This window comes from Apibacter mensalis (assembly GCF_001418685.1).
Taxonomy (GTDB): domain Bacteria; phylum Bacteroidota; class Bacteroidia; order Flavobacteriales; family Weeksellaceae; genus Apibacter; species Apibacter mensalis.
In genome coordinates this window covers 115344-173014 of record NZ_LIVM01000002.1, presented here as the reverse complement: position 1 = coordinate 173014, position 57671 = coordinate 115344, and the positions used below count along the sequence as shown (strand labels likewise).

Sequence of the window (57671 nt, the reverse complement as noted above, 5' to 3'; positions counted from 1 at the left end):
TCATGCATCATTCCATGATAAACCAGAGCCTGAAAATCGAGGGGGAAGGATTTTAATCGGTGAATTTGAAAAATAGGACATTGTTAAACACGCTTAGTATAATATAATTATTTTTGATTTAATTTATCTATTAATCATACATATTTTATTGGTATCACGAGCAATTAATGGAAATGTAAAAGTCTCCAATGGTTTTGAAGAAAGGAAGAAGTTTACAGAAATATGAAAAGGTATAATGAAATATAATGAGTGTATTAATAAAAAAATAAAGGAATCTTTTTTATTCTAATAATTTTATTAATTTTTTCTTGTCAAGGACAAGTTAAAAATGTTTATAGTAAACAAAAGATTCAAGATGAGAGCGAAGCTCATAGTATTAAAAATAATATTTTTCATATTCAATTTGATAATGCAGGGGAACTCCATAAAAAATTAGTATCGAAACAACCGTATGATCATTTTATAATTCAAATAGAATAAGGAAATATAAAATTTAAAGAAAATTATAAATTAGTAATTAGTAACTATGGTGATAGAAATGATTTAACATTTACTTTGACAAAAGTAAGTAAAAAAAATATACCTTAGAAATTATACAAGAAACCAGACATTTAACGGTTGATAAATTCATCATTGAAAAGGATAAAAACAACTTATTAGAATTAATATCCATGGAACAAATCCGATCGGGAAATACTATTCAAATCTGTAAATATAGTATGTCAAGAAAGAAAGGAAATGAAATTAATTTAATCATAAATTCAATTAATGATCCTACATGTTTCAACGTCAAAAATAAATCATATTAAAAGTTAGATACATAAACAAAAAAATAAACTTATAACCCAAAATGGAAAAAGAAGCAACCTCGCCGGACAATAAACAATCACAACCCAATCAATCCGACAAAAGTGTGCTACAACCTCAAACCGATTCCTATTCAGTAAACCCCAATCAAATTGTCTATGATATGGTTCATCAGGATGATTTTATCATAAATGTAGCCGACGTGTACTTCGCCCGTAAAGTACTTGTACTCAACAAAAAAGATGAATATGTCTATGTGAAATTAAATCAAGCCTCTTTGGGTGACAAAATTTATCTGGTTGCCAAATGTTACGGTACTCCCCGAAAAGGTAAATTAGTGCTCAGTCTTAGGGAAATTGAAAATACCGATACTACCCAAAACCTGTATTCCAATAATCCGGTTCCTTTTTTAGTCAATGGTGAAGAAAAAACAGAAATGGAATATACCCTAGACGGCTCCATTACTTATGCAAAGGAAATAGAACTTCGCCCTAAAGACGATAAAAAATATCAAGAATTACAAGAAAAGTTAAAAAATACCAAAACCAAAAACACTTTCTTATTTGTAAGGGCAAAAATAAAAGAAACAACCGCAATTAGGGTAACATTTAAAAGCTTCTTTGCAGGTGAATTCGATGCGGTTAAGGGATCAAGGTATTATGATTTTTTAAATGAAGAAAAAAATCTATTTGAAGTAAAACCAAAATTACCTTTAATAATTATCGATGCTGGTCATGGTTATGAGAAAGGAAGTACAGGTGCAGTAAGTTATATATATACATATAAATCCAAAGACAATAAAACATCCACTTCAAATGTAGAAGATCTTCCTCAATATGTTATTGATGATTTATCATTAATTATTTCAACTAAGGAAGATCCTGATAGAAATGAAAAATTTTTAGTATATGATGTCTCAATAAAACTAAAAAAACTCTTAGAAGAATTGGGTTATTCCGTACTTTTAACAAGAGAAGACGATCATTATCGGGTAATGATGATGAAAATACACGAAAAAAACGTATCGATTTAGCTAATGATAATAAAGCTGATTATTTTATATCAATACATGCGGACGGTGTTGCAGGATATAAAGCTTCAGGATCTCATGTGATTTACCCGAACGTTGGAAATGATGAAGTCATTCGTTTAAGTAAGGAGTTGGCGGTTGATATATTTAGCAGTTATGATATTGTGGAGGTGGAGAAAAATTCCCCTAAACAGGATATAAGAGGATTGCAAGTATTGGGTAAATCAAATAAAACTAAAAGAAAAGTTTTAATTGAATTAGGTTTCGTAACTTCTCCAAAAGATGCAAAACTTTTGTTTACAAAAATAGATGAAATATCCGTTCAGATAAGGGACGGACTGCTAAAAAACTTAAAAAAATTTTAATTATGAGTCATTGTAAAAAGAATATATATTTACTATTTGCAATAGTATTGATTTCATGTAATACAAGTTTTGCAGACGAAAATAAACATGAGTTTAATAAAACTTTATCAACTGATAGTGCTTCATGTCAAAAACCTATAATAGAGTATTTTCCAAATGGAAAATTAAAATTATCAGGATGTCAAGGAATTTTTAATGGTACAGGAATCCAAGTTGGTTTATGGAAAACATACGATGAAAAAGGCGATTTAATCGAAACCACCTATTATCATCCCGATGAATTCGGCAAAGACTATAAAATCGTAACACAATATAAGAATGGAAAAGTTGTTTCAAAGAAGATTTACAATTTTGATGATTTATATGAGACTGAGTTAAAAGAGCTTTTCACCATACCGAAATAATAAATAATTGAAAAATGAAAAAATAAAAATCCAATGACGTCCTCACCGCCCTATAAACCCAAAACAACACAACAATTTTACCGCTTTTTACAAGAAGAGCAGACCCTCATCCATGGCATGGAAGAGAAGAACGATAAAACCGCACTCATATACTGCACCCGTTACCCGGTGAAAGAGTTTTTTAACGTAGGTTGGGAAACTTTTAAACCCCAATATTGGAGCACTCGTATGTCTGAAACCGATAAAATCCTACATAAGAAATTAGATCTGATTACTTCCAATTTGCAAATGATAATCTCACCACAAGGCACTCTGCACGACCTTACCAATGTCATTGAAATACAAAAAAAAGCAGATAGGATACTCAACGACCTTTCCCATAAGTACTTAGGAGGTAATGCTCAAAAACTATTTAAGGCTTATCAAAACTATTATGCCCATAAAAGAAATATAATGTCATCCCTATGCTCATACAGTGCAATTGGTCTGTTACTTCCTCCTTACACCGCAGTACCTCGTGAAGTAAAAAATGTAAAATTAATGGAAAGCATACTTTTTACCCTACAAGAAAAAAGTAAACCAATAACTGACACAGAAATAAAAATAACCGGAAAACTACAAGAACAACACGAATTATCAGACTTACAAGCGTTAGCTGAGCTCAGAAAAATAAAAATAAAAAAGCAAGATATTCCCAAGCTAGAGCTCTATGAAGGCATCTATCATCTGCAACCTGATAAATCCGTCAAAAGTGCCTCTCTATCTATTCATTTCTCTTTTGGAGAAAACTATAAAAAAACTCTTCACATACACCATTTACAACAAAAACTAGATAATAAATACGGAAAAGGAAAATTCCATGCTGCTTTTATTATGGCGCTATTTTTCTGTCTGTTTTTTACTTCGTGTTCTAATGATTCACATGCCAGCAGGGCAACAAACTCAGGCAATATAGGTGGGTCTATTGAAGGAACTACCCATGCAGGGCAATCGAGCGGAGCAAGAATTCAAATAACGAAAACGGGACAAACAGTTACATTAAACAAACCGCCTTTTGGGGATAATCCAACGGTATTAGATGCCTATTTTGCCCAACAGGATACTAAAACTAAAGAGTACAAAAAAATAAATTCAGCAGCTATAGGTGATATAGTATATATTGTAGTAGATACTGCAAATCTATTTGCAAAAAAAATCACCGTTACCATTAAAGACAAAAATAACATCATATCCGGTAATATCCCTTTTCAACAATATAAATCAATTGGTAATGAATTTGCTGATAACGGTGAAGATGTAAAAGGAATATTTGAAGCAAAAGTAAGAAACGAGATAAACGACCAACGTTTTGCACTCTATAAAATAGCTCTGAAAGGAAAAGATGAAGTAACGACAAAAAAATGGAAAGAAGCTATTGAAAAACACTCAGAGAAGAAATTACAACTTAGCCTTACCGTATTGGCAGATGAAGAAAATGTTATTTATTGCGGCTCTAATGATGCCAATGATACTGAAAAAAATGTCTGGCTAAATCAAGAAGGTAAATGGTTCGAGGTTGATATATGTGTTTGTGGAGATTGGGCAAACATTAGTTCATTTATTGATAAGGAAGATTTTATTGGTGGGAAAACACCAGGTATTGAAGAAAACTGTTTTGCTTATGCTTTAGCAGAAATGGAGAGAGTTAATTTTACCCTTAAATCTAAAGGCTGGATGATAGTAAAGGAACAAATATAAATCCTGATATTTTTCAAATTTTCTTAGCACAAGACATTCTAGGAAGAAAGAAAGGAGTTCAAAAAGAAGAATTTAAAAAAGGGATCCAATATTTAAAAGATTCAATTAAAAATAAAATACCCGTAATGGTTGGAGTTGATAATCACCCCGGCTCCCCTAATGCGGATAAAACCACCGATCATTTTATGGTAATAGTGGGAATGGGGAATGATTCAGTTGGAAAATATTTTTTATTTCATGATAATGCTATGGGAAATAAAAACGTAGGAGCCTCCAATGAAAATAGGTTGTATTGTAAATGCAAAGAATATAAATTAGAAGGTGTGGCTGACAAAAGAAATACCTATTTTTCATCAGATGCCGGATATAAAAAATATACGGTATCCCAAATAAGAAAATCTAAAAGAAAATGAAAAAAATAGCACTCTGTTTACTCATTCCCTTTATCGTTAATTGCAGCGGAGGAAATGTGTCTAACACTAACCCAGTTCAAACAAACATAGAATCAGAAGATGTAAACTTCATTCTTAGTAATTCCCTTACCCTAATAAATGGTGAAAAAATCTCATTATCAAATATATATGCTATACCTAACAATATAGATTCTATACAAGTGGATAAGGTGCAATTTGAAGCAACATTATCTGATTATTGTGGAAAAGGAAACTATATATATGATGAAGAAAAAATGGATGGTTTTTTATCTAAAAAACTCGAATTTATTCTTTATTATCAATATAAAAAGAATAATACAGAACCCACTGCATTTAACTTTAAACAAGATAATGTAAATATTTACTTAACCGTTGTTAACCATGAAATAATTACAAAATATTGTAGGAAAAGAAATATACGAACACGAAATACCGCATTTTTATTAAAGGTTTATTCAAACGGAGCTAGATATAATTTACTGGCTATTAATGATGTAAAAACTATTGAATAAATATTAAATCAATAGAAATAAAAAAGAATTAGTCTTAAATAATATTAAAAGGTTGATGTAATGATAAAAAGAAACAATTTTAAAATGAGAATATTATTACTAATTCTATGGTCATTGGCTAACCTATCATGCAGTCAAAAAATAGAAAATCAACCAGCAGTTACTCAAACAATCTCACAACAAGAGTTTGAACCAACGGTGTATCAACTTATTAACTTTTTTAATAAAAAGGATTTTGAAGGAATTAACCAATATATTCATAAAGATATAGGACTTTTCATTGTATATAATGCGAGTACCAGCCCAACAATGAGAAGAATTGAACAATTTAAATCGAATAATAAAATAATTGAAAATACTATACCGTCTTGGGTAGAAGATGAATTGCTAGGGGTTTCAATATCTGGCAATCCTAAAATACGATATGAACAATATCCTACATTTAATTCATGTAGTGAAAAAGTTACTAAACTAGGTCTGTATGCCAATCCAAAAGAAAAAAATATTGAGGCTTTAAAAATAGCGCTTGATTATTATCATTGGGAATTAAAACACTATCAATTTGAAAAAAATCCTGTTTGGGAGGAATATCAATCCATTGCCGATAAAATAGCCCCTAAAACAGTTAAAGTTGTATATATAGAAAACTTTCCAGATATATTACCGAATGATGAAAAAAATATTTTCATATTTTATCTTACACAACCGGATAATAAATGGTATTTAACCATTCTAGATTTTTATACTATGGATTGCAGCACATAAAAAAACGATAAATTGAAGAATAATGAAGGTAGAAGATGAAACATTTAATATATATCACATTACTCATGTTTAACATCTCATGTGTAAAAACAACAGCAAAAACAGAACAACCTGTTTACAGACTAAAAATCAGCGAACAAGAAGAATTAATCTTCTTAAATTACAATAAAGAATTCAAACTCTATTCAAAGCCAAGACTTAATAAAAATGGGGTTATATCTAAAATCGAAGGATATGGTGACGAATATGAAGATACGACTTATACAGGCATTTACTCCATTGATATTAAAATATCTGAAAATAAACATTATGTTAAAATGGATGCTATTAGCAAAGGCTATGTTGAATTATCAGACAAAGACAGTATGCTACATGAAAACTATCAATGTGTCATTATCGACATCAAAAAATCAAAAGTAGTTTGGTCTGGGGTACAAATGTGTGACGGTGAGTGGAAAGATAATCAATGGATAAGTAATGGACAAGTCGAATTTGACGGCAAGTAAAAGGTTTAGAGTACGAACGAGTAATGGTGGTAATTGATGATGAAGAATCACGAGGCTTTTTGTTTAATTATGATAAATTATTCGAGGTCACTCCTTTATCGACAAATGATGAAAAAAATATTCAAGAAGGAAAAGAAACGGGTATGGATAGAACCCGACGATTATTCTATGTTGCATGTAGTAGAGCAAAAGAAAGTTTGGCTATTGTCGCTTATACTAATAATCCTGAAATGTTAAGGAATAATCTTATAAAATTCGAATGGTTTAGTAGTGATGAGATTAAAATTATTTAATGAAATTGTATTAGCAGATGTCGACTCCATTGGTAGTTTCCTATATGTACTATCGAAATTGGTATAACAGGATGACAATATAATGCATGTAATTTCAAATTTAGAAGATTAAACCGGTTTGAAATTAAATGTCAATGAAAATTTTATATTTTATTATTTTTATTAAATTTGCTAGTTGTATTGAGGTATTATTATTCAGCCTTACTATTTAGTAGTATGACTAGCATAAAATATTTATCACATACACTAAAAAGTGACAAAAGTAAAATGGTTTTCATGTAAATAATTGATATATTTATATGTTATTTAATTGATAATCACATCTAAAAAATTAAAGACTCACGTGGTGGAATTGGTAGACACGCCATCTTGAGGGGGTGGTGTCCATACGGATGTGCCGGTTCGAATCCGGTCGTGAGTACTTCGTTTTATTGTTAAATAATTTAATAAGTTTGGAATTAACTTTAATTCTTTATAAATATTAACTGTATATTAAAAAAAATAAGATAATTTCAGTTTAATTAAAAATTCACAACTAATCTCCCGGAAGTATATTTGACAGAGTAAAAAACATATAATTCTTATTTATTATAAGAATAATATAAGTAAGAATATCTGGACTAAATGTCTTTTTTAATTTAATAATAATATAAATATGTAAAAAGAACAATATTTTTAAAGATTTAAAAATAACATAACTAATAAGATATTTTTATAATTTTGAAAAATGATTTATATTTTATTATTAATTTATAAGAACATGTAACAATCAATATTATGAACGAAGCTCAACAATGGAGTAAAATTGAAATTTTTTTTAAAGAAAAGTTTGCACAGGAGGATATCCCCGATTTAAATACGATGATTTTTTTAATAGGTCTACAGGAGCTAGGGTTAGGATATAAAAAGTATAAAAAAGATGAAAAAATGAATCTGATACATATAGCTGTTTGTAGATTGTTGGAACCTTTCGGTTATTATAAGCTCGATGGATACGATAAGGATCAATGGCCACATTATAAATTAATTGAAAAACTTCCTGACTTAAAGCCTAATGAACAAACCTTGCTTATGAAAAAAGCGATAATTCAATATTTTATGGATGAAGAATTATTATATTTTGAAAAATAAAAAGACAAACTTTCGCTTGCCTTTCTATTCAAAATTATATAAAGTATAAAATATATTTATTAGTTAGATTCTGCTTTTGCATCACGAATCATTTTTTCGTTAGCAGTAATAGAAAATTCAACTCTTCTGTTTAAGGCTCTACCGGCATCAGTACTGTTATCACCAATTGGGTCAGCTTTTCCAAAACCTTTAATGGTAAAACGACTGGAGTTAATACCATTTTTGGATAAATAATTAGCAACGCTTTTAGCTCTGTTTTCAGATAAGGTTAAATTATATTGATCAGCACCTTTGGCATCAGTATACCCGAAAATACCAATATTAGTATCGGGATATTGTTTAAAAATAGATATAATTTTATCTAAATTTTGTTGAGCAGTAGGGGTTAAAGTAGCTTTATCAAAATCAAAACGAATAGCGTTTTCATTAAGAACTACCTTGATACCTTCACCCACACGTTCTACAGAAGCCCCAGGTACACTTTCTTGGATTTGACGTGCTTGTTGATCCATTTTGTGACCAATCAAACCTCCGGCAGTTCCACCCACAGCAGCACCTATTACAGCTCCTAAAGCAGCATTATTTTTATTACCTACATTATTTCCGATTACAGCACCTAAAACACCTCCGGCAACAGCTCCCAATCCGGCACCTTTTTGGGTGTCGTTGGTGTTACATGACATAAGAATGCTTACAGACAATAAGATTAATGTTAATCTCGTAAATATTGATTTCATAATTATAATTATATAGTATTTTTCAAGTTATTTATTTTAATTTACCGGATGCTAATTTGCTGAAATGGTAGGTAATAGTAACTCCGCTGATAACCTGACTTAATTTGAATTCATTTTCAGAAAGAATTTCATATAAATAAGTAGTTCCTGTAGTTACTTTTCTTGCTCTGTCTCCTTCATTAAGCAATTTTAAAACAAGCATGTTTTGTTTATCTATGTACCAAGTAAAGTTTTGTGTTAATGCAGGGCATGTGTTACCACCCTGTAGAGTAAAGTTGCCTTTATTGTTGTTAGCTATAAAATACCATACACTATTTTTTAAGCATTGAGCATCATATTCATCAAAGGCTTTAACTTTTACCATATTTTCAGAATATGAAACCCGATCAAGATTCCATGTGCCTCTTACATCTCTTTGAGAAGATCTATCAAGAGCAACAGAATTTGAAGTAGAGCAAGAGTAAAAAATAAACATGCTCAAAATTCCTAAAATCATTAATTTTTTCATAAAAGAAATTTATTTAAAATTTATAATTATATATAATTAATTACTATTATTTTTTTATCAAAATTATTAAAAATTGATCTTTCCGGATTCAGAACCCTTTTTACAGACTAAAGATTTCTTTTGTCCATTGACGATGAAATTTATAAAATTCTGTTGATCGGGATATATATCTAATAATAACGAATTCCTTATAGTAATGGAAGAAACCGAATTAATCCCCGGCACCTCATAATAAATCCAAACAACATTTCCGTCCGGATTTTTAGATGAAAAAGTAAAATTTACCGCAGTATCATTAATACTAATTTTAACATTGTTTTGAAGATATTTATTTAATGCTAAATCAAAATCATTGGAATTAACTTTTTTTCCAAGGACTTGTTCAATATGCTCAAGATTAACTTTTGAAGAAACTTTTAAAGTTTTGCTACTAGATACATACTCCACCTTGGTAATAGAAGTGAAAAAATCCGAAGAATAAATAGTATAGGAACATAAACATAGAAAAGATAAAACAATAAGAATAAGCTTTTTCATTATGCGTTGAATTATATGGTCACTCATTCTGTAAACGCAAACAAATTTAATGCCAAATAGATCTAAAAATTTTGTTTAATACTGTATTTATCATAAAAAGCATGTATGTGTCCCACCGCTTCATCTGCAGTATCTACTAGCCTGAACAAACTGAAATCAATCTCTTTGATATAATTTTCCTCGAGCATTGATTTTCGCATCCATTCCAACAATCCACTCCAATAGTCAGTACCTACCAGCACAATTGGGAATTTTCCGGTCTTTTTGGTTTGTATTAAGGTTAAAGCTTCAAACAGCTCATCCATAGTTCCCAATCCCCCGGGCATTACTATAAAACCCTGTGAATATTTGAGAAACATAACTTTTCTGACAAAAAAATAATTGAAATTCATGCTCAATTTATGATCCACATACGGATTACTTCCCGTTTCAAAAGGTAATTCAATATTAAGGCCAATAGACTTTCCCCCTGCAGCTTGTGCTCCTTTATTTCCAGCCTCCATAATTCCGGGGCCTCCCCCGGTAATAATTCCAAAACCTATTTTAGTAAGTTTACATGAAATTTCTTCCGTTAAATTGTAATATTTGCTTTTAGAAATAGTTCGAGCAGAGCCAAATATTGAAACACAAGGACCAATTTTAGTCATGGTTTCAAAGCCGTTTGTAAACTCAGCCATAATTTTAAAAAGCATCCAACTATCTCTGGTTTTTATTTCATTCCAATTTTTTTGCTTAAAATTTTGGGCGATAAACTCTTTTTCTTCTGAATTATGCATTTTAATATTTTTTTAGTTACTTGTACAGCAAAAATACTGCATATTATAATTTCTTTATCATTAAGTTGTTAATCATTTGACAAAGATCTTGATATTTTTACTTAAGCGTTTCTGATCTTTACACTAGAAATTTATGATTGATAAATAAAAAAATAATAGATCCGTTTTTAAGTAAAATACGTTAGAAAATAAAATAAGAATATTAATGAAGTGTAACCGGATATTATATTATTTTTGTACTTATAATATAAGATAAAATTAAGCATGGAAAATAATAGATACGAATTAAATAAAAATTTAGCACAAATGCTTAAAGGGGGAGTTATTATGGATGTTTCAACGCCGGAACAAGCAGAAATAGCAGAATCTGCAGGGGCTGTAGCAGTTATGGCGTTGGAAAGGATTCCTGCAGATATACGTGCAGTTGGAGGAGTTTCCAGAATGAGTGATCCTAAAATGATCAAAGGAATACAAGCGGCAGTGAGTATACCGGTTATGGCTAAAATCAGAATTGGACATTTTGTAGAAGCACAAATATTAGAAGCGTTGGAAATCGATTATATAGATGAGAGTGAGGTACTAACACCCGCTGATGATAAGTATCACGTAAATAAAACCAAGTTTAAAGTTCCTTTTGTATGTGGAGCCAAGAATTTAAGCGAAGCCTTACGAAGAATTCAGGAAGGAGCCTCTATGATCCGTTCAAAAGGAGAACCGGGAACAGGAGATGTAATACAAGCAGTGAGACATTTACGAGCAATGAATGAAGACATAAGAAGAATACAAGGTTTGCAGGATGATGAACTTTTCTACGAAGCAAAACAGCTTCAGGTACCTTATGAATTAGTAAAATATGTACATGAAAATGGAAAATTTCCGGTAGTCAATTTTGCTGCCGGAGGTATTGCAACTCCAGCTGATGCTGCTTTGATGATGCAGTTAGGAGCTGAAGGGGTATTTGTGGGGTCCGGCATTTTCAAATCTGGAGATCCTGTAAAAAGAGCTCAAGCTATTGTTAAAGCGGTTACCAATTTTAATGATCCCAATGTTTTACTGGAAATTTCAGAAAACTTAGGAGAAGCCATGGTAGGAATAAATGAGGCAGAAATTGAGTTATTAATGGCAGAAAGAGGAAAATAATATATCATAATGCTACAACAGGTCATTTTGAAATTTAAACTTTCAAAATGACTTTTTTTTCGAAATATATGAGTATCAAAATAGGGGTATTAGCTGTACAAGGAGCATTTATTGAACACATCCGGAAAGTACAGGAATTAGGGGTTGAAGCTTTTGAAATAAGACAGAAAAAAGACTTTAATCAATCTATGAATGGCTTGATTATTCCGGGAGGGGAAAGTACTGCCATAGGTAAATTGTTGCGAGATTTGAATATGCTTGATAAAATTAGAAACGAGATACAAGAAGGATTGCCGGTGTTCGGCACCTGTGCCGGATTAATTCTATTGGCTAAAAAGGTAGAGGAAGGTATGGTTCATCTTGGAGTTATGGATATTACGGCAAAAAGAAATGCTTATGGCCGACAGTTGGGTAGTTTTTATATTGAGGAAAACTTTGAGGGAGTTGGTATTATTCCCATGACATTCATCAGAGCTCCTTATATAACCCAAGTAGGAGATAAGGTTAAAATATTATCCGTTGTAAATGGACACATAGTGGCAGCACAGGAAAAAAATAGATTAGTTACTTCTTTTCATCCTGAATTAACTGAGTCAACTAAAGTTCATCAATATTTTATAGAAAAATTATGTATATAGAAATGATACATTATTTTATATTTCTATTTAACTAAATGGGGGATGGAGAATGAGAAAGAAGTGATATAAAAAATAAAAATAAGGGACTGATACTCTATAAGAAATTTCTTATTTAGTCCAATTTAAATGCCGCTAGTAAGGACATGTCGAAAACTATTAACATATTCCGAGATACATTCTTAACTATTATTATCTATGCCAATAATAATACCAGCTGTATGCATTCCTCTCAATACCACATTAATATATATTTGGAAAAGTTGATTATTGAGGGAAAAGTAAAAATATGAGAATCCGGTACATTTGTGTATTTGTATGGAGAAACCCTCATATATATAAAGATAATTTATTTTATTTTGGAGGCTAACAATACGAAGGAATTACCATGATTTTAAAACGTAAATTCTTGCGTGATTTTTACTACAAAATGGTTAATAAAAATAAAAACCTACACAAACTTATTCTGCTTTCGGAAAATGATTTTAGATTATCTTTACTTTCAGATGTCGTTAGTTTATTTCATGCTTCCAATCTTTATTTTGATAAATCATTACAACTTTCTAAATAAATTATGAAATTAAAAGATAAAAAGCAGTTTATCCTTTTAAATAGTAATGAAAATTTTTATACGGTATTCTTCGATTTATAAAATTTTGAAAAATCGAAATTGTAGATTTCCTAATGAAAATTATAGGCAAGATCTTTCCATGAATAAAATAATCAACTATAGCGACAGAAGTTTAGTGGCTTTCAAACATTATTTTGCAAAAATCAGCTCTATTCCACCTAAAAAATAATTGAATCCAAATGAGTTGAATTTGCTTTTATAATTCTTAAATACAATAAGTTAAATGTAAAATATGTATGTTGGGAAGCAGGTTTTAAAAACATTTCTCATTATTATATTGCCGTTAAAGCAAGCATACGATTATTCTCCTAAAAAAGAAATCTAATCTTACTTCAGAACAAAATTTTAAATCATCCCAGCAAAAGCCCATTATCGAACTGGCATTAACTTTGTTTATAGATAATTGTAAACTTAAAAAATCTTAATTTTAAATGTTATGAAAGAAAAAGTAATAGTTGTAATGGGGGCTTCTAGTGGAATTGGTGAAGCTACCGTAAGGAAAATTGCCGAAAAGGGAGCTAAATTAGTAATTTCTGCAAGAAGAGAAGAAAAGTTAAAAGCAATAAAAGATTCTCTACCGGGGGCTGAAATTGAATATAAAGTAGCGGATGTTGCAAAATTCGAGGAAGTAAAGGCAGTAGTAGATTTAGCTATTAGCAAGTTTGGGAAAATAGATGTTATCTACAATAATGCCGGAACCATGCCTTCATCCTATCTTATAGACTGTAAACTTCAAGATTGGCATGATATGCTGCATGTTAATGTGATGGGAGTTTTACATGGGATTGCTGCGGTTCTTCCTCATTTTGTAAAACAAAAATCCGGTCATATCATAACTACGGATTCCGTGGCAGGACATTATGTATATCCGGGATCAGTAGTATATTGTGCAACTAAATCTGCAATTCGTGCAATTATGGAAGGATTGCGTCAAGAACAGAGGGAAAATAATATAAAATCATCTATGGTTTCTCCGGGTGCTGTACGAACAGATCTTTACCTAACAATGAAGGATGAAAAATTATTGGAAGAACAACGCAAAATGCAGGACACAGAAGGTTATGGTCTGAATTCAGAAGATATTGCAGAAGCAGTGGTATATGCGATTAATACTCCACAACACGTATCAGTTAGTGAGGTTATTGTTCGTCCAACCATGCAATCTCTATAAATTAAATTGATAAGAATTGGAATATATAGAAATCTAATTTTTAACTATTTATCCGACAAAAGGTTTAAACTCATAAAATTTAGTATCAATGCTTAGAATCCATTTGGTAACTAATTTTTAATAAATCATTTGGCGGATAAATAGTTATATCATAAAATTTTTATTATACCCCAATACTAATTTATCAAAACTACCTAATAAATTTTAAATTCTATAAGTTGAATAACTTAGTAATTAGTCAAATATTCCATTTATTATTTAAGTATGATCATAATCACAAAATAACTATTATTATATTATGAATAATTCAGAAGTACCTAAAATTAGTGAATTTCCGTTTGGAAATGAAAATAAAGAATATCAAAGATATTTTTCCGGTAAATCTTGGCTGGCCCCACTGACCAAGCTGAACCAATTAAATGCACCATTATTCAACGTTACTTTTGAACCCGGATGTAGAAATAATTGGCATACGCATTCAGGAGGACAAATATTAATTGCAGTGGGAGGGGTTGGGTTATATCAGGAAAAAGGAAAAAAAGTAATACGAATGAATCCTGGAGATGTTATTGAAATAGCACCTGATGTTAAACATTGGCATGGAGCGGCTCCAAATGATTGGTTTTCGCATCTAGCCATTATCTGTAATCCGGAAACTAATGAAACTACATGGCTTGAACCTGTAACGGATCAAGACTACCAAATAGCTACTCATCAAGTGGACATTCTGTGAACAACCCATAAAACATTATACTTTAATTTAAGATCTTATTCAAAGAACTAAGTTGAATTAAACAATGGATTAATATCTCATAATTTATAAATTTTTTCCGGTATAAGATTTAGTAAAAAAATGTACTTAAATTTAGCGTAAAATTACTATAGTTTATAAACCAATTCAATACAGATCATCACTATATCCAGTTTCTCGTATACGAATTTTTAAATAATTGAGTCTAATATTTTATTGAGTTCAATTAAGCTTTATAGATAATAAATAATGGTATGAATGGAAGAGTTATGTTATAAAGAAAATTACAAGAAGCTGTTAGAAGTTAATTTTTAAATGGAGAAAACAATGAACCGGAAATGATGGAAATTCTTTAAAAATTCATTTTTCGCAAAGTATTTACTATCGGAAATATAAATACACGAGAATTGATAACCTGTGTAGTTCTTAACCCATTACAGCAATTGTACTAATTGAAATCTCATATGAATGCCGTGCTAAAACGTAATCTATCTTCTATAAAATTTAGAGAAGCTATTTATCAGCGTTCTTCCATAATAGGTTTTCCCCATATCTTAAACGCGATAGCAAGTATCAATGAAATTTTTATTGTAAAAACATTTAATTGCCCTTAGAAAATTAGAGCAGTATAAATGAAGAAAATGGATGCGAAAAAGGACAAAAATTAAAGTTTCTTTATATGGTAATTACAATAAAGAATTAATGTCTACTCTGCCGGGGGATATGGGAAAGGAGGTAGCTCAATTTTTTACGAAAGTTTACTTTGGAGATTTTTATACACGAAAGAGTCTTGATCCGGCCATTCGAAAATTAATTAGCTATTGTGTATTAGTTTCCTTAGGAGTGAAAGATCAGCTTGTCTATCATTATTATGTAAATCTAAAAATGGGTAATAATTAGGAAGTGATTGTAGCAGCTATAGTTCAGACGTTGTCTTATCTTGGGTTTCCACTTGCATTAAAAGCATTGAAAACTATAATGAATCTGTCTGGGATTGTTAATGATTTTCTCATTTATAAGATCTTTCTAAACTTCTCGGAATTAAGTCCTATCAATTTACATGATAATTGGGTTTTATAAAATAACAAGAGTTAATAATCAAAAACCTTAAATACTTTAAGATATAATTAATTAAAGATGATCAATACATTCATCAAATAAAAGTTAATACATGTTTCACTTTAAAAAATTAAAATACCAGATAAATATTAGTTCAGACAATGTCTACCCTATGATATAATTTTTACATAAACAAGTGTTTTAACCCTATATTTTTATATAAAAATTCATTTTCTATTTTTAAAATAAATATTCCTTATTTTATAATTTAAAGACGGTTCTATTATTAAAATATAGTACATTTGTTAACTGAATATGATAAAGAATACAGTTACAATTATATTCTTATAAAAAAACAAGAGATAGGAGTAATGGTCATATTTATAAAACTCCTCCCCAAAACAAAACTGAAAAAAAATGAGGATTGAAACAAGGAGTTAAGCAATAACTTTTAAAAAATTCTAGAATGTATATATGAAGTTACTGAAACGGGAATTTAAATAATTTTATTAAATGATATGAATCAGTAAGTTATAAATATATAGTTTAGATAAAATAAAATGAAATAATTAATCAAATAATAAGATATTATGCTAAAAGCAGGTTTGGTAGGAGCCGGACATTTAGGAAAAATACATTTAAAATTATTACAGCAGTCTGAAAAATATGATTTAATCGGTTTTTATGATAGTGACAAAGTAAATGGGAAAAAACTGGAAAAAGAATTTGGATATAAATTTTTTTCAAACTTTGATGAATTATTAAAGCTGATTGATTTACTGGATATAGTAACGCCGACCTTGGCACATTTTGAGTATGCTAAAAAAGCAATACAGGCAGGTAAGCATTTTTTTATTGAAAAGCCTATCGCTGGAACTTTAAAAGAAGCAGACGAAATAATACGATTAGCCCAAGAACATAAAATACAGGGACAAGTAGGACATGTGGAAAGGTTTAATCCGGCCTTTACTGCGGCTAAACCATTTATTGTAAATCCCATGTTTTTGGAAATACATCGGTTGGCAGAGTTCAATCCCAGGGGGACGGATGTTCCGGTAGTTTTGGATCTAATGATCCACGACTTAGATATTGTATTATCCATTGTTGAATCAAAAGTAAAAGAAATACATGCCAGTGGAGTTGCTGTCGTCAGCAATACCCCCGATATTGCCAGCGCCAGGATTGAATTTGAAAATGGTTGTGTAGCCAACCTTACAACCAGTAGAATTTCTATGAAAAATATGAGAAAAAGCAGATTTTTTCAGAAAGATGCATATATTTCCATAGATTTTATGGAAAAAAAATCTGAAATTATCAGAATCAAGGAAGTTCCGGAAAAAATTCAGCCTTTTGATATGATTATTGAAAACGCTGAAGGTGAAAAAAAACAAATCATATTTCAATATCCTGAAATTGAGAGTAATAATTCTATTTTAGATGAATTAGAATCCTTAGCTGACTCCATCGAAAACAAGAAACCGATAAAAGTCACTTTGATGCAGGGAAGGGAAGCCTTACGAGTGGCCTTAGAGGTAATGAGACAAATAGAGGGTAGGAAATAGTATAAGTTTACACATAAACTTTCGAGCTTTTATTGAAATATATAAAGTTTTACTACATAAACATTCATATGCCGAAATAAACAGGCCATGAGCAAGGAAATCATAGATCAGGAAAATGAACAAATTTTAAAAGATAAAGTTCCGGATAATTATCTGGCATTTGCTATAATTTGTACAGTGGCTTGCTTTGCCCCTGTAGGAATATTTGCTTTATTTTATTCTTTACGAGTTAATCAATATTGGGAACAAAAAATGTATGCCAAAGCAAGACGTTGCTCGTTTATTACTCGTATTATTTGCGTTTGGACGATTATTGCAGGTGTTGTCTTTTGGCTTGGTATATTATCGGGGGCTATTTACAATATCTTTGGACAAAAATTTCATCATTGACATAAGCTGACTGGAAAATGTATGATTTTTGATTAATTAATTATTTTATTAATAAAATCGTTATGAATACCAAGAATAGTATTTTAGATAATTTTTTATGGAAAACTGTTTTTCTTTTGATAGTAGGTATGACTATTATAGCTTGTGGAGATAAAGCAACTTTAACGGAAGATGTCGCTCTAAATTCAATAGAAGCCTATCTGAAATCCAATCCTATATATGAAACAGTAAATATAACCATTGGAGAAGTAAAATTTAGTCTTAAGAAAGATAAAAATGATCTAAAAGCATATAAAAATTTAGAAGAAAAAGGATATTTAAATCTAATGTTGATCAAACAAAAAAAGAAATTCTTAAGTATAGATAGTGTTTTTACTTATAAAGTTAAGCTTACGGAAAAAGCCCGCCCTTATGTTCTTAAGCAAAAAAAAGAAACTGTTGAATTAAAATCCGTGGAATATAAATTAGGAGATAAAGAACAAGCCAGGATTGAATTAACCGGTAAGAAAACAGCTAAGGCTGTTTTGACACTTAAAAAGGTAACTAACGACTTTTTCATAGTAGGCTATGATAAAAATCCTCATACTGATTTTATAGTTAAAACTTTTAATTTAAGTTATAAAAAAGATAAAGGTTGGATCGTTACTAAGAGTAAATAATTTATATTTTTTTTTGGTAAGTTATAAAGCGGAAGTCATAAAGGTGTTTATTGTTTTTAGGATGAAATTCTTCAAAAATTTTATTCCATTTAGAAAAGTCAATTTTAGGAAAATAAGTATCTGTCATTTCTATCCTTGTGTGTACTAATGTAATTTCTAAAGTATCTGCATATTCAAACGCTTGTCTATAGATAGTTCCTCCTCCAATAATGTAAGGATTGGAATCTTTACTAAGCGCAGATTCCAAGGCTTCTGATAAGGAATTAAAAAGCAAAACATTTTCCGGAACCTTATAATCTGCGTTCGAAGATATAACTATATTAAGACGATTGGGAAGAGGACAACCTAACGAGTCAAACGTTTTTCTGCCCATAACAACAACATGATTTTGTGTTAGAGATTTAAATCTTTTTAAATCTAGGGGAAGATGCCAAAGTAATTGGTTATCATTTCCTATTGCGTTATTTTCGTCTATAGCTGCAATAATTGTCATGTTAAGGATATTAAATGATTTTTAAATATATAAAAAAAAAGAGTAAGGATGAAATCCTTACTCTTTTTTACAAATTTTAAATTACCGATTATTTCATTTTATTCAATCCATCTGAAATATATTTCACTTGATCAGCAAGACTTTGATTAAGAGGTGATGCATTCGAAGCTTGTTGTTTCATTTGTAAAGACCCTTGCATTATTTGCAACATCACTCCTCCAAAGCTGTATTTTTTAGCTTGAGGATAGATTTTTAATATAGAATCAACAATATTTTGAGTTTCGTTAGGATAGTCTCCCATCATAATAGTCTGTAGGCTTCCAAAATAGGTATCTGCTTCTTCTTGAGATTCAGCACTAAGTAACAAGTTTAAGAAATTTTTTGAAATAAGAGCAAGCTGGGAAATATCTTTATTTACAATTGCAGTTTTAGCCATAGCAATAGATAAATCATTTCCCGGATTTTTATCAGTAATTTTAGTAACCAGCTCTGAAGCAGCATTTTTATCCACCTTTAAAACACCAAGTATAGTGGCCGCTTTCACACTATAGGAAGGACTATTAAAAGATTTTATAAATAAGTCCTTATACTTAGTGGCATCAATTTTTGCTAATTGTTTAATAGCTTCAGCCTGAACTAATGTTTTACTATCTGAAGTAGCAATCTTTTCCAATATTGAAGCAGATTTTTGCTTAACTGTAGGATTCGTTTCATCTAATTTTGAAATGGCAAAGGTTCGCAGTCCATCAAATTTATCAGAAGAAGCCGCTTTTAATAGAGTTTCCAACGCTTCTGCATGAGAAGTTTGAGCATCAGCTAATTTACTTATAGCCTCTTTTCTTGAACTGTATTCAGCAGCATATTTATATTGAATATTATATTGTTCAATGGTTTTATCGTCATTGAGTTCGCAAAGTAGAACCTTATCTGGATTTATATTTACCAATTGGGGTTTATATTTAAAAGGAAGCTCAAAAGAATTAGTTTCTGATGCTTTTACCCAAACATGATGTCGGGTTGGTTTTCCATTTTCATATATGTCAATATCTAAAGGAAATTGAAATTTGGGTTCTTGATTTTGAGTAAGCGTAACCGTAACGGTTTTTTTAGATTCATTATATGTATAAGCTGATTTTAATTTCGGATGTCCATTTCCAAAAAACCATTGATTGAAAAACCAATTAAGATCCTTACCGCTTACTTCTTCCCAAGCCAAACGAAGATGATGGGCTTCAGTTGCCTTATATTCGTTGGTTTTCAGATATAGGCTCATACCGGAAAAAAATGCATCATCGCCCAGGTAATTGCGCAACATATGAAGAATCAATCCTCCTTTATTATAGCTTACGGCATCCAACATATCTTCTCGATCTTTGTATTTAAAGCGTATTAGATCCTTGGCGAAATTTTCACCACCATACATATAGCCTTCCCTTTCGTTATCCCTATGTTCTTCCGCATAATCTTTCCCATATTTATGTTCCAACCATAAATATTCCGAATAATTGGCAAATGATTCATTTACCGGAAGGTTGGACCAGCTTTCCGTAGTAGCAAGATCTCCAAACCAATGATGGAATAACTCATGAGCAATAACCGGTTCCCAACTGTTTTTATCGATAAGTTGACCGGGTTTTTGTAATGCATTTTCATCATGAAGGGTACAAGTGGTATTTTCCATGGCTCCACTTACATAATCTTTTCCCACCATTTGACTATATTTTTCCCACGGATAAGGATATTGTAAAATGGTAGAAAAATATTCAATCATAGATGGGGTATCTCCAAAAATTTGCTTAGCATACGGTTCATATTCCTTATCCACATAATATTCTACAGGAATATTTCTCCATTTATCTTTTACAATAGAAAATTCTCCTATACCCATGAAAAATAAATACGGAGCATGTTTTTTATCGAATTTCCAATAATCTGTACGAGTACCATCAGAATTTTTGGTCTGATTTTTTAAAATACCGTTAGATAAGGTTACATATTTGTCCGGAATTGTAATGTAAATTTCTTCTGAAGATTTCTGATTAGGTTTATCAATAGTCGGAAACCAACAACTGTTGGATTCGGTCTCACCTTGAGTCCAAATTTGTGTAGGCTTGTCTTTATTTTCTCCTCTGGGGTTTATAAAATAAAGTCCTTTAGCATCATGAATGGCTTCGCTCCCTTTTTGCTTAATAGAACCGGGAATTGCTATATATTTAATATAGATCGTATAGGTTTCATTTCTTTGATAACTTTTATCTAATTTTATCTTCAACTTATCATCATTATACGTATACTTTAATGCTTTATTTCCATTTAAGTTAAGGGTGGAAATTTCCATACCTTTTGCATCTAATGTTAAAGAATCGGTAGGGTAGAAATGTGGCTTTAAAGTAATCCACGCTTCGCCTAGAAGCTTTTCGTTGGGAATATCAAATCCTACTTTTAGCTTAGTATGAACTAAATCATTAATCCTGGTGGCAGAAGGATGATAATTGGAATAATCTTGAGCCCTAGTATAACCAATGATTAAAATAGAAATCAGAAAAGTAATACCTTTTTTCATTAAAATTTATTTAAAATTAATTATTTAAAAGGAAAGCATACGTACAGAATAAAAACTGATTTTTTATACTTGCCCCATGGTTTCCTATCCCAATGATGGGAATATATAAATACGGTAATAAATATTATCGGCTAATTTAACTAATTATCTTAATAAGTTAAGTTAAGAAAGTATTAATACTTGTAAATTAAGTTCCAATTTTGTTTTTATATTCCGGAAGAATAAGCGAAAGCTTTAAGTGATTTTTATGTAATTTATAAAATAATTTATAAATAAACGCAAGATGTTTAATTTTATAACTTTAGATTATTTTACTTCTTCAATATTAAAAAAATAAGAAGAGTGGGCTAATGTAACAATATGATGTTTAAAAATAATTGAACAAATATTATATAAACTTAATTTTAGTAAAGCATGTTTGTGTACTATCTTTTGTAATTTCAGCAAGAATTTTATTTTGGCTGTAATTTAATTCATGACGTAAAGCAGAAGAATCCAGCTGAATGTATAAGGTTTCGTTATCAATAAATATTCTTTGGGTATGATTGGCTATAGGATTGCCCATCATTTCTCGCCATTTTTCTTCTATTTTAAAAGTAAGAAGCTTTTCTTCCATTCCTAATGTTTTAATAAGTTTTTTAATGGCAGAATTGCTGGTTTGCTCTTTTCTTCTTATACTCATACAAATTATAGATTTATAGGCAAAATTACGTCAAAAAAAGAATAGTATGAATTTTAGTCAATAGTATAAAGCGTAAAACTAAAGTTTAAAAATTAGATAATCAGAGCTGATTTGTTGGACTATTTTTTCAGTTCTGTCATTATGGGTATCTGAAAGAAAAATTTGTCCAAATTGTTCTTCATGAGCTAATTTTACTAATTGAGCAACTCTATGGTCATCCAATTTATCAAAAATATCATCCATCAATAAAATCGGACTTTTAGATGAATATTCTTTAATAGTTTGAAGTTGTGCCAATTTTAAAGCAACTAAAAAAGATTTTTGCTGACCTTGTGAACCAAATTTTTTGATGGGATATTGAAATAATTTAAAAATCAGATCATCTTTGTGGATTCCTCGGGTTGTATAAGCTGCTGCTCGGTCCTTTTCCAAATTTTCTTTTAATAGGCTGCTCGGCTCTTTATCTTCTAAATCCGATATATATTGAATTGTTACTTCTTCTTCACCTTGTGAAAGTGCGGAATAAAAGTTAGAGAATTTAGGTACATAAGAGGCGATAAATTCTTTTCGTATATGATGTATTTTAGTTCCGTTTTCTATCAATTCGGAATCATACATTTCTAAGCTAATAGCATCAAAATAATGGTTGGCTGAAAATAATTTTAATAAGGCATTTCTTTGTGCCAAAGCCTTCTGGTATCTAAGAATCAGATGGAGATAATCAGAATTAATTTGACTGATCATTGCATCCATAAATTTCCGTCTAAACTCACTTCCTTCGCTAATCAAATTACGATCATAGGGAGAAATCATTACGCAAGGATATTTACCAATATGGTCAGAAATTTTTTCGTAAGCCTTAAAATTTCTTTTTATAACTTTTTTTTGTCCGGTTTGAACTACGATTCTTATTGTATCCTCAGTAGTATCATTCCAAAAGTTTCCTTCCACCGAAAAAAAGCTTTCATGAAAACGTATATTGTTTTGATCCGAATAGTTTAAATAGCTTTTGGTTAATGAAAGATAATGAATTGCATCTAAAACATTGGTTTTTCCTACACCATTATTTCCCACAAAACAATTTATTTTTTCAGAAAAGGTAAAATTTTTTTCAGAAAAGTTTTTAAAATTAAATAATCTAAGAATTTTTAGATACATGTATATTTTAGCTTATTTTCGGGAATTCGGATGGATTTACTTCGTGCATAATATCATATATCTTTTCAATCACATCATCAACTGAAGGTTTAGAAAAATAATCTCCATCAGAACCGTAGGCAGGTCGATGATCCTTAGCCGTTATAGTTTTCGGCGCAGAGTCTAAATATTGAAAACCATTTTGTTCTTCAATTATTTTTTGCAATATATACGAACTGGCTCCTCCGGAAACATCTTCGTCAGCAATAACCAAACGGTTGGTTTTTTTTAAACTCTCAACAATTTCATGGCTTAAGTCGAATGGTATTAATGATTGAATATCAATGATCTCTATATCTATACCTAGAGTCTGTAATTCATTGGCAGCTTCAGAAACGATTTTCCAGGTAGCGCCATAAGTTACCACAGTAATATCTTTACCTTCACGGGTTATTTCAATCTTCCCGACTGGAGTGGTAAATTCACCTAAATTAGAAGGGATGGTTTCTTTCAATCGATAACCGTTCAAACATTCGATAAGTAGGCAAGGTTCTTCTGCTTGTATCATGGTATTATAGAATCCTGCAGCCTGAACGAAATTTCTAGGGACCAAAACATATATACCTCTTATATAGTTAATGATTCCTCCCATAGGAGATCCGGAATGCCAAATGCCTTCCAGCCTGTGACCTCGAGTACGGATAATCAGAGGGGCTTTTTGTTTTCCTTTTGTACGGTAGCTTAAAGAAGCCAAATCATCACTCATAGTTTGTAGACAATAAAGTATATAATCCAGATATTGAATTTCGGCGATGGGGCGCAAACCTCTCATAGCCATTCCCAACCCTTGGCCTATTATGGTACTTTCGCGAATTCCGGTATCGGATACCCTGTAGTAACCGTACTTCTCTTGTAATCCTTCAAATCCTTGATTAACATCACCTATCTTTCCTACATCTTCACCAAAGGCAATGATTTCAGGGTATTTTTCGAAAAGTTTATCAAAATTATTTCTTATCACAATTCTTCCATCTACTTGTTCAGCATTTTCATCATACGTAGGGGGAATGTAGGGAACCTGTAAAGCAGAGAACTTAGTATCTGTATATAATTTGGAATTATAATTATGGCTTTCATTCTCAGCTAGTTGGTTGAGCCAGTTTTGCAGATTAGTTTTTGCCTGTGTGCGTTCTTCCCTGACTATTCGTAGAACCTTCCTTATCAAATGGAAAATATCTTTTTTATAAGGAAGTGATAGATTGAGAAAATTTTCTTTTTCCAGATTTATAAAAGCTTTTTTAACGCTTTCATCTGCTAACGATGAAATTAAAGAAAGGGTATGATTGCTAAGGGCATCCATGTCTGTACGGAATTTATTCCATTCATTTTTTTGATGCTCCTTAACCAATTGTTTAATTTCTTTTTCTAAAGTCAACAATTCTTCCTCGGTAGCAACATGTATTTTTAGATTGGTAGATTGATCATAAGCTTCATAATTAATAATCCATTCTCTGAATTTTTTAATACAATCGTATTCTTTTTCCCATTCTAATCGTTCGGCAGATTTATATCTTTCGTGGGAGCCGGAACTGGAATGTCCTTGAGGTTGAGTAAGCTCACTCACATGTATGATAACGGGGATATGCTTTTCCCTTGCTATTTTTTCGGCACGTGCATAGGCTTCGATCAGTTCTGGATAATCCCATCCATGAGCCGTAATGATTTCACACCCTCGGGAATTTTCTTCATGAGTACGTTTAAATCCCTGTAAAAGCTCGGAAAAATCGTCCTTTGCTCTTTGCTTAGATGATTCAACAGAAATACCGTAACCATCGTCCCATATAGAAAGTACCATAGGAATTTGCAATGCGCAAGCAGCATTTAAAGCTTCCCAAAAATGCCCTTCGGAAGTACTGGCATCTCCAATAGTTCCGAAAGCTATTTCATTACCCTGATTGGAAAATTGAATTTTATTTTCAAGCCCGGGACAATTTCTATAAATTTTAGAAGCATAAGCTAGTCCGAATAGACGCGGAATTTGGGCGGCTGTAGGTGATAAATCTGCAGCATTATTTTTTTGATCAGTAAGGACTTTCCAATTGCCTTCTTCATCAATCAGATGAGAAGCATAATGACAATTCATCATTCTCCCGCCAGATTGTGGTTCTCTTACATCATCGGTATCTGCATATATTTGTGCAAAATAATTTTCAATAGTAATCTCACCTATCGCAAATGCTATAGTTTGATCGCGATAATACCCGGAACGGAAGTCTCCATTTCTGAAAACTTTAGCCATAGCTATTTGCGGAAGCTCTTTTCCGTCCCCTAAAATGGCAAATTTAGCTTTTCCGGAAAGAACCTCCTTTCTTGCCAATAAACTGCAATAACGGCTTATAATGCACAATCTATAATCATTAAGCACTTCTTTTTTAAATTCCTGAAAGCTTAAATTAGCATCTGAGATAATGGGATCTATATCTTTAATCACTCCTATAAATATTTTTAGCAGAAACAAAGTTATAGATTTTATTCGAAAATAAACCTATTGAAGAATGCAATGTATATAAAAGTTTAGGTACCAAGAACACTTGCAACCTATTAGAATATATGGTTTCGACTGTTTAAAATAATTGGAATATTTTTATTCGTATGGATTATTAAAAGTTCGAATGTTGAATCAAGTAAACAAAATTATTTATACGAGATGTTCATATATATGTTGCAGAATTTAAATTCTTAAAAAATAATTGAACAAATTCATCAACTGTTGTAACTTTTAGTTTTATAAATATAATATACGTTCATAGATACGGTAATCAATAGATAGTAAAATTAGTTTTTTTAGAGACTGTTAACTAAATAGATTTATATTTTAGTCATTAATTTGAACAGTTTTTTGATAGGGAGTCACAAGAAAATACAGATTGGAGGCAATCCAGCCAATCCAAAATAAATATCCACCCAAATGAAAACGTTCTTTCATGATTCTATGTTCATAAACCGTTGAGAAATCATGATAAGTGTAAACCAGCCCAATACATCCGCTTAGTAAAAATAAAAAGAAGAGAAGCTTGGAAATCGTTACCTTACACGTACGTTTTATAATGTATTGAATTAGTATGAGCAACAGTTGGATGCTAAGAACAATCAGAGCAGTTTTCCACCATACCTTTAGAATTTTATATTCATTGCGAAATAAATTGATTCCCATACGACCTATCCAAGACATTTTAGACATGAGAAATCCAATGGAAATTGAAACCAATATTTCAAAAAGTAATAATAAAGATAGTCTTTTCATTACATGTAAATTTATAAAATGGAGAAAAAATTTATGTTATTAATCTCACTAAGTAAAAATAATAAGAATTAATGAGATGCTGAAGCTATTTAATAAAATAAGAATACATTAAATTTATTGTGTTCCAGGATGATTATATTTCAATATAATTGTCAAAAAACAACTAACTTTGAGATGGTAACTTGATATTTATTTTTAAATGAAATTTATACAGGTAAATATTTCGCCACCTATAAAAGTATAAGTTAGAAACGGTATTTGAAAGACAAATTACTCTTTTACTTAAAAAAATAAATAGAATGTTAAAAGTTGTAAGTTTTTTAAATTCAATAAATTAAACATGTATTAGGGTTGTTTTTTTAAAAATAAAAAAAATAATTTATGGAAAAATAGATGAAAAAGCATCTCTATAAATAAATAACAAGTATTAAATTAAATATGATGAAAACAATTAGAAAAATTTTGACAGGAATTATTTTAGGAAGTATATTAGTATCTTTCACTCATACTAATGTAGATACCATGTATAAAAATAAAGAAGATAATGATCCCGGAAAAGAATTGGCAAACTTTCCTGAGGCCAAACCGGGGATGGTACGTTATGTAATTTTTTTAGATAAAAAAAGCGATGAGGATTTGTATAAAGTAGAGCTTATTCCCGGAAAAATTATGAAAGTAGATTGTAATAAACATACTTTAATGGGAAGAACTGAAGAAAAAGAGTTGGAAGGTTGGGGATATAACTTTTATGAATTTTCTTCAGAAGGAAAGACTGTATCTACACTAATGGCATGTCCACAGGTAGTAAATAAGGAAAAATTTATTTCGTCCGAGTCAACCATTGTAAGATATAACAGTAATTTGCCGATAGTAATTTATGCGCCTAAAGGGTACGTAATCAAATACAAAATTTGGGAAGCAGGAAAAGAGAAAACGGCATCAGTGAAATAATCCATTCGTATATGTAAAAAAAGGAATTCTTTTCATAGTTGAATAGAATTCCTTCTTGTGTAATATATAATAATAGATTTTAAATTTCTATTTCATTTACATTTGTAAGTTTAAAATATATGTATATGTTCGATTTAATTTAATACAATCTCTGCACTGAAATGTAAAATTTCCTTAAGTTATCTGTATCAGTAGAAGTATCCATATTATCAATATATACAAAATAATAGACTTTATACCATTTATTATCAAGTGCAATATCAATAGTTATTACCTCATTGTCTGAAATTCCCGGAATAACATTGGAAGCTCCCCCATTACTTGTTAACATATTGGTTCCAACATTAGCCCATACACCGTCATCCACGCTGACAAATCCGCCTGGAGCTAATACTAGGTTGGAGTTACTTTTATAAGTTGCACTCGCAATCGCACTATACCAGAATTTAACAGGACTTGAAGTAATATTCACCAATCTGGGATTATAAGAGGTGTTCGCACCCAAATTATTGGCTCCTCTTAATAAATAGGCATCCAATCTTAATTTACCTCCAATTACCGGCAAATCATTGACATAATAACTTAACCAATAATTGGCGAAATTCTGGAATTGGTTAGATGATAAATCACCAATACTGGAATTAATACCAGTAGATGTTTTATAATAAATATGTTCTCCGGGGGCAACATCGTCTCCTACACCAATAGTAGCGTCACAAATTTTACCTGCAATTGAAACATTAAATTTAGTCGCTCCAGGACTAGTTACAGTGGGGGTTCCGGTCACATTATAACGTAATGCGCCGTTTCCAATATTAAATTGCCCGGCCTCAAGTTTTGCCGTAAGTCCATTTACTGGCCCAATGGTTTGTGAAGGATATAATCCACCATCACCACCGGTATAAGGAATAGTAAAAAATCCTGAATATGGTTGTCCTGCAGTATATGAACTTGGAATAGCAGTTACTCCATTACAGGTAAGATTTTGAATAGAACCCGGATTAAGAGTACGACCATCTAGTGACTTCCATTCTGTACCGTTCCAAAAAATGTATCCGGTATATACAAAATTGGGATCGGTTCCTAAATTATATACTAATAAACCATTAGCTGGCTTAGGAATAGTAATAGTATCTGTATTTGATTTTAAGGCTACTCGAGGACCTAAAAAACCTTTTTTACTTCCGGAATTAAGTCCATCCACATTCAGCTCTAAAATAGAAGAAGCATCGGGAGTAACGGTTCCGATTCCAACATTACCATTAGAGGTAACAATAAAATCATTTGCTTCTTGAGCAGTATTTGGCGTATTAAATTCCGGATTATCTTTTCCACCGTCTACATGTAAGATCCCTTGTGGATTATTAGTATTTATGCCGACCTGGCTCAATGCTAAAATGGGAATTGATAACATCCCTAAAAAAATAAATTTAGTTTTCATATAATAAGTTGCATTTAATGATTTGCGTGTTAAATAAATATGTATTTGAGGATTTTAAATAGTTTTTAAGATATTTTTGATATAGTTTATAGTGTTAAACATTTTCTTTAGATATTATTTTTAAAATATATGTCTAAAATTGTTTACATAAGTTTTTTAGTGTAGTAGTATGCTATTATGTTATAATAATATTGAATACAAATGTAAATATTTATTTTAAAATTTGCAATATAAAAATACTAATTTTTTGATTTAAAATAATATTTTATATTATAAATGATAATCCGGTTGTTTAATGGATAACTGTAGCTAAAAAGTATTTATAGAAGTTTAGATTTAAGAAAGGAGGCAGACGAAAAGGAAAATTTTACAGTCAGTATTTAAATTATTAAAATTCAATAAATGTAACGTTTATATGTAGGTAACCCCTCTTTTCTTCTGCGAAGATAAAATCTGTATATAAAAATTAACATTTACTATTTAATATTCAACGATTTTTTTATTTAATTTTTTTCTAATGTTCCCTTAATATAAAAATAATCTGGGTTAAATCGTCCTCTAATTTATGAGGAATAGATTTGTCTTAAGACAAAAAATAATACTTATATAATGCGGAAAAACGGTTTTTTACTGATTTGTACCTTCCTTACAAGTATAGTTTTTGCACAAAAAGCAGAAGTAATTCGTTTAACTAGAGAACAAGCGGAGGGTTTGTTTCTTAAACAAAATTTACAGCTATTAGCAGAAAAAATGAATATAGACGCTGCCGATGCTGCTGTTATACAAGCAAAACTATGGGATAACCCTAATTTTTCATTGGGAGATGTAAACTTATGGAGTACAAAATCTCAACGGGAACAAGAGCAAATTCCGGCACTCTTTGGAAAATTTGCTAAAAATACAGAGTTTACAATGGAACTTAGTCAAATGATTAAGACAGCCGGGAAAAGGGGAAAATTAATAAACAGAGAAAAGGTTTCCAAAGAAATAGCTATTCAGGAATTTGAAGAAACCTTAAGGGGCTTAAAACTGGAAGTTAGAAAATCACTGCAAGAACTTATCTATTTACAATCTTACCAAAGAATACTAAACCATCAGCAAGAGGCATTCTCAAACTTGATCGTAGCATATAAGAATCAGGTAGCTCAAGGAAATATAGCTAAAAAAGATCTTATTCGATTACAATCTTCCCAGCTTGAACTGAGTGGAGAAATCTATGAGGTAAAAACCAATTACAATGAGCAACAAAAAATTATAAAAACCTTGTTGAACATTCCCCCTATAGATACGGTGGAGATACAAGAAGAAGACAACACAGTAAAAAATCCGGATGATATCTTATTACCCAAGATTTTAGAAGAAGCTTCAGAAAGCAGACCCGATATTAAAATAGCAAATCTTCAGATAGACTATTTTAATAAAGATTTACTTTATGAAAAATCACAAAAAGTACCCGATCTTACTTTTGCAATCAATTACGATCGTATAAGTGCACCGTGGAAAGATTTTATAGGATTTGGTGTGAGCTTTGACTTGCCCTTTTTTAATAGAAATCAAGGGAATGTCAAATTAGCTCAAGTTAACAGGGAACAAAGCAAATATCAAGCAAAACAGATGGTAAATACCGCACAACAGGAAATCACGGAAGCTTATAATAATTATTCCGAAACTTATCATTTGTATAAAGATATACAAAAAGAAAATATTTCTGAGGATTTGGATCATATGTTAGATGCTTATACTAGAAACTTGATGAAAAGAAATATAAGTATGCTGGAGTTTACAGATTTCATGGAGGCTTATAAAACTAATAAAGAAACCCTTTTGCATACACAAAAAAATCTTTATATACAATTTGAAGAATTACAATATACTGTTGGAAAAGAAATAAGATAAATGTCATGAAAAAAAATATATATATACTTTCTGTCCTTGCGCTTACAATATCCTGTACTGATGTCAAAGATAAATATTCACAAGTTCAAGAGGAGAAGGCGATCAACCAGTCATTTTTTAAACATGTAAAAACAGTTAAAGCGGAATTAAAGCCGCAAGAAGAAGAGTTGACCCTTACCGGTAAGGTGGAATACGATCCGGATAAGATTGTAAATTATGTTCCATTAATTAATGGAGTGGTTACGAAAACTTATTTTTCCTTGGGAGATCAAGTAAAACAAGGACAAGTATTGGCAAATGTTCGAAGTTTAGAAGTAAACTCTTTGCACTCCGAAAAGTCCGGTTTACAATCTGAATTGGAAGTAGCTCGAAGAGAACTAAAAAGCGCTGAATCCATGTATAAAGACAACATGCTTTCCGAAAGCGAATTAGTTGAAGCGAGAGCAAAAGTAAAACAAGCAGAAGCAGCTTTAGGAAGAGTTCATACAGACATGTCAGTAATAGGATCCAACGCTAACGGTACCTCTTCAATCGTTTCTCCGATGAGCGGGTATATTATAAATAAGAATATAACTTCAGGCAGTACGATTTCTCCGGATGGAGAACCTATTTTCACGGTTGCAGATCTAAGTAAAGTATGGGTGATTGCCAATGTATACGCAAGCAATTTGCAATTTGTAAAAGTAGGTATACCGGTTGAAATGAGTTCTTTATCTTACCCCGGAGAGGTATTTCAAGGTACCATTCAATCTGTTTCTCAGGTTTTTGATTCTGAAGAAAAAGTATTAAAAGCAAGGATTGTAATGGAAAATTCGAATTTGAAATTTAAGCCCGAAATGTCTATGACCATCAAGCTTAAAAACAATACGGAAAATATGAAAGTATCGGTTCCGATTAATGCACTCATTTTCGATGACGACAAATACTATGTGATTGTAGAAGAGTCCAAAGAAAAATTCAAAGTTAAAGAAGTCCGGCTTCAAGGTCACAATGAACAAACCGCTTATATATTTTCAGGACTTTCCAACGGGGAAAATGTAGTGATTAAAAATCAATTACTAATTTATTCAGCTTTAAAAAACAAATAACAAAACATGCATAAGTTTGTTGAAAAATGTATTGCCTTTTCATTAAGGAATCACGTATTAATACTATTTCTTAGCGTACTATTATTTATCGCGGGTATTGTATGTTATCTTAACACACCTATTGAGGCCTATCCCGACGTTACCAACACAAGGGTACGGATCATCACCCAATGGCCGGGAAGAAGTGCAGAGGAAATTGAAAAATTTGTTACCCTTCCTATAATGAAGGAAATGAATACCATTCCAAAAAAGACGGAGGTACGATCTACTTCTCTATTTGGTCTTTCGGTGGTTACCGTAATTTTCGAAGACGGAGTAGACGATTTTTTTGCTCAGCAATATGCCTCGAATCGTATGCAGGATATGAATCTTCCGGAAGGAGCTGATCCTTCTATAGAGCCTCCTTCCGGTGCTACAGGAGAGATATACCGGTATACTATTAAAAGTGATTTGCCTGTTCGTGAAATATCCGCACTCAATGAATGGGTAGTGGAACGAGAATTATTGTCTGTTCCCGGGGTTGCCAGTATCGTAAGTTTCGGGGGAGAAGAAAAATGTTACGAAATAAAAGTTAATCCCACAGAGTTGGCAAATTATGGACTTTCACCTTTGGAAGTATACGAAGCCATTTCTAAAAGTAATATAAATGTAGGCGGTGATGTTATACAAAAAGGAAGTCAGGCATATGTAGTGCGAGGAGTTGGTTTGCTGGATAATATAAAAGACATTGAAAATATACTTATAGAAGTAAAAGGAAGCACTCCTATACGAGTAAAGCAAGTTGCCAACGTATCCGTTTCATCAAAACCTCGTTTAGGACAGGTAGGTTTGGATGATAGAGATGATGTAGTTCAGGGAATAGTTGTGATGTTGAGAGGGCAAAATCCCGGAGATGTTATTAAAAACTTAAAAGTTAAAATAGCCGATTTAAATGATCGTATATTACCCGAAAACGTAAAAATCGAACCTTTTTTAGATCGAACAACTTTAGTTGACGCAACAGTTCATACGGTAATGAAAAACCTTATAGAAGGTATTACATTGGTATCCATTGTAGTATTTATTTTCCTGTTTAATTGGAGAACAACTCTGATTGTAGCCACTGTAATTCCTCTTTCATTCTTGTTTGCGATTATTATGCTTCGAATACAAGGACTTCCGGCTAACTTGATATCCATGGGAGCACTTGACTTTGGATTGTTGCTGGAGGGTACGCTGGTAATTGTAGAAATTATATTTGTCTCGATGGTAAAGAGAACGGAAGAGTTAGGAGAAGATCGTTTTGTGAAGGCAGCCAAAGGCGGACTAATTAAAAAAAGTGCAGGAGGAGTAGCTTCTCACATATTTTTTGCTCAAATTATTTTAGTGGTTGCCTTATTTCCTATCTTTTCATTTCAGAAAGTGGAAGGTAAAATGTTTTCACCGTTGGCATTTACCTTAGGCTATGCATTGCTGGGCTCATTAATCTTATCTCTTACCTATGTGCCGGTAATGTGTAAAATTCTGCTGACCCGACCGGTTAAAGAAAAATCAAATGTAATCAGCAAATTCTTTTCTTCTAATTTATACAAAGTATTTCTATTTGCATCTCGTCATCGTAAAGGAAGTGTTATAACCTTTTGTATACTATTATTGCTTTGTATATTAAGATTTAGCTTTTGGGGTACGGAATTTATACCCAGTATGAACGAAGGAGCAATATATATACGAGCTACTTTACCGAACAGCATTAACCTTGACGAATCGGTAAAAATTACCCAGCAGATGAAAAAGAAGTTGAGGAGTTTTGATGAAGTTCAATTTGTATTATCACAGACCGGACGTCCTAATGATGGAACAGATCCGACCGGGTTCTTTAATATTGAATTCCATGCTCAGCTAAAACCCGAAAATCAATGGAAGAAAAAAGTTAAGAAAGAGGAGCTTATCCGAGAAATGAAAGATTCTTTGGATATTTATCCCGGTACCGTTTTCGGTTTCAGTCAACCTATACAGGATAATGTAGAGGAGTATGTTGCGGGTGTGAAAAGCTCATTGGTAATTAAGATATATGGAGATAACCTCCAAAAATTAGAGCAATTGGCAGATCAGTCTGCATCCATAATACAAAAAGTTAAAGGAGTAGAAGACGTTAATGTTTTCCGAAGTATTGGTTTACCAGAATTGCAAATCCGTTTGTCTGAAGATCGTATGGCTCGCTATTCCGTATCTATGGCAGATGCACAAGCTGTAGTGGAAATGGCGATTGGAGGTAAAGCAGCTACCCAGTTTTACGAAGGTGAAAAAATATTTGATGTAAGAGTACGATTTCAAAAAGAATACAGAGATAATGAGGATAAGATTGGGGAAATTCTAATTCCTACCATGGACGGAAAACATGTCCCTTTAAAAGAAATTGCCGATATAAAATTTGTAACCGGACCTACCTTTATTTATAGGGATGGAAGCAGCAGATATATAGGCGTAGGGTTTAGTGTTCGTGACCGTGATTTAGGTTCAACAATTAAAGAAGCTCAAGAAAAAGTAAATAAAGAAGTTAAGTTAGGACGTGGAAATCGTATGGTCTGGGCAGGAGAATTTGAAAGTCAACAAAGGGCAACTCAACGCTTAATGATTATTGTTCCTTGTGCCTTATTATTGATCTTGTTCTTATTGTATATGAATTTCAGAACAATAAAAGACACCTTAATTGCTGCGAGTGCCATGCCTTATGCCTTTATTGGTGGTTTTATCTCCCTATGGATAACCGGTACTACCTTTGGTATTTCAGCAGGGATAGGCTTTATTATATTGTTCGGAATTACGGCCATTGACAGTATTTTGCTGATTGCCTTAATGAAGAAAAAGATGAATTCTACGGGAAATTTAAGACTTGCCATTGACAGTGCGGTTAAAAGCAGGATACGTCCCGTATTAATGATTGCCCTTATGGGATCGATGGGATTATTACCGGCTGCTATGTCCAATGGGATGGGTTCTGAGGTTCAAAAGCCTTTGGCTATTATGATTGTAGGAGGCATTATCATTTGTATGCTTTTATCCTTTACTATTTTACCGCAAGTTTTTTACTTTGCTTACAGAAAGAAAAGAAAAATTAAATCATAAAATAGTAACTTTATAGAGCAAAAAGTAAAATATGGAGTTGTTATTGGTTGAAGATAATAAAAAGATAAGTGAATTCATGATCCAAGGATTAGAAGAAAGTGGCTTTTCGGTCACTTTGGTTGAGAATGGAGTAGACGCTCGAAGTCGTTTGAATGATACAAATTGGAATATTATCTTATTAGACATTATGCTTCCGGATATTGACGGAATGGAGCTGTTGCAATATATCCGTTATAAAAAAATAACAACTCCTGTTTTAGTAATTAGTGCTTTAGGAGATCCTGACGATAAAGTGAAAGCCCTTAGCTATGGAGCTGACGACTATCTCACCAAGCCCTTCCACTTCAAAGAATTAGTTGCACGAATTCATGCTTTAGACAGAAGAAGGAAGATGAATTACGAATCTTCATCAGAGGTACTTGTTTGCGGAGATCTAAAGATGTATTTAGATGAACATAAGATACTCAGGAAAGATAAAGAAATTATTCTGACCCATCTTGAATTCAAATTACTAAAGTTCTTAATTGAAAATAAAAATAAAGTAGTTTCACGAACACAAATCCTTATCAGTGTTTGGGGAATTAATCATCATATAAATACCAATATTGTTGATGTGTATATTTCCTATTTACGGAATAAAATAGATGGCGAGTTTGAAACAAAGATTATTGAAACCATTAAGGGGAGAGGGTACCGAATTAAATCTTTATAAGCTGAATAATGAAAATACAGACACGTCTAAGTTTGCTCAGCTCAGGATTTTGGGGAATTGTTTTTATAATTGTAGCTTTCCTGATATTCAGCTTTTACAAAAGGAGCATTGAAAATTCCGTTTATAGGAATTTACAAAAGACTGCTCAAATTATCGGTTATTATTTTTTTGAAGAAGATGAAATAAGCGCTAAGGAATTTCAAAAAATTAAGAAACAATATGAAAAAATTAACAATCCCTATTTTGAAATATATGACGATCAAAATCATTTAAAATATGGAAATATACATGATGTACCTATCTCTGTAATTAATAAGATACGTTATCAAGAGAAGTTAACATTCACCACAGAAAACTTTTTATGTTATGGAATGTATTATAGTGACAATGAAGGAAATTTTGTTATAATAGCTAAAGAGAATAAACAAGATGTATATCAATATATCCATCCCCTTATAGGAATATTAGTATCCGCTTTTATTTTCGGATTATTGGCAACCATACTTCTAAATCGTTATATAGCCAATATAGCCTATCGCCCCATAAGAGAAGCGATCAGCCAAGTAAAAAATATGACCCCCGGAAATCCTATGGAATTAAAGACGAGCAGAAATACAGTTAAAGACGAATTGTATGACCTTACAGAAACCTTTAATGAATTGCTTAGAAAAATTTCCGATTCAATTAAAATACAACAAAATTTTGTAAATTATGTATCACACGAATTTAAAACACCGTTGGCGGCGATTCAAGGGAATTTGGAGGTATTTTCCATGAAAAATCGGTCACCCAAAGAATATCATACATTGGCTGAAACACTTATGGAGGAAATACATCAGCTTCAGGAAATATTGGATATTCTGCTAATTGTTTCCGATTTACGTAAGAATACGGATATTTCTGAACAGATTCGTATTGACGAACTTATTTTTGAAATAATTAAACGTATATCGGATAAGTATTCCGATTGTAGTGAGTTCATAGATTATACCCTAGAAATTACATCCGAAAACATAGATTTACTTTATATAAATGTAAACAAAACCCAATTATTTATGGCCTTATTTAACTTAATTGGAAATGCGGTTAAATTTTCGCAAAGAAAATTAGTTCGTATCCTGCTTTATGCAAAAGAAGGAAAATTACATATGTTGATACAGGATCATGGAATTGGAATTCCCCATAAGCAACTAAACGAAATAAGTCGTCCGTTTTATAGAGCGGATAATGCTGAAAAGTTTTCAGGAACGGGAATAGGGTTATCCATAGCACTTCGCATACTAGAAAAAAATCATATAAAATATACTATAGAGTCCGAAGAAAATAAAGGAACTAAAATAACTTTAAGCTTTACTGAGGTTAGCCGGAAGTAAAATCACATTCATATTCATTTACCGGCTTATTGTAATGAAAAGTAGTTTTTTTAGTAAACTAGTTAACTTAGCCGGGAAAGGGACATTATAATTCACTTATTATCTCATTTTTATATTGGTGAAAACCTTTAAATCAAAGAATTTATTCAAAGAGTAGAAACAAAGTTGGGAATTCAATTTTCGTAATTTTAAAATTTTCAAACAGTATCTTAATTAAATCCTTACTTTTGAGCTGATTTTTTGAATTAGATCAAGAAGATAAAATGGACAAGTATCAAAACCCTTTGGAAAGTCGCTATTGCAGTGATGAAATGTTGTACAATTTTTCTCCCGAAAAAAAATTTACTACTTGGAGGAAATTGTGGTTAGCCTTAGCAGAAATACAAAAAGAGCTTGGTTTGAATATTTCGGAACAACAAATAAAAGAACTTAAAGAACATGTATCGGATATAGATTTTAAAAAGGCTGATGAATACGAAAAAAAATTTCGACATGATGTGATGGCTCATGTATATGCTTATGGAGAGGTTGCACCGGCAGCTCGTCCCATAATTCACTTAGGAGCCACTTCTGCCTTTGTAGGAGATAACACAGATCTTATTCAGATACGCGACGGTTTTGAGCTGGTTAAGATAAAATTGATCAATGTAATTAAAGGTTTGCATTCATTTGCCCTCACGTACAAAGACCATCCTACTTTAGGCTTTACACATTTTCAGCCCGCACAGTTAACAACGATAGGTAAAAGAGCTACTCTTTGGTTACAATCCGTATTATTAGATTTGGAAGATTTGGAATTTCGATTAGAAAATTTGCGTTTCAGAGGAGTAAAAGGAACGACCGGAACAGCCGCCAGCTTTAAAGAATTGTTTGAAGGGAATTTTTCAAAGGTCAAGGAATTAGACAGAAGATTATCGGAAAGATTTGGTTTTAAAAAAGTTTTTAAAGTAAGCGGACAAACCTATGACCGAAAAATAGATGTTCAGACGTTGGAAGTGCTTTCCAATATTGCACAATCAGCACATAAATTTACGAATGATTTACGTCTGTTACAGAGTTTAAAAGAAATAGAAGAACCATTTGAAGAGAATCAGATCGGTTCCAGCGCCATGGCTTATAAACGTAATCCAATGCGATCTGAAAGAATATCTTCATTAGCTAAATTCGTGATCTCATTGGCTTCCTCACCCGCCATGGTAGCTTCCACTCAATGGTTTGAAAGGACCTTAGATGATTCCGCCAATAAAAGATTGAGCATACCGCAGGCATTTTTGGCCATAGATGCGATATTACTAATCTGGAATAATATATTGGACGGACTGGTAGTATATCCTAAAATGATTCAAAAGCATATTAATGAAGAATTGCCATTTATGGCAACTGAATATATCATTATGGAAGGAGTTAAAAACGGAGGAGACCGGCAAAAGCTTCATGAAATTATCCGAAAACATTCCATGGACGCAGCCAAGAAAGTTAAAATAGAAGGAAAGTCAAACGATTTAATTGATCGAATAATCAATGATGAAAATGTAAACATTGATAAAGAAAAATTGCTGAAACTGATAAACCCGGCCAAATTCATTGGCTTTGCTCCGGAACAGACAGAAGAATTTTTAGATCAGGAAGTTAATCCAATATTAGTAAAATACAAGCACCTGTTAGGAATAAATTCTAATTTAAAATTTTAAAAAATATATACTGAGTAACCACTAAGGCAGTAAAGATTATTTTACCTAATTTAAACTAAACTAAATATTCATTCAATTTGCCGGTTATATGGCGATATAGTGATCGTAATGCCCGGTGGTTTCAGCATAATGTATATATACTGTACGAAATATGTTTAATTATCGTATCCCGTTTCCTTATAAAATTCTTCCAGAAATTTCTGCATAAAACTATGTCTTTCTTGTGCCATTTTTTTAGCAATATCTGTATTCATTAAGTCTTTTAGTTTCAATAGCTTTTCATAAAAGTGATTGATCGTGCATGATGTATTTTTTTGGTAGGAAGTGCCCTCCGTATATTCGGTTGGCATTTCGTTCGGATCAAACAATACCCTGCCTTTATTGCCACCATAGGCAAATGCCCTGGCTATTCCGACAGCACCTATTGCATCCAATCGATCGGCATCCTGAACTATTTTTGCTTCCGGAGAAGTAGGAGGGGTATTATATCCACCCATATAGGAAACCTCTTTTATAATTTTAATGATATCTTCAATGAAACTCTTAGGATACTCTAAAGAAGATAATAAAGGATATATCAATTCCTTAGTACGGTCTGTTCCATTATGGAGCTTATAATCTCCTATATCATGAAGCCAGGCTGAAAGTAAAGCTTTAGTACGATCTGCCTTTTCGTAATTAAGTATCTTTTGGGTATTGGTTACTACTCTTTCTATATGCCAATAATCATGTCCGCTATTATCCTTAGAATGTTTATTTTTTATATACTCTCGAATGGTTTGTATTGAATCGTCTAACTCCATAATTAAAAATAGAATTTTTGTTAAAATAATACAACATGTATTTTATGTTGTAACAGGTCCATAAATTTAATTAATTGTATAATAATAAATAAAACTGTTTCAGCTTATACAAAAGTAAAAAGCCCCCAACATTTTACGATGGGGGCGCATGTATAATATACCAATTGCAAGTATTGTATTTTAACTACCCGTTAAAAACTCCCATATCAATAAACTTATTTTGTCTGTGCTCCACCAATTCATCCGGCGACATTTTGGACAGTTCTGTATATGCTTCTAAAACCTGATTTTTTAAAGAAATAAAAGTTTCTTGAGGGTTATAATGGGCTCCCCCCAGCGGTTCTTTTATGATTCCGTCAATAATACCCAATTCCAGAGAATTTTTAGGAGTTAAACGAAGATTTTCTGCAGCAACCTCTTTGTATTCCCAACTTCTGAATAGAATAGATGAGCAGCTTTCAGGAGAAATAACGGAATACCAGGTATTTTCCATCATATATACCTTATTTCCTACCCCGATTCCTAACGCACCACCACTGGCACCTTCACCAATAACCACACAAATAATTGGAACTTTGATCTGGCACATCTGAGCGATATTATAAGCGATAGCTTCTCCTTGTCCTCTTTCTTCAGCATCCAGCCCCGGATAAGCCCCCGGAGTGTCGATTAAGGTTAAAATAGGAATATTAAACTTTTCGGCAACCCTCATCAAACGCAATGCTTTTCGGTAACCATCAGGATTTGGCATACCAAAACGACGGTATTGTCTTTCCTTGGTATTTTTTCCTTTTTGTTGACCAATAATCATAAAGGTTTTACCGTCAATTCTTCCCAATCCTCCTACCATAGCTTTATCGTCACCATAGTTACGGTCTCCGTGTAATTCAATAAATGTATTGTCTGTAATAGCATTGCAATAGTCTAACGAATAAGGACGAGAAGGATGTCTGGATAATTGTACGGTTTGCCAAGGGGTTAAGTTATCGTATATTTGATGTTTGGTATTTTCAATTTTCTTTTCAATTTCTTTACAAGCAGAATTTATGTCTATTCCACTTTCTTTACCAAGCTCGATGCATTTTTTAAGCTGGTCTTCTAATTCTTTTATAGGCAATTCAAAATCTAAATATTCCATTTTATGAGTATTAGTGACTAAATATATTAATTTTTAAATAAATCAAATTAAACTCTCATTTTTGAAACTACTTAGAATAGGGTATTTTCAAAAATAAATTTTCAATGAATTATAAATCCAAAATTCCTTCAGGTAAAGTCATTGAAATGTATTGATCATTTCTGCTTACTTCAATAATCCAATCATTAATAACGGGAATGTAAATAAATTTATTATTTTTCGATAGTTTTATAATAAAAAGAGCTTGTGCACTGTTATCATTTATTTCAGTAATTTCACCAATCTTTTGATAGTTTTCATCTACCAAAGAAAAGTTGATGACCTCATGATAATAAAATTGTTTTCCTTTTAATTCAGGTAAAGTATTTAAAGGAAGGTACAGCTTTGTTCCTATTAAGTCTTGTGAATTGATAGAAGTATCTTCAAATTTTACGCGAAGTGAATCTTTATTATAGAGTTGACATTCATTTATAAAAAAAGGGACCGGTATTTCATTGATATTAATAAATACCGATTCCAAATTATTGTAAGCTTCCGGTACATCTGTATCCAATTTAACGATCAGATGACCTTTCAGACCATGTGTTTTTGTGATTGTGCCTAAATAGTAACAATCTTCCAACTGCATGAATCTATATTACGCTTTAGGTTCTTCATTAGTTTCAGCCTGAGCATCAGTAGCTGCTTCATCTTCTGCGATGATTGTCTCTACTACTTCCTCTGCATCCTTAGCTTCCGCTTCTTCTGCTTTTTGTTGAGCAGCGATACGGCTCTCATTTACTTTTCTTTCAGCCTCAAGCTTATCTTTTTTAGCTTGTTGCTTAGAAGAAGCCAATTTATCTTTTTTAGCTTGAATGGCTTTTTCTTTATCTTCCAACCAAGCCTGGAATTTTTTTTCTGCTTCTTCAGCTGAAAAAGCTCCTTTTTTAACCCCTCCGTTCAAATGCTTTTTTAATAAAGCTCCTTTGTAAGAAAGGATAGATTTTGCTGTATCTGATGGTTGAGCTCCTTTTTCCAACCAACTAACTGCTCTGTCAACATTTAATTCAACAGTTGCAGGATTGGTGGTAGGAACGTAAATTCCTAATTTTTCAATGTTTTTACCATCTCTTTTAGCTCTTGAATCTGCCACAACAATGTGAAAAACAGGCTTTCCTTTTTTTCCGTGTCTTTGTAATCTAATTTTTACTGCCATAATTTTTTTATTTTGGGATCCCGTCCCATATTATTAGTTGAGTCTGCAAATATAGTGTTTATTTTACTATTACTGCAAATTTTGTATAGAAATTAATGCCTATACCTTTAGTTGCTTTTGGAAAAATGAGCATTCCAACCTTGGGCATTTAAAGGAATGCGTTGAGCATTACCTTGGGTTATCAGTACATTTTCTACATATTCGGTAGCATGTCCGATAATGGTAAAATTAGGATTATGCTTGATCTTATCATGGTCTTCAATAGGTATGGTAAACAAAATTTCATAATCTTCGCCCCCGTTTAATACCCCTGTGATGGGATTAATTCCGAATTCTTCTGCAGTGGTGATCACCTGATTATCCATGGGAATTTTATCTTCGTAAATAGAAAATCCTACCTTACTTTGTTGCGAAAGATGAATAATTTCGGAGGCTAATCCGTCGGAAATGTCAATCATAGAAGTTGGGTGCACATCCATTTCTTTAAGTAAGGATTTGATTTCCGTGCGTGCTTCGGGCTTTAATTGCCTTTCCAGGATATAGGTATATCCCGATAAATCCGGTTGAAGATTAGGGTTAACTTTAAAAACCGAATTTTCCCGTTCCAAGACCTGTAATCCGAAGTAAGCACCGCCCAAATCCCCGCTGACGACCAATAAGTCATTCGGTTTAGCGCCTTTACGGTAAACAATCTCGTCTTTATGAGCATACCCCACGGTAGTAATGTTGATTACCAGTCCTAAGTTAGAAGAAGCAGTATCTCCGCCGACTAAATCAACGGCATAATGTTTACAGGCAAGGTTGATTCCTGTATATATTTCTTCTAATGCTTCTACCGGGAAACGATTGGAAACAGCTATGGAAATAAGTATTTGTTCCGGAATCGCATTCATGGCAACCAAATCGCTCAGTCCAGCAACTACGGACTTATAACCCAGATGTTTTAAAGGTGTATAAGCCAGGTTGAAATGAATGTTTTCCAATAATGTATCGGTAGAAACCAATATTTTTTTATCCTTTGGATCCAACACGGCTGCGTCATCTCCGATTCCTTGTAAAGTAGATGGGTTATTGAGAATAAAATTTTGAGTAAGATGGTTAATCAGTCCAAACTCACCATACTCTGAAATAGAAGTTTTATATGGATTCTTATTATTAAGCATTCTATGAGTAACTATATATTTATTTTAAATTCGATTTTCGAATTTACTGCTTTTTCGGGTATATAACTTAATTATTTGTGTTCTGATTTGGAAGCTTTTTACCTTCTAGTTGAAATTAGGATCGGAGAAAGTAAGTATTTATCATTGTAAAACGATAAAAAGATGTATTTTTTTGATTCGAATAATGTAAAAAAATCCATTGAATTTCAATGGATTAACTTTTGAAGGTGTGACGGATCACAAAAATATAAAAATTTGAAAGCAATTCACAACCTATAAAGTCATTAGGGGTAGGAGTTGCCGGGTGTGACGGATCACAAAAATATAAAAATTTGAAAGCAATTCACAACAATACTATTAAAGTATATCTATCATTAAATGGTGTGACGGATCACAAAAATATAAAAATTTGAAAGCAATTCACAACAATCTTCTGATTATTCATCATATAAAATAAGATGTATTATTATACAAAAAAATAATTTTCGGAATCTTTTATTATAAGATTTAATTATAAATATGCTATTTTATATTATCAAAAAGTAATAATTTTTATTCCTTATTATCACATCCTAAAATAAGGGGAAAATAAGGAATAAATAGGTAGAATAAATTTGAAAAACAATTCACAGTTGCTCAGGCAATGCTTTTAATTTTTATGTATAACATAACCAATACATAATAGAATTATTATGTAACATTAATAAGATATTATGACCGTATTTCCTACGAGTTGTGCGTTATAGGTTTTAGGGGATCGGTTAGCTACTTCTAATGGTTGGCCGGTGGTTAAAATCCATTTAGCTCCGTCTTCAGGACAATAGAGGTAAATATCATCTTTAACTACCAATCCGGTGTTAGAACCCGGACAAATATGCGGTGGATTCCTATCGTAGGCTTTAAACTCATTGGGACCAATTTTAACCAAAATTAAACCCTTAGTGCCGGTTAAGGGACCAGCTTCAATATAAACATAGCCATTAATACCGGCCAATTTTTGAAACTGAGGTAAATTCAAATCGGCAGAATAACTTATAGAAGAATTCGGAAAACAGTTAATTGTTTTGTTTCCATTTTCACATTGTGTGAAGAAGGATAACAGTGAAATTAATAATACATAAAGAATTAATTTTTTAATCATAATATATTTGCTAAATTTGCATGCGGATAATCCGACCGTCAAGTGTCGGGTTATTTTTTTTATATTTATAATTATAACGCAAAATTACAAAAAATAGTATCATGAATTATGTAACGAAAGAAGGTCTAGATAAATTACGTAAAGAACTTGATCAGTTGGAGCAAGTGGAAAGACCTAAAATTACGCAGCAAATAGCTGAAGCTAGGGATAAGGGCGATTTATCTGAAAATGCGGAATACGATGCGGCTAAAGAGGCACAAGGGTTACTCGAAATGCGTATAGCAAAACTTAAGGATATAATTTCTAATTCTAAAATAATAGATCAATCACAAGTTGATACCTCTAAAGTAGCTATTTTATGTTCTGTTAAAATAAAGAACACAGCCAATGGACAGGAGATGAAATATACATTAGTTCCGGACACGGAAACCGATTTAAAATCCGGAAAAATCTCTGTTAATACTCCGATAGCTAAGGGTCTTTTAGGTAAGGAAGTAGGGGAAACTGCCGAAATAAATTTACCAAACGGTAATCGTATTAATTTTGAAATTTTAGAAATTTCATTGGAATGATAACTGAAATTATAAACTATGTCCAGTGTATTCTCAAAAATTGTGGCAGGAGAAATTCCGTGTTATAAAGTAGCAGAAAGCGAAAAACACCTTGCTTTTTTAGATGCTTTTCCTATAGTTAAAGGACACGTTTTGGTGATTCCTAAAAAAGAAACCGATAAACTATTTGATTTACCCAAAGAGGAATATGATGAATTAATGGATTTTACCTATACGGTTGCTCAGGCAGTAGGTAAGGCAATTCCATGTTTACGGGTCGGAATGACTGTACAAGGGTTGGAAGTTCCTCATGTTCATGTTCATTTAATTCCTTTAAATGCTGTCGAAGATATAAATTTTGGCAATAAATTGATCCTGAGTTCGGAAGAATTTACAGAAATTGCTGACAAAATAATGTCTTATCTGTAGCGGCCCTGGTTTGGTATAGTTTTAGTGAAAAAAATTAGTAAAATATTTTAGAAAAAGATTATAAAAAATGGATTTAGGAAAAGAGTTCCATAAATATGCAGTAAAACACCAGAGAATTAATAGCTTGGTGGTTGATCAATATGTAAATTCGATGACTCCATACATTACGGAAGAACGAAAATTAAACGTAGCTCAAATGGATGTATTCTCTCGTTTAATGATGGATAGAATTATATTCCTGGGTACAGGAATAGACGATCAGGTTGCCAATATTGTCACAGCACAATTATTGTTCTTGGAAAGTACAAATGCCAATAAAGACATCCAGATATATATTAATTCTCCTGGAGGAGGTGTTTATGCCGGTCTAGGTATATATGATACGATGCAGATTATTAAGCCGGATGTGGCCACTATATGTACAGGTATGGCAGCTTCCATGGGGGCGGTATTGCTTACAGCCGGTGCTGCCGGAAAAAGATCGGCACTGAAACATTCCCGAGTTATGATTCATCAACCTTTAGGAGGAGCTCAAGGACAAGCCTCTGATATGGAGATAACCTTAAAAGAAATCTTAAAACTAAAAATTGAGTTGTATGAAATTTTGGCTGAACATTCCGGTCAATCTTTCGAAAAAATTGAGAAAGATTCGGATAGAGATTATTGGATGATTGCTTCAGAGGCAAAAGACTATGGACTTATTGATGAAGTTCTTGAAAAACGGTAAAGCCTTATTTTGTTAATAACCACATACATATACTATAATATTTATACTGAGACTTTCGTTTGATTGATATCTACAAACGAAAGTTTTTTGTTTTTTAAATAACGTTCAATGAGTAATAAATTACTTTTTTTGGTTGCAGTTTTATTGAGTTTATCTTATAATGCACAAGTTAAAATTACCGGGGTAATTATAGATCAAGACGCACAACGTCCTATTGAAGGTGCAAAAATATCTTTTCCTAAAGCTCCTGAAATATCAACTTTTTCCAATAATATGGGATATTTTTTATTGGAATCTAAAAAAAACTTTGATTCTATAGTTGTTCAGGTTGTAAATTATAAGAAAAAGTCAATTCCTATTAATAAAAATCAGAACATAAATCTAATAATTAATTTTTCTGAAAAAGATAAGATAGCTGCATCCACAATTACGCCTTCTGTTACTAATCAAATTAAAGCCGATACAGACACAAGCTCTTGGTCTGCAAATCAACAAGTAAATTATGTAAAAGTTTCCGGTCAATTGATTGACGGAGATACACAAAAGCCTATTGCTGATGCCGATATTTTTTTGAAGAATACTCAGGTTTATGCCACTTCCGACAGCAATGGTTTTTTTGAATTACAATCCAATAAGTATATTGACACATTACAAATAATTACGGATCAATATCCTACCAAATACATTCCCTTACAAAGAGGGGATAATTTAGGCTTAATTTTTAATTTTTATTTTAAAGATAAAGATGCTACTAAACCAACTGATCAGGGAACGGTAAGTAAAGAGAAAGAAATCGATGAAGTTGTGGTTACTGCTTTTCCTAAAAAACGTTTACCTAAAAAAGAAAATCCGGCTTATCGAATTTTACGGGAACTTTGGAAAAGAAGAAGGACCAACGGGCTGAACAATTTTAAGAATTATCAGTATAAAGAATATGAGAAAATTGAATTTGATTTAAACAATGTTGACAGTGCTTTTATAAGTAAAAAAATTTTTAAAAAATTAAATATTTCTGCAAAAGATATTGATACTTTAGATATTTCCGGTAAAACGTACATTCCGGTTTTTCTTAATGAATCTCTTTCAGATATTGTTGGACAAAACAGTCCTACCAAACGAGAAAAAACTTTTCTAAGAGGAAACCAAGCATCCGGAATTCCAAATAATGATATTGTAGCCAATACGGTTAAAAATTTGTATAAGGATGTCAACATATACGATAATGTTTTAAACTTTTTTAATAAAGGGTTTACCAGTCCGGTAGCTACTATTGGATTTTCTGTATACGATTATCTATTAGCTGATACGGTTTCAGTGGATGGTGTAGATTGTTATTATATAAAGTACAGACCTCGAAGAGACAACGAGCTTACCTTTAAAGGAGATTTATATATCACCAAAGATACTTATGCAGTAAAGCAAGTAACTTTACAATCTACTTCTGGTATTAATGTAAACTTTGTTAAAGACATATATATGGAATTGAATTATGATAATGTCAACGATTCAATCTTTATACCTTTACGTAATTATACAGTATTGGATATGTCCTTAATTACTAAAAAAGAAAGTGGAAAGGGAATGTTTGCTAAAAGAACCTTAACCTATAATGATTATAAGTTCAACGAACCGCAAGATGCTGTGGAAAAGCTCTTAGATCAGCAATGGGAACCCATATCCGAAGGAGCCTATAACAGGAAGGATGAGTTTTGGGCGGACAATCGTCCGGATCGTCTCAATGAAGATGATAAAAAGGCTTATGAGATGGTAGATAAAGTATCCAAAACACGTCTATTTAGAAACATTGTCGATGCAGTACAAATTCTTTCATCGGGATATGTCAATGTAGGTAATGCTATTGATATTGGAAACTTGTATCAAACTTTAGGTTATAACGATGTGGAAGGAACCAGAATCCGTCTAGGAGCCAGAACTTTTTTCTCTTCCAATGATATGTGGAGAGTAGAAGGATACACCGCATATGGCTTTAAAGACGAGCAATTTAAATATGGATTAGAGGGACGATTGATGTTAAATAAATACAACCGTTTTACATTAGGGGTAGGAACTAAAAGGGATATTACCCAATTAGGAACTTCTCTTACAGAAAATGAGGGAATCATGACCCGTTCTTTTGCATCTTCATCCATCATATCAAGAGGAAGTAATGAATTTTTGAGTTCGGTTAACCAGACCAATGCATTTTTATCCATAGAACCGTGGAAAAATGTGCAACTAAGATTAGATGGAACGTATCAATATATAAAATCTTCAAATCCCACTAAATTTAATATAGGATATTACAATAAGAAAGGAGAAATTAAAAACGATTTGTATGATTCACATCTGACCTTTAGCATTCAGATGAGGCCCGGGGCTAAATATTCTCGTTTTGGATTAGATAGATATGAACATACTACTTTATCTCCAACTCTTATTTTAAAATATATTAAAGGATTGAATGGAGTACTGGATGGAGATTTTAACTACGATAAAATTCAATTTTTATATAATCACCCTATTCTTTGGGGACCGATCGGTAGAACGAATGTTACCTTTGAATTTGGGAAAGCTTTCAATAAGCTTCCTATATCCTTGTTAGGAATAATACCCGGAAACCAATCCTACGGTATCGTTAATAATACTTTCTCTCAGTTAGATTATTATGATTTCGTAACCGATATTTATACTGCTCTACATGTTGAACATCATTTCAACGGTAGGATATTTTCTTATATACCATTATTGAAAAAATTACAACTAAGGGAAGTAATTATTTTCAGGGGTGCTTGGGGGGATATATCCGATGGATCCAAAAACATGAATGCTTCTAATATAAATTATGTAGCACCTAATAAAGATATCTATTATGAATATGGTTTTGGGATTGAAAATATAGGTTTTGGAAATTTAAGAATTTTCAGAATTGATTTTAACTGGAGAGGAAATTATTTAAACATGCCGGATGTAAATAAGTTCGGAATAAAATTCGGAATGCAATTTACTTTCTAAGCAATATAATTTAATAATAAAAAAGGAGTAATTTTAATTACTCCTTTTTTTGTGGAATCATAATATACTATTTTTTAATTCATTATTCATTTAACACATAATTGCTGATTAATTCTTTAATATTAATATAGGTTTTCTTCATTAGCTTGGGAATTTCCTTTTTTCTAACCCATTTGGCTTTTTCAATTCCTTCACTAATTTGAGGTTGGGGTTTTTCTTTACCTTTGTATTCCATTTCAAACCATTGAACTATTTTTAAAAAGTATTTTTGTTCTGATTGATATACATGGTAAGTAGTAGTTATATATTTTTTTAAATGCAAGTTGGAAATCGAGCATTCTTCTTCCACTTCTCGTTTGGCAGCCTTTTTAAAGGTCTCGTTTTCCTCCACATGTCCTTTTGGTAAATCCCAAAAACCATTTCTCTTTATAAATAAATAATTGTCTTTATTATTACGTACTATTCCTCCCGAAGCATATACAGGTGTGGCTGTTTTTTTTAATTTTTCCCAAATTTTTTTTGTATCAGAAGAGTAAATATGAATAGATTTTACTTTTGTATGGTACAAAATATCCAGAGCATTTAATACAGTTTTCAGATTTTTATAAGGTAGATTAACAGCCTCTTTTTTCTTCCTTTTGCCAATGGTAAGAAATCTTTCGTTTATAGAAATTTTGTACATTTGTATTTGTTTTTACCAAAATTACAAAAATGAATATTAAAGGAGAAAAAATACTGGTTAATAAATCGGCAGAGGATATTTACACGTTAGCATCTCAGCCTTCTGAATTCAAAAAATTTATGCCTGAAAACATTGATAAGTTCGATGCAGATGAGGATGGATTTGTCTTTGCATTAAAAGGAATGCCTGAAATAGCCTTGAAAATGAAAGAAAGGATTCCTTTTTCAAAAATTATATTGAGTTCAGCTAAAGAAACGTTGAATTTTGATTTAAGTCTTTTGATTGAAAAAATGACTGAAAATTCATGTGAAGTACAATTTACTTTTGATGGTAAATTTAACATGTTTATATCTGCTATGGTGGAAAAACCATTGAAAAATTTGATTCAATCTTTAACGGAAGGTATCACAAAAATTTCATAAAATTGAAATTTAAAATATAAATAAAAAAAGCTATTTTATTTAAAATAGCTTTTTTTATTTAAACTTATTCTTATTATCTTCTTTTTTTACTATTTTTTTCGGGATTGAAATTTTCATATGCATATTTTACGGCTCTGAAAACATCTACTACACCTCCGGTAACTGATAGCTGATCAAAAGTTGTATTAATCATAGGGCTGTCTTCACTTTCTCCACCTGCTTTAACTGCTTGGGTAGATTTATTAGCAGTTACAAATAATATATTTTTCACTTGTTCAGCTGTTAACTGCGGGAAATAAGACCATAATAATGCTGCACATCCTGCAACAACAGGAGAAGCCATACTGGTTCCTTGTAAAAATTTATATTTTCCTCCGGTAACGGTGGAATAAATTTCTAAACCGGGCGCAAATATATCAACTTTTTCTTTACCGTAATTGGAGAATGATGCTTTTAATGCATTATTGTAACGAGTACTTGCCCCTACCGTAATCCAATTGTTTACAAAAGTTTTATTTTCATTATCTTTAAAGTTGGTTGGATAATTATATTCAGTATCTACATTTTTATTATCATTTCCTGCAGCATGAACCATTAATACTCCCTTTTTCTCAGCATATTTCATAGCTTCCCAAACTCTTTCCTTATTAGGAGAAAAAGGTTTTCCAAAACTCATGTTAATTACTTTGGCACCATTATCAACGGCATAATAAATGGCATTGGCAATATCTTTATCTCTTTCATCTCCATCCGGTACAGCCCGAACCACCAAAATTTTAGCAACATCTCCGGCTATACCGTCCATACCTATTTTATTATTTCTTTCTGCAGCGATAATACCGGATACATGTGTTCCATGTAAGGCATCAGGACCTTCCACTTCGTTGTTACCGTAGTGTTTTTCCTTTATATCTGAGTAATTATCGCCCACTATATAGCGAGAATCATAACTTTTATTAAGCATGTAGTCTACTTTACCGGAATAATATTTTACTGCTTCACCCATTTCACTATCGGCTAACATGCTGATTTGAGTAGCATTTTTTCCTTGCAGATCGCTGTTATTTTCAATCATCTGAATGAAAGCTGCTTTATATTGTGGAACGGTAAAAGTTGCTTCATTTACATTTTCAAGAGTTAAAGGTTTATCTCCCAGTGCATTTTGTAATTCAGCAGCCATTTGTTTTATCAAAGCTTTTTGTTCATCAATTTGGGATAATGCCTCCTTAGCTTCACCCAAGTCCTTATCATATATAAATTTAGCTCTTTGATATTCTTTGAATTCGTTAGGAAATTTTTTCCGATTTCTTTCATTGATTTTAAGATCACCCGTTTCAAATAATTTTTCGTATAAGGAGACAATACGGGTTGATTCCATTGTGTCATGGTCAACATCCTTTCCATCTTTCCCACCAATAAAATCCCATCCGTTAACATCGTCGGCATAGCCATTACCGTCATCATCTTTACCATTGTTAGCGATTTCTTTAGGGTTTATCCAAATATTGTTTTTTAAATCCGGATGATCAATTTGCACTCCACTATCGATAACACCAACAATAATAGGAGAGGGCTTGAGACCTTTAGACTTTAAAAATTCTAAAGCGTCAATAGTTCCTACGCCATAAATGCCGGTTTTTTCATAGCTTTGGTGATACCAACTTTGTAAAGCAAGGGAATCAACCGCCTGGACATTATTTTGAGCAAATGTAATGGCAGTAATGAATGTAAAAGCGAAGCTTAGGCTTAATAGTTTTATCTTCATTTAATTTTATTTAATTAATATTAGACATTAGTAAGGTAGCTAGCAGATTTCGGGCCAAGATTACATATAAGATCAATAATTGAAAGATTTTTCATAAACTCGAATCGGTCTGAAAACACTTGAATATATGGTTTATTATTATAGGAATTTTCTTTTTTTGCATTAAATGCTTCACGAGCATCTGTAAATTTGGTTTTTTTTACATATTCTTCGGTGAGTGTATAGGTACATTCTAAATTTAAAATTGAACATGCCCATTCCAATGTTTTTAAATTTAAATCTAATAAAAAAGTCTCTTTTTTTATCAATAACTTTATTAATTTATCTTCGTAATATTCAAAATAAGGAGAGCTTTGATAGGCGGATTGTAATGATTTTATATGTAATTTTTGCCACGAAGATGCGTAGGAAATTTTTATATCTTTTAAAATCCTGGCTCCTGAATGCTCTATTGGAATAATCAGGGGCAGTTTTCCGTTAGCTCCTTGAATGATGCAACGATTACGATAAGTTTGTTTAATGAAATTTTCCCATTGCTCCAGATATATCTTTTCTGAATTGATCCAACTTTCAAAATAAGAAATGGGAGGAAAATAAAAACAAGGTAAGACAATCATAGTTATTCTTTATGAGAGTGCTAATTTAGCATAAAAATTAATACAATCTTCCTATTTTAATTTATTATACAAGTAATCAATTTCATGTGAAATTTACCTTTTTTATAATTTTAAAAATAATCAAAAAAAGTTATATCTTATACCTATGAAACCTCTTAATTTTTGTAACGAAGCATAATTGTAAGAAGTGTCGAAAGTATAACCATTAGAATTGGTAACCGGATTATCTACGTCTTTATTAAACGGATCAAATGGGCGCATGATAGGATTTTTAGGGGTAAAATTAAATAAATTTTTAATTCCTCCATAAATTTCCATTCCATTATCGAATTTTTTGGTTAATTGGATATTTGCTATACAATACCACGGTGAATACTCATTTCTAAAATCATTAGGTTCAATAGGTAATCTCATTTTTCCATTCCATTGTCCGGAAAAATCCAAAATAAAGTTTTGAGGGAAGGTATAGGTCATGACGAATGTTCCGGACCATTTGGGAGCGTAAAGCTGTTCAATTCTGAAATAGTTCCTAAAATCATTTTTCTCTTTGGTGTAAACATTCATATAAGTAATACCTGCTATAATTTTAAATGGAACTAAGAAAAACCATTCTGTATTTAATGATATTCCTTGAGAAACTGCATGTCCGTTTAAATTATCATAAATGATTTTAGTTGGATTAGAGTCAAAGTCTCCAATGATTTTATTGGTGAAATAAGAATAAAATCCGGTAACATCGAGATTTACATTCAGATTTTTTGACATAATTTTTTTGACATAATTTAAATTTCCGTTATAGGACCGTTCCGGCTTCAAAGAATTCAATATGACCACATCTCTGGCTCCTGTAAGAGCAGAATGATCTTCAGTAAATATATTTACAACTCTAAAACCAGTACCCAAACTGGCTCTAAAAGAATTATAATGATTCAATGTAAATTTGTAGGCTATTCTAGGAGAATGCACATTTCCATGATGTTTATCGTTATCGTATCTGTAACCTATCAAGAGTTTGTTTTTGTCATTAATGGTCCATTCATCTTGTAAAAATAATCCCGGTAAAGGAGTTTCAGCTGGTTTGTTTTTCAAACCGTCGGCAGAAGAGGTTGCAGGTGTATTATCATCGAAATAAGTATATCTGAAAGATGCTCCTGCTAAAAGATTATGATTTTTTATAGTCCTATCCCAGTAACTTTGGATAAATGCAACTTGTTGGGTTGCCATGAAGGGAGTTTCTCCATACCATGAATTTTGATTATGCCAATTATAAGAAAATTGTGTAAAAATTTTTTCTGAGAGAGGTAATTGGTAAAGCCCGATTATTTCTGCACGTTTCGTATATATACTTTCTCCATAAATCTGATCGCTTCCCCGATATTTTTTATTCCATTTCATTTCTCCTCCCCAGCGATCTTCATTTACCCATCGTAAACCTAAACTAGCTATTCTGTTATCCTTTCTTTTAAAGCTCCATTTATTAAAAACCGATATTCTGTTTTGTAAGGTTAAGTCAGTAAATCCATCGTGATTGGCATCCATAGGATTATCATAATAAAAATGATTAATACCCAGCAAGCCGGCTGCTTTTTTACCGGCATTAAATTTAAAAGATAAATCTGTACTAAGCTCTCCCCAGCTTGTACTGAAAATATCTGCTGCAAATTTAGGAGCTTTTTGCGGATTTTTAGTAATTACGTTTATAATTCCTCCCATGGCTTCCGAACCGTATAAAGAAGAAGCAGGACCTTTAACTACTTCAATTCTTTCCACCAGACTATTGGGAATACCACTAAGTCCGTAAACAGTAGCTAATCCGCTAACGATGGGCATTCCATCTATTAATATCATGGTGTAAGGACCTTCCATACCATTAATATGTATATCTCCTGTATTACAAACACTGCAATTGAGTTGAGGTTTAACTCCATTAATCATTCCGACAGCATCAAAAAGACTAGGAGTAGGGTTCTTCTGGAAAAATTTCGGCGTAATAATTTCTACCGGTACCGTACTGTCAGATTTTCTTACTTCCTTTAAAGTTCCCGTAATGACTATATCATCTATATGTTTTTCCTTGTTATTTTCAAATGAATCTTTTACCTCTTGGGAATATAATGAGCAAAGGGATAATACAAAAAGTGCAGTTAAATCTCTTTTCATAATTATTAATTTAGACTCACAAATATAAAAAATTAGAGTATTCTAATAAATTTATTTGACTGTTGTATTTTTGAAAAGTTGATTATTTGATTTAAAAAAATTAATAATTTAATATATTTGTAAATGTTCTCATCTATAGAAGAAAATTATCTTAAAGCCTTATATAATCTGTCTGACGAAAAGGGAGAAGTATCTACTTTGTCATTAAGTCAATCCTTAGATATCAAAATGCCTACGGTTAACAGCATGATGAAAAAGTTTTTAAAAAAAGGATTGGTATACTATCAAAGCTATAAACCAATTAGGCTGACGGAAAAAGGAAAAAAAGAAGCAGCATTAATTCTTAGAAAGCATCGTTTGACAGAAATGTATCTGGTTGAAAAAATGGGTTTTAATTGGGAAGATGTCCATGAGGTTGCCGAACAAATCGAACATATACATTCTGAAAAGTTTTTTAATAAAATGGACGAATTGTTAGATTTTCCGAAGCTTGATCCTCACGGCTCACCTATACCGGATAAACAAGGAAATATTGAATGGGTTCGTTTTAAAAAGTTGAATGAATACAAGATTGGAGAAATTGTTGAATTATCCGCGATAATTCACAGTTCTAAGGAGTTTTTAAAATATTTGAATTCTAAAAATTTTAATTTAGGAATCAAGTTTCAGATAGAATCGGTAGAAGAATTTGATGGAAGTGTTACTGTTTTGATTGTTGGTCAGAATAGAACGGAAGTATTAAGTAATCTTATTGCTGAAAAACTTTTAGTTAAAAAGTGTCTGAAATAAATTTAAAAGCGTCAATTATTTATTAATTATAAGGTAAAAACATTTACGGAGATGCAGTAGCAAGTAATAACTTTATAAAAAATACAGTAAAGAAAAATTATCAATATAAAAATAAAATAATAGATAAAAATTAATTCAACCTGTTCGACTAAGTTAAAAATGTTAATCAAAGACTTTCTCCAATAAATTTAGCCTTTAATTCAGTTTCCATCCATTCTTTTTTCGGATTGCTTTGTGCTGTTATACCGCCTCCCACATAGAGTAAAGCCCCATTATTATAAAGTTGAGCACATCGTAAATTAACAAAATACTTTTTGTATTCTGTAGTTTCCAAGCCTATGTATCCGGCATAAAAACCACGATTATAACCTTCATTGCTCAAAATGTAATTTCTACTTTTTTCCAATGGAATACCACAAACAGCAGGAGTAGGATGTAAAGACGTTATCAATTCGGTTAGTAAATTAGAGTTTTTTAATTCCGCTGTCAGATAGGTTATTAAATGTTTAACGTGCCCTAAATGAAGTGTTTCGGGACCATTAATAGTAAATTTAGAAGCGTACGTCTTAATTTTTTCACCAATATAATCCGTAACATATTTTTGCTCTTCTATTTCTTTATTTTCCCATGGAATTGAATCTACATCCGGTAAAGTTCCGGCAAGTGCCATAGTTGTAAATAAGGTATTTTCATAAGAACCCAAAATTTCCGGTGTAGCTCCCATCCAAATCTCATTTTGATTCCAATAACTTATATGACAAAAGGAAGTGGGGTATCGTTTGCATAGAAAGCCAAACGATTGGAGAGGATTAATCGTATCTTTATCAATCCATTTTTCACGTGAAATAACGATTTTATCTGTTTTTTTTTGGTAAATATAATGGATGGTTTTTTTGAGAAGACTTAAATATTCATTTTCTGAAATAACCCGTGTATTTTCATTTTTTGAAAGAGGGATTATTAAATCATTCAATGTAGTAATATCTTTAACCTCAATAAATTCTGAAAATTGTAAAGTATATTTTTTTGAATCATCAAAAGATTGAAAAGAATAGGTGTATATTCCGTTTTTATCTTCTTTAATTAAGTATATTTTTTTATCCTTAGGCAATCGTATAAAAGCAAAAGGTATATCTTTTTTTATACATTTTTTTACCGTTTCTGAGACGATCATTACTCAAAATTATTTTTTGGAACTATACGGTTGGTCATGGTAACATAGCAATTCTTAAAAATATTTCCATTTTCATCTGTACAAAAGAGATTAATTTCAACAACATGTGTGGTATTTCCTTTATTAATAAATTTTGCTGTAGCAGAGATTTTTCCGTTTTTAACTGATTTTAGATGATATCCGTTTACTTGTGTTCCGAAAACATAATAATCTGAAGAATTAATTGTTGTAATAGATAAAACAGAACCTACTGTTTCTGCAAGGGCTAAAGAAGCACCACCATGTAAAAATCCTAAGGGTTGATATACATGGGATTTTACTTCCATTTCTGCAGTAAGTGTATCTCCGGTAAAGTCCGTATATACGATTCCTAAAGTTTCTATCAGGGTATTAGGTGAAGATTCATTCAACGTGGCTAAAATTCTTGCTTTATCCATTTTAAACTATTTGAAGCTTATACAAATTTATGAAAAAATATACTCAAAGATCATCAGTATAGTAAAGTTTGAGTAGTTGGATATTTTACTCTTAATGTTTTTAGATATTTTTTTGTTTTAAGAAGTTCTTATCAAAAAAATTAATATACATATAAAATTAAAGAGTATTTTTATTAAAAAGTAATCATGAACTAGGAACTTAAATTTTTTAAAGACTTATTGTTTACTGGATTGTAATTTTAAGTAATATGATTTATCTATGACTTTGCAACCAAATTACACCATAGAGGAATTATTTTTGTTATATAATTAAAAAAATAGATAATTATGTCTAATTATAAACCCGGTTGTGCCTGTAATGATGACGATAATAAAAAGAATCACTCCCATGATAACTATCAAACCAATCATGAACATACTCATGATCATAAAATCGACTTCAATATAAATATTTATCAATTATTTTTACCGGCTATAATCTGTTCAGTTC

56 protein-coding genes and 1 tRNA gene (2 of these 57 cut by a window edge) are annotated in these 57671 nt (G+C 31.7%); 34 read left to right on the top strand and 23 right to left on the bottom strand.

Annotated features, from left to right (window positions below; all coding sequences use genetic code 11):
• The 12 genes from ASC36_RS02110 to ASC36_RS02055 form a co-directional block, all read left to right on the top strand.
• Positions 1 to 76 carry part of the coding region annotated (locus ASC36_RS02110; RefSeq protein WP_055424834.1) for a hypothetical protein on the top strand (this coding region is incomplete at its 5' end). Its footprint begins 742 nt before the window's first position, so 76 of the 818 annotated nt are shown.
• A 774-nt stretch (positions 77 to 850) separates the two neighbouring features.
• Positions 851 to 1840, top strand: a complete 990-nt coding sequence (locus tag ASC36_RS02105) for an N-acetylmuramoyl-L-alanine amidase (protein WP_055424833.1) — start codon at positions 851 to 853, stop codon at positions 1838 to 1840.
• Positions 1753 to 2202 (top strand): N-acetylmuramoyl-L-alanine amidase family protein, encoded by a 450-nt coding sequence (locus ASC36_RS10420; protein WP_082435377.1) that lies wholly within the window; start codon positions 1753 to 1755, stop codon positions 2200 to 2202. Before ASC36_RS02105 ends, ASC36_RS10420 begins: the two co-directional genes overlap by 88 nt.
• A gap of 2 nt (positions 2203 to 2204) precedes the next feature.
• Positions 2205 to 2606, top strand: coding sequence for a hypothetical protein (locus ASC36_RS02095; RefSeq protein WP_055424831.1), 402 nt, complete (start codon positions 2205 to 2207; stop codon positions 2604 to 2606).
• Between the two features lie 33 nt (positions 2607 to 2639).
• Positions 2640 to 4343, top strand: a complete 1704-nt coding sequence (locus ASC36_RS02090) for a hypothetical protein (RefSeq protein ID WP_141656172.1) — start codon at positions 2640 to 2642, stop codon at positions 4341 to 4343.
• Between the two features lie 125 nt (positions 4344 to 4468).
• Positions 4469 to 4756: a hypothetical protein gene (locus ASC36_RS02085; RefSeq protein ID WP_055424829.1), complete on the top strand. Its 288-nt coding sequence runs from the start codon at positions 4469 to 4471 to the stop codon at positions 4754 to 4756.
• The gene (locus ASC36_RS02080) at positions 4753 to 5289 is read left to right on the top strand and encodes a hypothetical protein (RefSeq protein ID WP_055424828.1); all 537 of its coding nucleotides are present in this window, start codon (positions 4753 to 4755) and stop codon (positions 5287 to 5289) included. Before ASC36_RS02085 ends, ASC36_RS02080 begins: the two co-directional genes overlap by 4 nt.
• Positions 5290 to 5373: 84 nt before the next feature.
• Positions 5374 to 6054 (top strand): hypothetical protein, encoded by a 681-nt coding sequence (locus ASC36_RS02075; protein WP_141656171.1) that lies wholly within the window; start codon positions 5374 to 5376, stop codon positions 6052 to 6054.
• 35 nt (positions 6055 to 6089) lie between these two features.
• Positions 6090 to 6560 carry a hypothetical protein gene (locus tag ASC36_RS02070; RefSeq protein ID WP_141656170.1) on the top strand — a complete coding sequence of 157 codons (471 nt, stop codon included), beginning with the start codon at positions 6090 to 6092 and terminating at the stop codon, positions 6558 to 6560.
• A 23-nt stretch (positions 6561 to 6583) separates the two neighbouring features.
• The gene (locus ASC36_RS02065; protein ID WP_055424825.1) at positions 6584 to 6853 is read left to right on the top strand and encodes a hypothetical protein; all 270 of its coding nucleotides are present in this window, start codon (positions 6584 to 6586) and stop codon (positions 6851 to 6853) included.
• Positions 6854 to 7190: 337 nt separating this feature from the next.
• A tRNA-Leu gene (locus ASC36_RS02060) sits at positions 7191 to 7274 on the top strand.
• 356 nt (positions 7275 to 7630) lie between these two features.
• Positions 7631 to 7984, top strand: coding sequence for a hypothetical protein (locus ASC36_RS02055; protein WP_055424824.1), 354 nt, complete (start codon positions 7631 to 7633; stop codon positions 7982 to 7984).
• Positions 7985 to 8043: 59 nt separating this feature from the next.
• Here the strand turns inward: ASC36_RS02055 and ASC36_RS02050 are convergent, their stop codons facing one another.
• From ASC36_RS02050 to ASC36_RS02035, 4 genes are all read right to left on the bottom strand, one after another.
• Positions 8044 to 8721, bottom strand: a complete 678-nt coding sequence (locus ASC36_RS02050) for an OmpA family protein (RefSeq protein WP_055424823.1) — start codon at positions 8719 to 8721, stop codon at positions 8044 to 8046.
• Positions 8722 to 8752: 31 nt separating this feature from the next.
• Complete coding sequence (locus tag ASC36_RS02045) at positions 8753 to 9229, bottom strand: lipocalin family protein (protein WP_055424822.1); 477 nt, start codon at positions 9227 to 9229, stop codon at positions 8753 to 8755.
• 66 nt (positions 9230 to 9295) lie between these two features.
• Entirely contained in the window at positions 9296 to 9766 is a 471-nt protein-coding gene (locus tag ASC36_RS02040; protein WP_141656169.1) for a DUF6702 family protein, read from the bottom strand.
• Between the two features lie 62 nt (positions 9767 to 9828).
• Positions 9829 to 10542 carry an LOG family protein gene (locus ASC36_RS02035; RefSeq protein ID WP_055424820.1) on the bottom strand — a complete coding sequence of 238 codons (714 nt, stop codon included), beginning with the start codon at positions 10540 to 10542 and terminating at the stop codon, positions 9829 to 9831.
• 264 nt (positions 10543 to 10806) lie between these two features.
• Here ASC36_RS02035 and pdxS point away from each other — a divergent pair, with 264 nt between their 5' ends.
• From pdxS to ASC36_RS01995, 8 genes are all read left to right on the top strand, one after another.
• Positions 10807 to 11682 carry a pyridoxal 5'-phosphate synthase lyase subunit PdxS gene (gene pdxS, locus ASC36_RS02030; RefSeq protein WP_055424819.1) on the top strand — a complete coding sequence of 292 codons (876 nt, stop codon included), beginning with the start codon at positions 10807 to 10809 and terminating at the stop codon, positions 11680 to 11682.
• Between the two features lie 68 nt (positions 11683 to 11750).
• A complete protein-coding gene (pdxT, locus tag ASC36_RS02025) occupies positions 11751 to 12320 on the top strand; it encodes a pyridoxal 5'-phosphate synthase glutaminase subunit PdxT (RefSeq protein WP_245630719.1) in 570 nt (189 codons plus the stop codon).
• A 1064-nt stretch (positions 12321 to 13384) separates the two neighbouring features.
• The gene (locus tag ASC36_RS02020) at positions 13385 to 14119 is read left to right on the top strand and encodes an SDR family oxidoreductase (protein ID WP_055424818.1); all 735 of its coding nucleotides are present in this window, start codon (positions 13385 to 13387) and stop codon (positions 14117 to 14119) included.
• 298 nt (positions 14120 to 14417) lie between these two features.
• Complete coding sequence (locus ASC36_RS02015; RefSeq protein WP_055424817.1) at positions 14418 to 14852, top strand: cupin domain-containing protein; 435 nt, start codon at positions 14418 to 14420, stop codon at positions 14850 to 14852.
• A 663-nt stretch (positions 14853 to 15515) separates the two neighbouring features.
• On the top strand, positions 15516 to 15770 hold the full coding sequence (locus tag ASC36_RS02010) for a carboxymuconolactone decarboxylase family protein (RefSeq protein ID WP_055424816.1): 255 nt from the start codon (positions 15516 to 15518) through the stop codon (positions 15768 to 15770).
• Between the two features lie 749 nt (positions 15771 to 16519).
• The gene (locus ASC36_RS02005; protein ID WP_055424815.1) at positions 16520 to 17491 is read left to right on the top strand and encodes a Gfo/Idh/MocA family protein; all 972 of its coding nucleotides are present in this window, start codon (positions 16520 to 16522) and stop codon (positions 17489 to 17491) included.
• 87 nt (positions 17492 to 17578) lie between these two features.
• Positions 17579 to 17881: a CD225/dispanin family protein gene (locus tag ASC36_RS02000; protein ID WP_055424814.1), complete on the top strand. Its 303-nt coding sequence runs from the start codon at positions 17579 to 17581 to the stop codon at positions 17879 to 17881.
• A 62-nt stretch (positions 17882 to 17943) separates the two neighbouring features.
• The gene (locus ASC36_RS01995; protein ID WP_055424813.1) at positions 17944 to 18540 is read left to right on the top strand and encodes a hypothetical protein; all 597 of its coding nucleotides are present in this window, start codon (positions 17944 to 17946) and stop codon (positions 18538 to 18540) included.
• 1 nt (position 18541) lies between these two features.
• On the opposite strand, the gene ASC36_RS01990 is transcribed toward ASC36_RS01995, so the two are convergent.
• From ASC36_RS01990 to ASC36_RS01965, 6 genes are all read right to left on the bottom strand, one after another.
• Positions 18542 to 19033: a dihydrofolate reductase gene (locus ASC36_RS01990; RefSeq protein WP_055424812.1), complete on the bottom strand. Its 492-nt coding sequence runs from the start codon at positions 19031 to 19033 to the stop codon at positions 18542 to 18544.
• An 88-nt stretch (positions 19034 to 19121) separates the two neighbouring features.
• The gene (locus ASC36_RS01985; protein WP_055424811.1) at positions 19122 to 21596 is read right to left on the bottom strand and encodes a M1 family metallopeptidase; all 2475 of its coding nucleotides are present in this window, start codon (positions 21594 to 21596) and stop codon (positions 19122 to 19124) included.
• A gap of 388 nt (positions 21597 to 21984) precedes the next feature.
• On the bottom strand, positions 21985 to 22278 hold the full coding sequence (locus ASC36_RS01980) for a DUF721 domain-containing protein (RefSeq protein WP_055424810.1): 294 nt from the start codon (positions 22276 to 22278) through the stop codon (positions 21985 to 21987).
• 78 nt (positions 22279 to 22356) lie between these two features.
• Positions 22357 to 23436 carry a DNA replication/repair protein RecF gene (recF, locus tag ASC36_RS01975; RefSeq protein WP_055424809.1) on the bottom strand — a complete coding sequence of 360 codons (1080 nt, stop codon included), beginning with the start codon at positions 23434 to 23436 and terminating at the stop codon, positions 22357 to 22359.
• 7 nt (positions 23437 to 23443) lie between these two features.
• A complete protein-coding gene (locus ASC36_RS01970; protein ID WP_245630718.1) occupies positions 23444 to 25906 on the bottom strand; it encodes an alpha-ketoacid dehydrogenase subunit alpha/beta in 2463 nt (820 codons plus the stop codon).
• A 384-nt stretch (positions 25907 to 26290) separates the two neighbouring features.
• On the bottom strand, positions 26291 to 26719 hold the full coding sequence (locus ASC36_RS01965) for a hypothetical protein (RefSeq protein ID WP_073961185.1): 429 nt from the start codon (positions 26717 to 26719) through the stop codon (positions 26291 to 26293).
• Between the two features lie 438 nt (positions 26720 to 27157).
• Between ASC36_RS01965 and eco the strand changes: the two genes are divergently transcribed.
• The gene (eco, locus tag ASC36_RS01960) at positions 27158 to 27670 is read left to right on the top strand and encodes a serine protease inhibitor ecotin (protein ID WP_221400555.1); all 513 of its coding nucleotides are present in this window, start codon (positions 27158 to 27160) and stop codon (positions 27668 to 27670) included.
• A 139-nt stretch (positions 27671 to 27809) separates the two neighbouring features.
• Here eco and ASC36_RS10890 read toward each other — a convergent pair whose 3' ends face one another.
• Complete coding sequence (locus ASC36_RS10890; protein WP_055424806.1) at positions 27810 to 29111, bottom strand: hypothetical protein; 1302 nt, start codon at positions 29109 to 29111, stop codon at positions 27810 to 27812.
• 609 nt (positions 29112 to 29720) lie between these two features.
• Here ASC36_RS10890 and ASC36_RS01950 point away from each other — a divergent pair.
• From ASC36_RS01950 to purB, 6 genes are all read left to right on the top strand, one after another.
• Positions 29721 to 31007, top strand: a complete 1287-nt coding sequence (locus tag ASC36_RS01950) for a TolC family protein (protein ID WP_055424805.1) — start codon at positions 29721 to 29723, stop codon at positions 31005 to 31007.
• A 5-nt stretch (positions 31008 to 31012) separates the two neighbouring features.
• Complete coding sequence (locus tag ASC36_RS01945; protein ID WP_055424804.1) at positions 31013 to 32095, top strand: efflux RND transporter periplasmic adaptor subunit; 1083 nt, start codon at positions 31013 to 31015, stop codon at positions 32093 to 32095.
• A 6-nt stretch (positions 32096 to 32101) separates the two neighbouring features.
• The gene (locus tag ASC36_RS01940; RefSeq protein ID WP_055424803.1) at positions 32102 to 35200 is read left to right on the top strand and encodes an efflux RND transporter permease subunit; all 3099 of its coding nucleotides are present in this window, start codon (positions 32102 to 32104) and stop codon (positions 35198 to 35200) included.
• Positions 35201 to 35231: 31 nt separating this feature from the next.
• Positions 35232 to 35912, top strand: a complete 681-nt coding sequence (locus tag ASC36_RS01935) for a response regulator transcription factor (protein WP_055424802.1) — start codon at positions 35232 to 35234, stop codon at positions 35910 to 35912.
• An 8-nt stretch (positions 35913 to 35920) separates the two neighbouring features.
• Complete coding sequence (locus ASC36_RS01930; protein ID WP_055424801.1) at positions 35921 to 37285, top strand: sensor histidine kinase; 1365 nt, start codon at positions 35921 to 35923, stop codon at positions 37283 to 37285.
• Between the two features lie 263 nt (positions 37286 to 37548).
• Complete coding sequence (gene purB / locus ASC36_RS01925; RefSeq protein ID WP_055424800.1) at positions 37549 to 38976, top strand: adenylosuccinate lyase; 1428 nt, start codon at positions 37549 to 37551, stop codon at positions 38974 to 38976.
• 155 nt (positions 38977 to 39131) lie between these two features.
• On the opposite strand, the gene ASC36_RS01920 is transcribed toward purB, so the two are convergent.
• The 6 genes from ASC36_RS01920 to ASC36_RS01895 form a co-directional block, all read right to left on the bottom strand.
• Positions 39132 to 39779, bottom strand: a complete 648-nt coding sequence (locus tag ASC36_RS01920) for an HD domain-containing protein (protein WP_055424799.1) — start codon at positions 39777 to 39779, stop codon at positions 39132 to 39134.
• Positions 39780 to 39963: 184 nt separating this feature from the next.
• Entirely contained in the window at positions 39964 to 40917 is a 954-nt protein-coding gene (locus tag ASC36_RS01915; RefSeq protein WP_055424798.1) for an acetyl-CoA carboxylase carboxyltransferase subunit alpha, read from the bottom strand.
• A 109-nt stretch (positions 40918 to 41026) separates the two neighbouring features.
• Positions 41027 to 41545, bottom strand: coding sequence for a ribosome maturation factor RimM (rimM, locus tag ASC36_RS01910; protein WP_055424797.1), 519 nt, complete (start codon positions 41543 to 41545; stop codon positions 41027 to 41029).
• A gap of 9 nt (positions 41546 to 41554) precedes the next feature.
• Positions 41555 to 42112: a 30S ribosomal protein S16 gene (locus ASC36_RS01905; protein WP_055424796.1), complete on the bottom strand. Its 558-nt coding sequence runs from the start codon at positions 42110 to 42112 to the stop codon at positions 41555 to 41557.
• 107 nt (positions 42113 to 42219) lie between these two features.
• A complete protein-coding gene (gene thiL / locus ASC36_RS01900; RefSeq protein ID WP_055424795.1) occupies positions 42220 to 43275 on the bottom strand; it encodes a thiamine-phosphate kinase in 1056 nt (351 codons plus the stop codon).
• Between the two features lie 700 nt (positions 43276 to 43975).
• Positions 43976 to 44416: a Rieske (2Fe-2S) protein gene (locus ASC36_RS01895; protein ID WP_055424794.1), complete on the bottom strand. Its 441-nt coding sequence runs from the start codon at positions 44414 to 44416 to the stop codon at positions 43976 to 43978.
• 101 nt (positions 44417 to 44517) lie between these two features.
• Between ASC36_RS01895 and greA the strand changes: the two genes are divergently transcribed.
• The 4 genes from greA (at position 44518) to ASC36_RS01875 (ending at position 49135) form a co-directional block, all read left to right on the top strand.
• A complete protein-coding gene (greA, locus tag ASC36_RS01890) occupies positions 44518 to 44988 on the top strand; it encodes a transcription elongation factor GreA (protein ID WP_055424793.1) in 471 nt (156 codons plus the stop codon).
• Between the two features lie 18 nt (positions 44989 to 45006).
• The gene (locus tag ASC36_RS01885) at positions 45007 to 45396 is read left to right on the top strand and encodes an HIT family protein (protein WP_055424792.1); all 390 of its coding nucleotides are present in this window, start codon (positions 45007 to 45009) and stop codon (positions 45394 to 45396) included.
• A gap of 67 nt (positions 45397 to 45463) precedes the next feature.
• Positions 45464 to 46123 carry an ATP-dependent Clp endopeptidase proteolytic subunit ClpP gene (gene clpP / locus ASC36_RS01880; RefSeq protein WP_055424791.1) on the top strand — a complete coding sequence of 220 codons (660 nt, stop codon included), beginning with the start codon at positions 45464 to 45466 and terminating at the stop codon, positions 46121 to 46123.
• Positions 46124 to 46231: 108 nt separating this feature from the next.
• A complete protein-coding gene (locus ASC36_RS01875; RefSeq protein WP_082435376.1) occupies positions 46232 to 49135 on the top strand; it encodes a DUF5686 family protein in 2904 nt (967 codons plus the stop codon).
• 82 nt (positions 49136 to 49217) lie between these two features.
• Here the strand turns inward: ASC36_RS01875 and ASC36_RS01870 are convergent, their stop codons facing one another.
• Positions 49218 to 49817: an NUDIX hydrolase gene (locus ASC36_RS01870; protein WP_055424790.1), complete on the bottom strand. Its 600-nt coding sequence runs from the start codon at positions 49815 to 49817 to the stop codon at positions 49218 to 49220.
• 29 nt (positions 49818 to 49846) lie between these two features.
• On the opposite strand from ASC36_RS01870, the gene ASC36_RS01865 reads away from it, so the two are divergent.
• Positions 49847 to 50239 (top strand): hypothetical protein, encoded by a 393-nt coding sequence (locus ASC36_RS01865; protein WP_055424789.1) that lies wholly within the window; start codon positions 49847 to 49849, stop codon positions 50237 to 50239.
• 73 nt (positions 50240 to 50312) lie between these two features.
• On the opposite strand, the gene ASC36_RS01860 is transcribed toward ASC36_RS01865, so the two are convergent.
• The 3 genes from ASC36_RS01860 to ASC36_RS01850 all read right to left on the bottom strand — a co-directional run bounded on the left by ASC36_RS01860 (position 50313) and on the right by ASC36_RS01850 (position 54781).
• Positions 50313 to 52004 carry a S8 family peptidase gene (locus ASC36_RS01860; RefSeq protein ID WP_055424788.1) on the bottom strand — a complete coding sequence of 564 codons (1692 nt, stop codon included), beginning with the start codon at positions 52002 to 52004 and terminating at the stop codon, positions 50313 to 50315.
• Positions 52005 to 52024: 20 nt separating this feature from the next.
• Positions 52025 to 52621: a WbqC family protein gene (locus ASC36_RS01855; protein WP_055424787.1), complete on the bottom strand. Its 597-nt coding sequence runs from the start codon at positions 52619 to 52621 to the stop codon at positions 52025 to 52027.
• Positions 52622 to 52741: 120 nt separating this feature from the next.
• Positions 52742 to 54781 carry a TonB-dependent receptor plug domain-containing protein gene (locus tag ASC36_RS01850; protein WP_055424786.1) on the bottom strand — a complete coding sequence of 680 codons (2040 nt, stop codon included), beginning with the start codon at positions 54779 to 54781 and terminating at the stop codon, positions 52742 to 52744.
• Between the two features lie 123 nt (positions 54782 to 54904).
• Between ASC36_RS01850 and ASC36_RS01845 the strand changes: the two genes are divergently transcribed.
• Positions 54905 to 55570, top strand: a complete 666-nt coding sequence (locus ASC36_RS01845) for a metal-dependent transcriptional regulator (RefSeq protein WP_055424785.1) — start codon at positions 54905 to 54907, stop codon at positions 55568 to 55570.
• Positions 55571 to 55736: 166 nt separating this feature from the next.
• On the opposite strand, the gene ASC36_RS01840 is transcribed toward ASC36_RS01845, so the two are convergent.
• Positions 55737 to 56744 (bottom strand): isochorismate synthase, encoded by a 1008-nt coding sequence (locus ASC36_RS01840; protein WP_055424784.1) that lies wholly within the window; start codon positions 56742 to 56744, stop codon positions 55737 to 55739.
• The gene (locus ASC36_RS01835; RefSeq protein WP_055424783.1) at positions 56744 to 57181 is read right to left on the bottom strand and encodes a hotdog fold thioesterase; all 438 of its coding nucleotides are present in this window, start codon (positions 57179 to 57181) and stop codon (positions 56744 to 56746) included. Before ASC36_RS01835 ends, ASC36_RS01840 begins: the two co-directional genes overlap by 1 nt.
• A 327-nt stretch (positions 57182 to 57508) precedes the next feature.
• Here ASC36_RS01835 and ASC36_RS01830 point away from each other — a divergent pair, with 327 nt between their 5' ends.
• Positions 57509 to 57671, top strand: the beginning of a protein-coding gene (locus ASC36_RS01830) for a heavy metal translocating P-type ATPase (protein WP_055424782.1). 1823 nt of this gene lie beyond the right edge of the window; 163 of the gene's 1986 nt are visible here — the first part of the coding sequence; the start codon lies at positions 57509 to 57511; the stop codon falls past the right edge of the window.

What these genes read in the sequence shown, in the direction of transcription:
- ASC36_RS02105 (WP_055424833.1), top strand. Translation starts at nt 851, where the DNA reads ATGGAAAAAGAAGCAACCTCGCCGGACAATAAACAATCACAACCCAAT.
- ASC36_RS02095 (WP_055424831.1), top strand. Translation starts at nt 2,205, where the DNA reads ATGAGTCATTGTAAAAAGAATATATATTTACTATTTGCAATAGTATTG.
- ASC36_RS02090 (WP_141656172.1), top strand. Translation starts at nt 2,640, where the DNA reads ATGACGTCCTCACCGCCCTATAAACCCAAAACAACACAACAATTTTAC.
- ASC36_RS02085 (WP_055424829.1), top strand. Translation starts at nt 4,469, where the DNA reads ATGGTTGGAGTTGATAATCACCCCGGCTCCCCTAATGCGGATAAAACC.
- ASC36_RS02080 (WP_055424828.1), top strand. Translation starts at nt 4,753, where the DNA reads ATGAAAAAAATAGCACTCTGTTTACTCATTCCCTTTATCGTTAATTGC.
- ASC36_RS02075 (WP_141656171.1), top strand. Translation starts at nt 5,374, where the DNA reads ATGAGAATATTATTACTAATTCTATGGTCATTGGCTAACCTATCATGC.
- ASC36_RS02070 (WP_141656170.1), top strand. Translation starts at nt 6,090, where the DNA reads ATGAAACATTTAATATATATCACATTACTCATGTTTAACATCTCATGT.
- ASC36_RS02065 (WP_055424825.1), top strand. Translation starts at nt 6,584, where the DNA reads ATGGTGGTAATTGATGATGAAGAATCACGAGGCTTTTTGTTTAATTAT.
- ASC36_RS02055 (WP_055424824.1), top strand. Translation starts at nt 7,631, where the DNA reads ATGAACGAAGCTCAACAATGGAGTAAAATTGAAATTTTTTTTAAAGAA.
- ASC36_RS02050 (WP_055424823.1), bottom strand. Translation starts at nt 8,721, where the DNA reads ATGAAATCAATATTTACGAGATTAACATTAATCTTATTGTCTGTAAGC.
- ASC36_RS02045 (WP_055424822.1), bottom strand. Translation starts at nt 9,229, where the DNA reads ATGAAAAAATTAATGATTTTAGGAATTTTGAGCATGTTTATTTTTTAC.
- ASC36_RS02040 (WP_141656169.1), bottom strand. Translation starts at nt 9,766, where the DNA reads ATGAAAAAGCTTATTCTTATTGTTTTATCTTTTCTATGTTTATGTTCC.
- ASC36_RS02035 (WP_055424820.1), bottom strand. Translation starts at nt 10,542, where the DNA reads ATGCATAATTCAGAAGAAAAAGAGTTTATCGCCCAAAATTTTAAGCAA.
- pdxS (WP_055424819.1), top strand. Translation starts at nt 10,807, where the DNA reads ATGGAAAATAATAGATACGAATTAAATAAAAATTTAGCACAAATGCTT.
- pdxT (WP_245630719.1), top strand. Translation starts at nt 11,751, where the DNA reads ATGAGTATCAAAATAGGGGTATTAGCTGTACAAGGAGCATTTATTGAA.
- ASC36_RS02020 (WP_055424818.1), top strand. Translation starts at nt 13,385, where the DNA reads ATGAAAGAAAAAGTAATAGTTGTAATGGGGGCTTCTAGTGGAATTGGT.
- ASC36_RS02015 (WP_055424817.1), top strand. Translation starts at nt 14,418, where the DNA reads ATGAATAATTCAGAAGTACCTAAAATTAGTGAATTTCCGTTTGGAAAT.
- ASC36_RS02010 (WP_055424816.1), top strand. Translation starts at nt 15,516, where the DNA reads ATGCGAAAAAGGACAAAAATTAAAGTTTCTTTATATGGTAATTACAAT.
- ASC36_RS02005 (WP_055424815.1), top strand. Translation starts at nt 16,520, where the DNA reads ATGCTAAAAGCAGGTTTGGTAGGAGCCGGACATTTAGGAAAAATACAT.
- ASC36_RS02000 (WP_055424814.1), top strand. Translation starts at nt 17,579, where the DNA reads ATGAGCAAGGAAATCATAGATCAGGAAAATGAACAAATTTTAAAAGAT.
- ASC36_RS01995 (WP_055424813.1), top strand. Translation starts at nt 17,944, where the DNA reads ATGAATACCAAGAATAGTATTTTAGATAATTTTTTATGGAAAACTGTT.
- ASC36_RS01990 (WP_055424812.1), bottom strand. Translation starts at nt 19,033, where the DNA reads ATGACAATTATTGCAGCTATAGACGAAAATAACGCAATAGGAAATGAT.
- ASC36_RS01985 (WP_055424811.1), bottom strand. Translation starts at nt 21,596, where the DNA reads ATGAAAAAAGGTATTACTTTTCTGATTTCTATTTTAATCATTGGTTAT.
- ASC36_RS01980 (WP_055424810.1), bottom strand. Translation starts at nt 22,278, where the DNA reads ATGAGTATAAGAAGAAAAGAGCAAACCAGCAATTCTGCCATTAAAAAA.
- recF (WP_055424809.1), bottom strand. Translation starts at nt 23,436, where the DNA reads ATGTATCTAAAAATTCTTAGATTATTTAATTTTAAAAACTTTTCTGAA.
- ASC36_RS01965 (WP_073961185.1), bottom strand. Translation starts at nt 26,719, where the DNA reads ATGAAAAGACTATCTTTATTATTACTTTTTGAAATATTGGTTTCAATT.
- eco (WP_221400555.1), top strand. Translation starts at nt 27,158, where the DNA reads ATGATGAAAACAATTAGAAAAATTTTGACAGGAATTATTTTAGGAAGT.
- ASC36_RS10890 (WP_055424806.1), bottom strand. Translation starts at nt 29,111, where the DNA reads ATGAAAACTAAATTTATTTTTTTAGGGATGTTATCAATTCCCATTTTA.
- ASC36_RS01950 (WP_055424805.1), top strand. Translation starts at nt 29,721, where the DNA reads ATGCGGAAAAACGGTTTTTTACTGATTTGTACCTTCCTTACAAGTATA.
- ASC36_RS01945 (WP_055424804.1), top strand. Translation starts at nt 31,013, where the DNA reads ATGAAAAAAAATATATATATACTTTCTGTCCTTGCGCTTACAATATCC.
- ASC36_RS01940 (WP_055424803.1), top strand. Translation starts at nt 32,102, where the DNA reads ATGCATAAGTTTGTTGAAAAATGTATTGCCTTTTCATTAAGGAATCAC.
- ASC36_RS01935 (WP_055424802.1), top strand. Translation starts at nt 35,232, where the DNA reads ATGGAGTTGTTATTGGTTGAAGATAATAAAAAGATAAGTGAATTCATG.
- ASC36_RS01930 (WP_055424801.1), top strand. Translation starts at nt 35,921, where the DNA reads ATGAAAATACAGACACGTCTAAGTTTGCTCAGCTCAGGATTTTGGGGA.
- purB (WP_055424800.1), top strand. Translation starts at nt 37,549, where the DNA reads ATGGACAAGTATCAAAACCCTTTGGAAAGTCGCTATTGCAGTGATGAA.
- ASC36_RS01920 (WP_055424799.1), bottom strand. Translation starts at nt 39,779, where the DNA reads ATGGAGTTAGACGATTCAATACAAACCATTCGAGAGTATATAAAAAAT.
- ASC36_RS01915 (WP_055424798.1), bottom strand. Translation starts at nt 40,917, where the DNA reads ATGGAATATTTAGATTTTGAATTGCCTATAAAAGAATTAGAAGACCAG.
- rimM (WP_055424797.1), bottom strand. Translation starts at nt 41,545, where the DNA reads ATGCAGTTGGAAGATTGTTACTATTTAGGCACAATCACAAAAACACAT.
- ASC36_RS01905 (WP_055424796.1), bottom strand. Translation starts at nt 42,112, where the DNA reads ATGGCAGTAAAAATTAGATTACAAAGACACGGAAAAAAAGGAAAGCCT.
- thiL (WP_055424795.1), bottom strand. Translation starts at nt 43,275, where the DNA reads ATGCTTAATAATAAGAATCCATATAAAACTTCTATTTCAGAGTATGGT.
- ASC36_RS01895 (WP_055424794.1), bottom strand. Translation starts at nt 44,416, where the DNA reads ATGATTAAAAAATTAATTCTTTATGTATTATTAATTTCACTGTTATCC.
- greA (WP_055424793.1), top strand. Translation starts at nt 44,518, where the DNA reads ATGAATTATGTAACGAAAGAAGGTCTAGATAAATTACGTAAAGAACTT.
- ASC36_RS01885 (WP_055424792.1), top strand. Translation starts at nt 45,007, where the DNA reads ATGTCCAGTGTATTCTCAAAAATTGTGGCAGGAGAAATTCCGTGTTAT.
- clpP (WP_055424791.1), top strand. Translation starts at nt 45,464, where the DNA reads ATGGATTTAGGAAAAGAGTTCCATAAATATGCAGTAAAACACCAGAGA.
- ASC36_RS01875 (WP_082435376.1), top strand. Translation starts at nt 46,232, where the DNA reads ATGAGTAATAAATTACTTTTTTTGGTTGCAGTTTTATTGAGTTTATCT.
- ASC36_RS01870 (WP_055424790.1), bottom strand. Translation starts at nt 49,817, where the DNA reads ATGTACAAAATTTCTATAAACGAAAGATTTCTTACCATTGGCAAAAGG.
- ASC36_RS01865 (WP_055424789.1), top strand. Translation starts at nt 49,847, where the DNA reads ATGAATATTAAAGGAGAAAAAATACTGGTTAATAAATCGGCAGAGGAT.
- ASC36_RS01860 (WP_055424788.1), bottom strand. Translation starts at nt 52,004, where the DNA reads ATGAAGATAAAACTATTAAGCCTAAGCTTCGCTTTTACATTCATTACT.
- ASC36_RS01855 (WP_055424787.1), bottom strand. Translation starts at nt 52,621, where the DNA reads ATGATTGTCTTACCTTGTTTTTATTTTCCTCCCATTTCTTATTTTGAA.
- ASC36_RS01850 (WP_055424786.1), bottom strand. Translation starts at nt 54,781, where the DNA reads ATGAAAAGAGATTTAACTGCACTTTTTGTATTATCCCTTTGCTCATTA.
- ASC36_RS01845 (WP_055424785.1), top strand. Translation starts at nt 54,905, where the DNA reads ATGTTCTCATCTATAGAAGAAAATTATCTTAAAGCCTTATATAATCTG.
- ASC36_RS01840 (WP_055424784.1), bottom strand. Translation starts at nt 56,744, where the DNA reads ATGATCGTCTCAGAAACGGTAAAAAAATGTATAAAAAAAGATATACCT.
- ASC36_RS01835 (WP_055424783.1), bottom strand. Translation starts at nt 57,181, where the DNA reads ATGGATAAAGCAAGAATTTTAGCCACGTTGAATGAATCTTCACCTAAT.